Source organism: Deinococcus roseus, assembly GCF_014646895.1.
Classification (GTDB): Bacteria; Deinococcota; Deinococci; order Deinococcales; family Deinococcaceae; genus Deinococcus_C; species Deinococcus_C roseus.
This window is the reverse complement of the sequence record NZ_BMOD01000004.1, coordinates 172,138-229,808: the sequence shown is the minus strand read 5'-3', so window position 1 is coordinate 229,808 and position 57,671 is coordinate 172,138. Positions and strand designations below refer to the sequence as shown.

Annotated in this window: 51 protein-coding genes and 1 tRNA gene (2 of these 52 only partly in view); 20 read left to right on the top strand and 32 right to left on the bottom strand. The window is 55.4% G+C overall.

Translation table 11 applies throughout. The features are described from left to right. Window positions 1-265, bottom strand: the start of a protein-coding gene (ftsH, locus tag IEY52_RS08205) for an ATP-dependent zinc metalloprotease FtsH (RefSeq protein ID WP_189002188.1). The gene continues 1,598 nt to the left of window position 1, outside the view; only the first 265 of its 1,863 coding nucleotides appear in the window; its start codon is at window positions 263-265; the stop codon falls past the left edge of the window. A 359-nt stretch (window positions 266-624) separates the two neighbouring features. Between ftsH and IEY52_RS08200 the strand changes: the two genes are divergently transcribed. After that, window positions 625-2,013: a tetratricopeptide repeat protein gene (locus IEY52_RS08200; protein WP_189002187.1), complete on the top strand. Its 1,389-nt coding sequence runs from the start codon at window positions 625-627 to the stop codon at window positions 2,011-2,013. A 512-nt stretch (window positions 2,014-2,525) separates the two neighbouring features. Further along, window positions 2,526-4,490, top strand: coding sequence for an alpha-amylase family glycosyl hydrolase (locus tag IEY52_RS08195; RefSeq protein ID WP_189002186.1), 1,965 nt, complete (start codon window positions 2,526-2,528; stop codon window positions 4,488-4,490). 167 nt (window positions 4,491-4,657) lie between these two features. Here IEY52_RS08195 and IEY52_RS08190 read toward each other — a convergent pair whose 3' ends face one another. Then, complete coding sequence (locus tag IEY52_RS08190; RefSeq protein WP_189002185.1) at window positions 4,658-5,107, bottom strand: PaaI family thioesterase; 450 nt, start codon at window positions 5,105-5,107, stop codon at window positions 4,658-4,660. 92 nt (window positions 5,108-5,199) lie between these two features. Here IEY52_RS08190 and IEY52_RS08185 point away from each other — a divergent pair, with 92 nt between their 5' ends. Next, window positions 5,200-6,726 carry a GMC family oxidoreductase gene (locus IEY52_RS08185; RefSeq protein ID WP_189002184.1) on the top strand — a complete coding sequence of 509 codons (1,527 nt, stop codon included), beginning with the start codon at window positions 5,200-5,202 and terminating at the stop codon, window positions 6,724-6,726. Between the two features lie 22 nt (window positions 6,727-6,748). On the opposite strand, the gene IEY52_RS08180 is transcribed toward IEY52_RS08185, so the two are convergent. The 3 genes from IEY52_RS08180 to IEY52_RS08170 form a co-directional block, all read right to left on the bottom strand. Next, window positions 6,749-7,768, bottom strand: a complete 1,020-nt coding sequence (locus IEY52_RS08180; RefSeq protein WP_189002183.1) for a GGDEF domain-containing protein — start codon at window positions 7,766-7,768, stop codon at window positions 6,749-6,751. Window positions 7,769-8,018: 250 nt separating this feature from the next. After that, on the bottom strand, window positions 8,019-8,459 hold the full coding sequence (locus IEY52_RS08175; RefSeq protein ID WP_189002182.1) for a hypothetical protein: 441 nt from the start codon (window positions 8,457-8,459) through the stop codon (window positions 8,019-8,021). A 109-nt stretch (window positions 8,460-8,568) separates the two neighbouring features. Further along, window positions 8,569-9,972, bottom strand: coding sequence for an aminotransferase-like domain-containing protein (locus IEY52_RS08170; protein ID WP_189002181.1), 1,404 nt, complete (start codon window positions 9,970-9,972; stop codon window positions 8,569-8,571). A gap of 42 nt (window positions 9,973-10,014) precedes the next feature. On the opposite strand from IEY52_RS08170, the gene IEY52_RS08165 reads away from it, so the two are divergent. Further along, entirely contained in the window at window positions 10,015-11,007 is a 993-nt protein-coding gene (locus tag IEY52_RS08165; protein ID WP_189002180.1) for a threonine ammonia-lyase, read from the top strand. Between the two features lie 71 nt (window positions 11,008-11,078). Here the strand turns inward: IEY52_RS08165 and IEY52_RS08160 are convergent, their stop codons facing one another. The 6 genes from IEY52_RS08160 to hspR form a co-directional block, all read right to left on the bottom strand. Further along, complete coding sequence (locus tag IEY52_RS08160; protein ID WP_189002179.1) at window positions 11,079-12,302, bottom strand: hypothetical protein; 1,224 nt, start codon at window positions 12,300-12,302, stop codon at window positions 11,079-11,081. A 286-nt stretch (window positions 12,303-12,588) separates the two neighbouring features. Then, window positions 12,589-12,810 carry a hypothetical protein gene (locus IEY52_RS08155; protein ID WP_189002178.1) on the bottom strand — a complete coding sequence of 74 codons (222 nt, stop codon included), beginning with the start codon at window positions 12,808-12,810 and terminating at the stop codon, window positions 12,589-12,591. Between the two features lie 105 nt (window positions 12,811-12,915). Continuing rightward, a complete protein-coding gene (locus IEY52_RS08150; RefSeq protein ID WP_189002177.1) occupies window positions 12,916-14,259 on the bottom strand; it encodes a dipeptidase in 1,344 nt (447 codons plus the stop codon). 176 nt (window positions 14,260-14,435) lie between these two features. Continuing rightward, a complete protein-coding gene (locus tag IEY52_RS08145) occupies window positions 14,436-15,206 on the bottom strand; it encodes a metallophosphoesterase family protein (RefSeq protein ID WP_189002176.1) in 771 nt (256 codons plus the stop codon). Window positions 15,207-15,223: 17 nt separating this feature from the next. After that, window positions 15,224-15,982, bottom strand: coding sequence for a metallophosphoesterase (locus IEY52_RS08140; protein WP_189002175.1), 759 nt, complete (start codon window positions 15,980-15,982; stop codon window positions 15,224-15,226). An 11-nt stretch (window positions 15,983-15,993) separates the two neighbouring features. Continuing rightward, window positions 15,994-16,704, bottom strand: a complete 711-nt coding sequence (gene hspR, locus IEY52_RS08135) for a heat shock protein transcriptional repressor HspR, fused homodimer type (protein ID WP_189002174.1) — start codon at window positions 16,702-16,704, stop codon at window positions 15,994-15,996. 98 nt (window positions 16,705-16,802) lie between these two features. Here hspR and IEY52_RS08130 point away from each other — a divergent pair, with 98 nt between their 5' ends. The 4 genes from IEY52_RS08130 (at window position 16,803) to IEY52_RS08115 (ending at window position 19,389) form a co-directional block, all read left to right on the top strand. Continuing rightward, complete coding sequence (locus tag IEY52_RS08130; protein ID WP_189002173.1) at window positions 16,803-17,120, top strand: hypothetical protein; 318 nt, start codon at window positions 16,803-16,805, stop codon at window positions 17,118-17,120. A gap of 10 nt (window positions 17,121-17,130) precedes the next feature. Next, window positions 17,131-17,481 carry a cupin domain-containing protein gene (locus tag IEY52_RS08125; RefSeq protein ID WP_189002172.1) on the top strand — a complete coding sequence of 117 codons (351 nt, stop codon included), beginning with the start codon at window positions 17,131-17,133 and terminating at the stop codon, window positions 17,479-17,481. Between the two features lie 10 nt (window positions 17,482-17,491). Continuing rightward, window positions 17,492-18,118, top strand: a complete 627-nt coding sequence (locus tag IEY52_RS08120) for an HAD family hydrolase (RefSeq protein WP_189002171.1) — start codon at window positions 17,492-17,494, stop codon at window positions 18,116-18,118. 98 nt (window positions 18,119-18,216) lie between these two features. Next, window positions 18,217-19,389 carry a MalY/PatB family protein gene (locus tag IEY52_RS08115; RefSeq protein WP_189002170.1) on the top strand — a complete coding sequence of 391 codons (1,173 nt, stop codon included), beginning with the start codon at window positions 18,217-18,219 and terminating at the stop codon, window positions 19,387-19,389. Window positions 19,390-19,396: 7 nt separating this feature from the next. On the opposite strand, the gene IEY52_RS08110 is transcribed toward IEY52_RS08115, so the two are convergent. Beyond that, a complete protein-coding gene (locus IEY52_RS08110; RefSeq protein WP_189002169.1) occupies window positions 19,397-20,269 on the bottom strand; it encodes a leishmanolysin-related zinc metalloendopeptidase in 873 nt (290 codons plus the stop codon). 601 nt (window positions 20,270-20,870) lie between these two features. Here IEY52_RS08110 and IEY52_RS08105 point away from each other — a divergent pair. Next, window positions 20,871-23,495 carry a PEGA domain-containing protein gene (locus IEY52_RS08105; RefSeq protein ID WP_189002168.1) on the top strand — a complete coding sequence of 875 codons (2,625 nt, stop codon included), beginning with the start codon at window positions 20,871-20,873 and terminating at the stop codon, window positions 23,493-23,495. A gap of 101 nt (window positions 23,496-23,596) precedes the next feature. Further along, window positions 23,597-24,550 (top strand): magnesium/cobalt transporter CorA, encoded by a 954-nt coding sequence (corA, locus tag IEY52_RS08100; RefSeq protein WP_189002167.1) that lies wholly within the window; start codon window positions 23,597-23,599, stop codon window positions 24,548-24,550. 3 nt (window positions 24,551-24,553) lie between these two features. On the opposite strand, the gene IEY52_RS08095 is transcribed toward corA, so the two are convergent. The 14 genes from IEY52_RS08095 to truD all read right to left on the bottom strand — a co-directional run bounded on the left by IEY52_RS08095 (window position 24,554) and on the right by truD (window position 39,443). Continuing rightward, the gene (locus IEY52_RS08095) at window positions 24,554-25,687 is read right to left on the bottom strand and encodes a PQQ-dependent sugar dehydrogenase (protein ID WP_189002166.1); all 1,134 of its coding nucleotides are present in this window, start codon (window positions 25,685-25,687) and stop codon (window positions 24,554-24,556) included. Further along, window positions 25,684-26,118 (bottom strand): type II 3-dehydroquinate dehydratase, encoded by a 435-nt coding sequence (aroQ, locus tag IEY52_RS08090; protein ID WP_189002165.1) that lies wholly within the window; start codon window positions 26,116-26,118, stop codon window positions 25,684-25,686. Before aroQ ends, IEY52_RS08095 begins: the two co-directional genes overlap by 4 nt. Window positions 26,119-26,255: 137 nt before the next feature. Continuing rightward, complete coding sequence (gene aroB / locus IEY52_RS08085; RefSeq protein ID WP_189002164.1) at window positions 26,256-27,278, bottom strand: 3-dehydroquinate synthase; 1,023 nt, start codon at window positions 27,276-27,278, stop codon at window positions 26,256-26,258. Further along, window positions 27,250-27,816, bottom strand: a complete 567-nt coding sequence (locus IEY52_RS08080) for a shikimate kinase (protein ID WP_229684685.1) — start codon at window positions 27,814-27,816, stop codon at window positions 27,250-27,252. The genes aroB and IEY52_RS08080 overlap by 29 nt, the downstream gene beginning before the upstream one ends. 42 nt (window positions 27,817-27,858) lie before the next feature. Continuing rightward, on the bottom strand, window positions 27,859-29,010 hold the full coding sequence (aroC, locus tag IEY52_RS08075) for a chorismate synthase (RefSeq protein ID WP_189002162.1): 1,152 nt from the start codon (window positions 29,008-29,010) through the stop codon (window positions 27,859-27,861). Between the two features lie 97 nt (window positions 29,011-29,107). Further along, a complete protein-coding gene (locus IEY52_RS08070) occupies window positions 29,108-31,405 on the bottom strand; it encodes a type II secretion system protein GspD (protein WP_189002161.1) in 2,298 nt (765 codons plus the stop codon). 3 nt (window positions 31,406-31,408) lie between these two features. Then, complete coding sequence (locus IEY52_RS08065) at window positions 31,409-32,407, bottom strand: hypothetical protein (protein WP_189002160.1); 999 nt, start codon at window positions 32,405-32,407, stop codon at window positions 31,409-31,411. Beyond that, window positions 32,404-33,060 (bottom strand): type IV pilus inner membrane component PilO, encoded by a 657-nt coding sequence (locus tag IEY52_RS08060; RefSeq protein WP_189002159.1) that lies wholly within the window; start codon window positions 33,058-33,060, stop codon window positions 32,404-32,406. The genes IEY52_RS08065 and IEY52_RS08060 overlap by 4 nt, the downstream gene beginning before the upstream one ends. Continuing rightward, on the bottom strand, window positions 33,057-33,743 hold the full coding sequence (locus IEY52_RS08055) for a PilN domain-containing protein (RefSeq protein ID WP_189002158.1): 687 nt from the start codon (window positions 33,741-33,743) through the stop codon (window positions 33,057-33,059). Before IEY52_RS08055 ends, IEY52_RS08060 begins: the two co-directional genes overlap by 4 nt. Next, complete coding sequence (pilM, locus tag IEY52_RS08050; RefSeq protein ID WP_189002157.1) at window positions 33,736-34,914, bottom strand: type IV pilus assembly protein PilM; 1,179 nt, start codon at window positions 34,912-34,914, stop codon at window positions 33,736-33,738. Before pilM ends, IEY52_RS08055 begins: the two co-directional genes overlap by 8 nt. A 99-nt stretch (window positions 34,915-35,013) precedes the next feature. Beyond that, the gene (locus IEY52_RS08045) at window positions 35,014-36,138 is read right to left on the bottom strand and encodes a hypothetical protein (protein ID WP_189002156.1); all 1,125 of its coding nucleotides are present in this window, start codon (window positions 36,136-36,138) and stop codon (window positions 35,014-35,016) included. Between the two features lie 9 nt (window positions 36,139-36,147). Continuing rightward, window positions 36,148-37,869 (bottom strand): ATP-binding protein, encoded by a 1,722-nt coding sequence (locus IEY52_RS08040; RefSeq protein ID WP_308424999.1) that lies wholly within the window; start codon window positions 37,867-37,869, stop codon window positions 36,148-36,150. A gap of 100 nt (window positions 37,870-37,969) precedes the next feature. Next, entirely contained in the window at window positions 37,970-38,413 is a 444-nt protein-coding gene (locus tag IEY52_RS08035; protein ID WP_189002155.1) for a DUF3293 domain-containing protein, read from the bottom strand. Beyond that, window positions 38,355-39,443, bottom strand: coding sequence for a tRNA pseudouridine(13) synthase TruD (truD, locus tag IEY52_RS08030; RefSeq protein ID WP_189002154.1), 1,089 nt, complete (start codon window positions 39,441-39,443; stop codon window positions 38,355-38,357). Before truD ends, IEY52_RS08035 begins: the two co-directional genes overlap by 59 nt. Window positions 39,444-39,716: 273 nt before the next feature. Here truD and IEY52_RS08025 point away from each other — a divergent pair, with 273 nt between their 5' ends. The 4 genes from IEY52_RS08025 (at window position 39,717) to IEY52_RS08010 (ending at window position 47,685) form a co-directional block, all read left to right on the top strand. After that, the gene (locus tag IEY52_RS08025; protein WP_189002153.1) at window positions 39,717-42,065 is read left to right on the top strand and encodes a glycoside hydrolase family 65 protein; all 2,349 of its coding nucleotides are present in this window, start codon (window positions 39,717-39,719) and stop codon (window positions 42,063-42,065) included. Beyond that, window positions 42,062-42,706, top strand: a complete 645-nt coding sequence (gene pgmB, locus IEY52_RS08020; protein ID WP_189002151.1) for a beta-phosphoglucomutase — start codon at window positions 42,062-42,064, stop codon at window positions 42,704-42,706. The genes IEY52_RS08025 and pgmB overlap by 4 nt, the downstream gene beginning before the upstream one ends. A gap of 391 nt (window positions 42,707-43,097) precedes the next feature. Next, complete coding sequence (locus IEY52_RS08015) at window positions 43,098-44,618, top strand: hypothetical protein (protein WP_189002149.1); 1,521 nt, start codon at window positions 43,098-43,100, stop codon at window positions 44,616-44,618. 211 nt (window positions 44,619-44,829) lie between these two features. After that, window positions 44,830-47,685: a glycoside hydrolase family 31 protein gene (locus tag IEY52_RS08010; RefSeq protein WP_229684684.1), complete on the top strand. Its 2,856-nt coding sequence runs from the start codon at window positions 44,830-44,832 to the stop codon at window positions 47,683-47,685. A gap of 162 nt (window positions 47,686-47,847) precedes the next feature. Here IEY52_RS08010 and IEY52_RS08005 read toward each other — a convergent pair whose 3' ends face one another. From IEY52_RS08005 to IEY52_RS07995, 3 genes are read right to left on the bottom strand one after another with little or no spacing between them, the layout of a single operon-like run. Beyond that, window positions 47,848-48,105 (bottom strand): hypothetical protein, encoded by a 258-nt coding sequence (locus tag IEY52_RS08005; RefSeq protein WP_189002147.1) that lies wholly within the window; start codon window positions 48,103-48,105, stop codon window positions 47,848-47,850. A 2-nt stretch (window positions 48,106-48,107) separates the two neighbouring features. Continuing rightward, window positions 48,108-48,860 (bottom strand): sulfite exporter TauE/SafE family protein, encoded by a 753-nt coding sequence (locus IEY52_RS08000; RefSeq protein ID WP_189002145.1) that lies wholly within the window; start codon window positions 48,858-48,860, stop codon window positions 48,108-48,110. A gap of 1 nt (window position 48,861) precedes the next feature. Beyond that, window positions 48,862-50,457 carry a gamma-glutamyltransferase family protein gene (locus IEY52_RS07995; RefSeq protein WP_189002143.1) on the bottom strand — a complete coding sequence of 532 codons (1,596 nt, stop codon included), beginning with the start codon at window positions 50,455-50,457 and terminating at the stop codon, window positions 48,862-48,864. Window positions 50,458-50,558: 101 nt separating this feature from the next. On the opposite strand from IEY52_RS07995, the gene IEY52_RS07990 reads away from it, so the two are divergent. The 3 genes from IEY52_RS07990 to IEY52_RS07980 are packed head-to-tail and all read left to right on the top strand — an operon-like array spanning window position 50,559 to window position 52,730. Beyond that, a complete protein-coding gene (locus IEY52_RS07990) occupies window positions 50,559-51,233 on the top strand; it encodes an SDR family oxidoreductase (protein ID WP_189002141.1) in 675 nt (224 codons plus the stop codon). 51 nt (window positions 51,234-51,284) lie between these two features. Further along, the gene (gene moaA / locus IEY52_RS07985) at window positions 51,285-52,283 is read left to right on the top strand and encodes a GTP 3',8-cyclase MoaA (protein WP_189002139.1); all 999 of its coding nucleotides are present in this window, start codon (window positions 51,285-51,287) and stop codon (window positions 52,281-52,283) included. 42 nt (window positions 52,284-52,325) lie between these two features. Next, a complete protein-coding gene (locus IEY52_RS07980) occupies window positions 52,326-52,730 on the top strand; it encodes a barstar family protein (RefSeq protein ID WP_189002137.1) in 405 nt (134 codons plus the stop codon). A gap of 13 nt (window positions 52,731-52,743) precedes the next feature. On the opposite strand, the gene IEY52_RS07975 is transcribed toward IEY52_RS07980, so the two are convergent. The 3 genes from IEY52_RS07975 to IEY52_RS07965 are packed head-to-tail and all read right to left on the bottom strand — an operon-like array spanning window position 52,744 to window position 55,117. After that, the gene (locus IEY52_RS07975) at window positions 52,744-53,622 is read right to left on the bottom strand and encodes a complex I NDUFA9 subunit family protein (RefSeq protein WP_189002135.1); all 879 of its coding nucleotides are present in this window, start codon (window positions 53,620-53,622) and stop codon (window positions 52,744-52,746) included. Further along, window positions 53,619-54,224, bottom strand: coding sequence for a Crp/Fnr family transcriptional regulator (locus tag IEY52_RS07970; RefSeq protein ID WP_189002133.1), 606 nt, complete (start codon window positions 54,222-54,224; stop codon window positions 53,619-53,621). Before IEY52_RS07970 ends, IEY52_RS07975 begins: the two co-directional genes overlap by 4 nt. Next, window positions 54,221-55,117: a MerR family transcriptional regulator gene (locus tag IEY52_RS07965; protein ID WP_189002131.1), complete on the bottom strand. Its 897-nt coding sequence runs from the start codon at window positions 55,115-55,117 to the stop codon at window positions 54,221-54,223. The genes IEY52_RS07970 and IEY52_RS07965 overlap by 4 nt, the downstream gene beginning before the upstream one ends. 188 nt (window positions 55,118-55,305) lie before the next feature. Here IEY52_RS07965 and IEY52_RS07960 point away from each other — a divergent pair. From IEY52_RS07960 to IEY52_RS07950, 3 genes are all read left to right on the top strand, one after another. After that, a tRNA-Asp gene (locus IEY52_RS07960) sits at window positions 55,306-55,381 on the top strand. A gap of 194 nt (window positions 55,382-55,575) precedes the next feature. Next, window positions 55,576-57,357 (top strand): translational GTPase TypA, encoded by a 1,782-nt coding sequence (gene typA / locus IEY52_RS07955; RefSeq protein WP_189002129.1) that lies wholly within the window; start codon window positions 55,576-55,578, stop codon window positions 57,355-57,357. Between the two features lie 63 nt (window positions 57,358-57,420). Continuing rightward, on the top strand, window positions 57,421-57,671 hold the 5' end (the start) of the coding sequence (locus IEY52_RS07950; protein WP_189002127.1) for a hypothetical protein. Its footprint extends 340 nt past the window's final position; only the first 251 of its 591 coding nucleotides appear in the window; it begins with the start codon at window positions 57,421-57,423; the stop codon falls past the right edge of the window.

Below are 57,671 nucleotides of genomic sequence, written 5' to 3'. Positions count from 1 at the left end.
CATCGGAAACCAGATTGACCCTGAAGACACTGATGGACTTGTCCTGTCCATTCACAGTGGCAACATCTTCAGGTGCAATCAACTTGACATAGGCCGTTGAGGCACTGCCATCGATTTCAACAGATTCAACTTTTTGGTCTTTGACGAGTTGCGTGAATGTGGTGTAACTGACTTCCGAAGTTCTCGAGACTCCGTTTGATCCGGTGATGACCGCGAGTGCGATCAGGACGATCAAAACCAGAAACCAGGGCTGTATGCGTATCAAGACTGAACCTCCAACAACTTGAGTGTACCAGACTCAAGTGAGAGATGATTATTAGAAAACACCCAAAGGTGGGGAGGAAACAGCAGGTGGACACCAGCCTTCAGCGGTCAGCGGTACAATTGCAGATCTGGTGCGGGTTGTTCAAAGGTCAGGATCAGCGTTTTGGCAGTAAAAAATGAGCATTTGATGTGAAAATAGGACCTGCAATAGCAAGACCACCCTGGAACCTTCCTTTGATCCCCTGTGCAAGAACACGCACAATAAAATCATGCTATTGGCTGTTGACTGAAGGCTGACTGCTGAACGCTGATATAAGATAAACTATCCCAACTGAGGGAGTGTGAAATAGGTTGGAAGGGTTGCAAGACACCATCAATTACATCCACCAGGTGATGCAGGAAGACCGTTTTGACCTGGCCTTCCAGACCCTGGATCAGATTTACCCGAAAAAAAGCGAGCAGGAACGGGCACAACTGGCCCTGCTGGCTGCTGAATTGTACGCTTTGCACGGCCCTGAGTTGATCGACGAAGGACTGGGTGCCCTGATGTCTGCTGCAGAACTCGATGAAACCCTGGCAGAGACGCCCCGTTTTCAGGTGTTGAGGGGTTTCTTTCTGAGTTATGGCGAAGACACAGAAGATGCCAGCGAAGACGCTCTGGCCGGAACCCAGGGAGATGACACCAGCCGTTTTTTTGCGGCATGCACCCTGATGAACCTCGGAGAAGACCAGCAGGCCCGTGACATCTTGCATGTTCTGGCAGAGGACAGGTTACCAGAACACCTGAAATGGCGTTTTCATGCCTGGTATGGCAAATTGCTGGATCAGGCCGGAGAATTTCAACCTGCGGGAGAGGAATACCGCTCGGCACTCAGGCTGGTCAAAGTCCCCTGGCACCAGTTTGTGCTCAGCCTGGATCTGTCCAATGTGCTGCTTTCCCAGAATGAGCTTTCAGATGCCCAGAAATTGCTGGAATTCATCGAGTCCTATCTGGACCTGGTGACACCAGAGCAGAAGTTGCAATATGCCTACACCCTGGCCCAGGTGCACCTGAACCAGAGCCATTATCCGGATGCCCTGAAATGGATTGAAGAGGCAGACCGTCTGGAAAAAGAACTGGGAGACCCCAGTTATGGGGTGGCCCTGGTGTTTGGACAGGCCCTGATGGGGCTTGGCCGTCCAGCAGAGGCTCTGGTGCACTTCAAAGATGCCCTCAATTTGACCGAGACAGAAGCCAGTTACTGCCTGCATGAAATTGGCATTGCCCATCTGGACAGCGATCAGCCCCTGGAAGCCCTGGAAAACTTGCAACAGGTGCTGCGTGACCCGGATTATGCCTACCTTCCAGAAGCCCAGGCAGATCTGGCCGATGCCGAATACCGCATGGGTCGTCTGACCGAAGCAGAAACCCTGGCCCAGGATGCCCTTGAACAGGGTGCTGTGGTGCCGGCCAGTCTGGTGCTGGGCAACATTGCCATGGATTACTACCACCTGGACGAGGCCCTGAACCATTATCAGCGTGTGGCAGACACGGCAGCAGAAGGGGGAAGGGAATGGCTGGTGTCCCAGCAGATGATGGCAGACATTCTGGTGCAGCAGGGTTTCGCACAGCCTGACCACATTCTGGTGCATGCAGAGCAGGCCCTGAAATTCACTGATCCCAGCGATGACTGGTATTTGACGCTGCAGGGGTATGTGTCCCGTGCCAAAGATGTGCTGCAGCAGGCAGACCAGCGCACCCTCAATTGAGAGACAAAATTCTGCTCAAAAGTGCCTTACAGAAGGCACTTTTTTGTTGGACTGACCCAAAATGGAACAACGGGATTTTTGCAGAGGTGCAGCAGAAGCCTTTGAGAATCATTGTGATAGTTGATTACTTTTAATCATGCACCTTCGGAATGCTCTCTGTTCTGACAGCGTATTCGCTGGGAGGCAAGGTGGCAAATTGACAATTAAAAGAAAAGTAAGTATTGCAAAATATTATTCTTGTCATTGTCCTGTGCAGGTGCATCGGAAGGCAGGTTTACAGAAAAATGCGTCCAGTAAGAGAAATATTCTTTTGGTCGTTTTAAAAAACCTCGGTTTCCATGCGCCCTTGCGAGAAACCGAATTTGAAAATATGAAGTTGTGATCATTTTGAATATATGTATAGACAAATCGCTGTATACAATCCTGGAATTGCTTCCAGTTTAAGCACCAATGGGCTATCATCTATTCAACACAAACAAATCAACCACCAAGCCTGAAAGGAGCACTCCTCCGTGAAGAAACGTCATGGTGTATTGGCCCTGCTGACCCTGTCTCTTGCCGCCTGCAGCCAGCAGACCCCCCAGGTTTCTCTGTCCAACCAGACCAGCATCAAACCCCAGACCATCAGTGGAAGCGCCATTGATGACTGGCGCAAACAGGTGATCTACCTGCTCTTCACAGACCGGTTCTCCAATGGCAACACTGCCAATGACAATGCTGGATCGGCCAACTGTTTTGACCCTGCCAATGCCCGCAAATTTCACGGGGGCGACCTCCAGGGTTTGCAAAACAAGCTGGCTTACATCAAGGATCTGGGTGCCACGGCCATCTGGACCACTCCCGTTTATGAACAGGTGGGTCAACAGAGTGACGGTTCTTGTGGCTATCACGGCTACTGGCCCAAATACAGCTACCCGGGCAACATCAACATCGAACCCAAACTGGGCAGTGGTACAGACCTCACCAACCTGATCACCACCATGCACAACAGCACCTACAACATGAAATACATCATGGACATGGTGGTCAACCACGGAGGGGTGGGGGCACCCATCACCACCCAGCAACCCAGCTGGATTCACCCCCCCAAGCCCCAGTGCACTTATCTGGGCGATCCAGACATTTACTGTGACCTGTACGCCCTGCCTGACTTTGCTCAGGAAAACAGTGCAGTGGCCAGTTACCTGACCAACCTTTCCAAGCAGTGGGTCACCACCTACAATGTGGACTCCATTCGCATGGACACCGCCCGACACGTTCCCAACAGCTACTGGTCTGGCAGCTGGGTTCCGGGCATCAATGCAGCCAAAGCCAATGTGTTCACTTTTGCAGAAGCCTTCTACGACACCAACCCCAGCGACCTGACCCCCTTCATGAATGCTGGCTTTGATTCGGTGATCAACTTCCCGCTCAGAAAAGCCTTTGTGGATTCCATTGCCAAGGGAGGAAGCCTGGACATTCTGGCCAGCAAGATCAGCAGCTATTACACCACCTGGGGTGCAGACCGCTCCCTGCTGACCATCAATTTGCTGGACAACCACGATGTGCAGCGTTTCCTCAACGAACCTGGCGCAGGTGTGGCTGAAACCGATATTCGCAAGCGTTACCAGCTGGCTCTGGGCTCCCTGTTCACGGTTCCTGGTATTCCGCAAATCTACTACGGAGATGAAATCGGGATGTACGGCGGAACGGACCCGGACAACCGCAAAGACATGCCTTCCTGGGCCTGGACCGACACCGGCAGAAACACCACGGCCAGCGGATTCCTGGCAGGTGGCGCAACCCCCAAAGCCACCTACGATTACCTGAAGAAACTCACCGGCATTCGCACCAGCAACGAAGCCCTCTGGAAAGGCAGTTACACTGAACTCTGGCGTCCCAATGGCGGACAGAACGTGTTTGCCTATTACCGGGGCAGTGGCAGCAACCGCATTGTGGTGGTGATCAACACCTCCACCTCCACCTCCAGCATCAATGTGCCCATTCAGAGCAGCGGAATCAGTGCCACCGACAAAGCAGCCCTGACCAATGGAACGGTCTTCACCGATCAACTGGCTGCAGGCGCTCCATCCACTGCCACCGTGACCAGTGGAAGCCTCCCCGTCAGCATTCCAGCCCAGAGCATGGCCATCTATAAGGCAGGCGGCACCCCGCCACCTCCCACGGGTACTGCTGTGACGTTCCAGGTTTCTGCCAGCACCTGGGTGGGCCAGAGCCTCTATCTGGTGGGCAACACCACCGAACTGGGTGCATGGAACACCGCAAATGCCCTGCCCATGACGGCCAGCAACTGCTCGGGTTCGGTGTGCACCTGGAAGACCACGGCCACCCTGCCTGCCGGAGCCGTCCAGTTCAAATTCATCAAGAAACCCGGAGACAACAATGCAGCGGTCACCTGGGAAGGTGGAAGCAACCGCAGCTACACCGTGCCTTCCACGGGTCCTGTCACCTACAGTGGCGGCAACTGGCAACCCTGATCCTCACACCTCACCTTTCCTCTTCAATGTCTCTCTCCATCTCTTCTCTGCCTCTTCAGACCCTCCGTCACCTTTCTGATTGCTGCCCTTCAACCTGATCTGCGCTCCGCAACTTCCCACAAGCAAAGAACCCCGAATGTTCGGGGTTCTTTGCTTGCTTCAGGAGATCAATTCTGGTTTTTGCGCACGTACCACTCCAGCGTGCCAGCAGCGGCAACCACACCATCTTCTCCTGTGACTTCCACCTGCACATTGACGCGGGTTCTGCCTGCAACTTCCAGCTCTGAAAGCAGGTTTTCCAGGGCATCTTCTGCAATTTGTGCCCGGGCAGTGCCTTTGCCTTTCAGGGCTGCAAGATACTGAAAGTCCACTCTGGTGATCAGGGGGGTGTAAGCCAGAAGGCCTCCAGGGAGGGAACTGGCGATGGCTGCACCACAGGCGGATTCCGCCAATCCAAATTGCACTGCAGCATGCAGGGTGCCAATGTGGTTGAGCAGTTCTCTGCGGGGTTCCAGGGTGCAGGTGGCTGCACCTTTTTGCAGCCCGGTGACCTGCACATTCATCCAGCCATTGAAGGGAACCGTTGCCAGCATCTGGTTGAGCATTTCGGTTTGCATAGGTGCCCCCATCATAGCAGATTTTTATACTGAGTTTAAAATGGGTGACAGATCACTTGCCTGTTCCCATCTGGTAGGCTGAAGGCTACACCATGACCCATGACTTCATCGTGATCGGCGCAGGCAGTGCAGGATGTGTGGTCACCCGCAGGTTGCTGGATGCGGGAGCCAGCGTGCTGCTGCTGGAAGCCGGAGGAAGGGATCACGATCCCCGCATCAAGATTCCCGCTGCGTTCAGTCAACTGTTCCGAACCACCTATGACTGGCAGCTGTACACCCAGCCCCAGAGGCACCTGCTGGGCAGGACCCTTTACTGGCCCAGAGGCAAAACCCTGGGCGGGTCCGGGGCCATCAATGCCATGATCGTGATGTGGGGACACCAGCAAGATTACGCTGCCTGGGGAGCAGATTGGTCCTGGGATCAGGTGCTGCCTTATTTTCAACGCATCGAAGGGCACTTCCTGAAAACCCCCCAGCATGGACAGGGCGGCCCCATGCGGGTCAGTGAGCGGGAATTCACCCATCCCATCACCAGAGCGTTTTTGCGGGCTGCAGTGCAACTGGGATACCCTGCCACCCAGGACTTCAACAACGGGAACCCCAATGGTTTTGGGGTCTACCATGTCAACCACCGCAGGGGAGAGCGTCATTCCCCCTACCATGCCTATCTGCAGGGCATTTCAGGGTACACCCTCAAAACCAGAGCACAGGTGCTGCGCATTTTGCTGCACAACAAAATCGCCAGAGGGGTGACTTACCTGCAGGGAGGTGAGGTGCGCAATGCTTTTGCCACCCGTGGAGTGATTCTGACTGCTGGGGCCATCCACTCTCCCCATCTGTTGATGCACTCAGGCATTGGAGATCCCCGCATTCTGAAGGCTGCAGGCATAGCTCTGGAACATGCTTTGCCCGGGGTGGGCCGCAACCTGCAAGACCACCCAGCCGTTCCTCTGATTTTCCAGGCCACCACTTCAGACACACTGGAAACTGCCCTGCAACCCCAGCATGTGCTCAACTATGCCCTCAGAAAACAGGGACCCCTGACCAGCAACATTGCAGAAGCAGGGGGGTTCATCAAAAGCCAGTCCAGCCTCACTGCACCTGATCTGCAATACCACATGGCTCCGGTGTACTACCGGGACCATGGCATCACCCCTCCACCCATGCCTGCTTTCAGCATCGGTCCCACCCTGCTCACTCCATCCAGCAGAGGCTCTTTGTGGGTGGAGAATTCAGATCCGTTGTCCCCACCCCTGATTGATCCCCATTACCTGCAGGAACCCGAAGACCTCTATGCCCTGATTCGGGGTCTGGAGGTGGCCCGCGAGATTGCCAGTCAGGCAGCCCTGAAACCCTTCAAGGGCAAAGAGCTCCTGCCTGCCCACAAGGACCTGCAATTTCATGTGCAGAACAGCCTGCAAACCCTCTATCACCCTGTGGGCACCTGCCAGATGGGAGACCACAATCAGGCAGTGGTCGATGACCGTTTGCAGGTGAGGGGTTTGAAAAACCTCTACATCACAGATGCTTCAGTGATGCCCACACTGCCCAGAGCCAACACCCAGTTTCCCACAATGATGGTGGCAGAGCGGGCCGCAGAATGGATTCTGCAGAACTGATTTTACAGACCCGTTCTGCGGGTTAAACCCAGGCCACCACCTGATTGCGACCCCTGGATTTGGCCTCGTACAGACCAATGTTGGCCCGTTTGAGCACCTGTTCCCAGGTGCTGTCTTCTGGAGCGACCACACTGATGCCCACGCAGCAAGTGACTTTCAGGGTGCCTTCGGGCAGGGTGTAACTGAGCTGTCCCAGACGACGCCTCAGGCGTTCTGCCAGCACAGCAGCATTGTCCAGGCGTGCGTGCACGGCAAGGACCACAAACTCTTCTCCGGAAAGCCGGGCGGTCATGTCCACCCCATGGCGGATTTCCTGATTGATGGCTGCAGCCACTTCTTTGATCACCATGTCTCCAGCATCGTGCCCAAAGCGGTCGTTGATGCGGCGGAACTCATCCACCCCAATGGTCAAAAGCCCGAAGCTTTCTCCATACCGTTTGAAGCGCAGGAATTCGCCCAGCAGCAACTGGGTGAAATGCTGGCGGTTGAGCAGGCCGGTCAGGGGGTCCAGAATGCTTTCTTGCAAAAGCTTTTCGTTCAATGAACTGAGCTCCTGGCTCAGCCGCTCCTGTTCCCGTTCCAGCAGGATGCGGTGCACTTCAGACTCCATGATGCGTGCAACAGGGGCCAGCAGTTGCTGGTCCCAGGCAAGGTCTGCCTGTCTGGAATAAAGCGCAAAATGTCCAATCAATTGACCTGTGGCATCCAGCAGGGGCCAGCCCAGGTAACTCTGGTAAGGGGCTGCAAGTGGAAATTGTTCCTGCAGGCCTGCAGTGAAAGCCACCACCTCTCCGGCATACACTTCGTTGCAGGGCAAAGTGGAAACATCCAGCACGGCATCTGTGAGGTCTGCTTCCCCTTCAAAACCCGCAACCAGACGCACCTGAGCTCTGGAAATGTCTAGAGATTCAGCAACCAGCACACGTTCTGCGCCAAAAAGGGAGGACAGTTCATGGGCCAGCACGTGGAGGAAATCGCGGCTGGAGCGCTCACTGGAGGCCTTCAGCAGACTGTGGAGTACCTGTTCTGGCTGTGTGGTCATCTGTTCCATGATAACTGCTTTCGGGCCAGTTGGGTGGAATTTGCTGAAGCCAACATGAGGCAGGGTGCGGTTCTGCAACACCCAGGTGGGTCATGAAAAAACCCAGACTTGCGTCTGGGCACTGGGTTGAAAAAACCCAGACTTGCGTCTGGGGTTAAAGAGGGTTTGGGAACTCACTCCATTTCAAAATGCCACCTGAAGTTAAAACCCAGATGAAATGGTTTCCTGGATGCTGGGTTGTTTCCAGAAATCAGAACTGGATCAGGGCCTGTTGCCGCTTTGTGAACTCTTCAGAGGTGATCTTGCGCTGAGAAAACAATTCCAGCAAATGATCCAGTTCTCCCAGCAAATCCCGGACAGGGAGGAGGGCAGGTTCTTTGCTTTCAGGGGTGTCCAGGTTCAGTGCCTGTGCCACCTGACGCACATCTGCTGTGTCAAAGGGTCTTTCGGTGAACTTCTGGTAGGTCTGACAGCTGGGGCAGGTGCGGGAGATGCGAAGTTCCTGGGCGGCCACTGAATTTCCCAGCACAGAACGGCCCACACTGGCCTGCACCCGTTTCTGAATCAGGCGGGTGAGGTCCAGTTTAAGCAAACCACGCTGGGAAATTTCTGCTTTCAGGGCTTCATTGGCGGCTTCCCGGAAGAGTTTGGTTTCGAATTCCTGATCTGCAAGCCACTGGTGCTCACACACATTGCACGTTCTCTGTATTTTGTTTCCCACAGGATGACCTGCTTTCTTGTTCGATTGAGCTGAGCAAGATACGGAACCTGGCAGGTCAAAAGTTCAAAGCCTTCTGGATTTATTTTTTTGAACCCAGATCAGCCAGAGTGGTCACGCCCTGCCTGATCTGTTCCAGGCTGGCTCCGGCATAACTCAGACGGAGGTGTGGTCCTTCGCTTTCTGCAGGAAACCAGGCATGTCCTGCACTGACCTGCACTCCATGTTGCAGGGCCAATCTGGCAAAGACAGCATCGTCCTGGTCTTCTGGCAGTTTGACCCAGATGTAAAACCCTCCGGTGGGCACATGCTGGATTTTCCAGTTGGGCAGATGGACCTGCACCTGACCCACCAGCACATCCCGTCGTTCTTTCAGGGTGCCCTGAACGGTTTTCAGGTGTCTGGACCACTGGGCAGAAGTCACCAGTTCCAGGGCGGCTTCCTGCATCACCCCGGTCACAAAAAGGTCATCCACCACCAGGGCGGTTCTCAGGCGTTGCAGAACAGGGCCTGTGGCCGCAATGGCTGCGATGCGCAAACCTGCCGCCACAGGCTTGGTCAGGGAGTACACATGAACCACCTGTTCTGGAGCCATTTTCACCAGATTGGGAGGAGGAGGTCCGTCCAGGCCCAGATCCTGGGTGGCGCCATCTTCCACAATCAGCACCCCGTGTTTTTTGCAGAGGGCAAGGATGTCTTTTCTGCGCTGTTCAGGCCAGCACAGGCCTGTGGGATTCTGGTAGGTGGGCTGGCAGGTCAGGATCCGGGCTGAGGTGCTTTGCAGAAGCTGTTCCAGCAAATCAGGACGCATCCCAGCATGGTCCGCCGGAACCGGTATGGGTTTCATGCCACAAGACCGCAAAATGGCGAGGGTGCCCAGATGGCAGGGGGATTCTACCAGCACCGGAAGGCCTTCCGAGTGGGCCAGCACGCTGAAGACCGTGGAGAGGGCTGTTTGCGCTCCAGAGGTGATCAGGGTATTCTGGGCCTGCACACCAAGTTTCTGGGCGAACCAGTTGCGCAGGGGTTCCAGTCCTTCAGGAGAAATGCGGTCCCAGATCAGGGGTCGCCGGGAAGCCCTTTGCATGGCAGCCGCCAGCAGCGCACCGGGTTGCAAACTGGCATCCAGATATCCACTGCCCAGTGGAATCACCCCTGCAGGTGCCGGAGTGTACAGGCTCTGGAAATCTTGTTGCAGGGCAGGGCTGGCCCCCAGCAGCACCGATTGCCACCCGAAGTCTGCTGTGCTGGATGTGATTTGCGGTTTTTCTGCCACAAACACCCCCCGTCCGGCGCGACTGACCACCAGACCTTCCTGCATCAATCTGGAAACCACTTTCTGGATGGTGTTGGGGCTGGCCTGGTGTTGCTCCACCAGACTGCGCGAAGAGGGGAGGGGAGCTCCGGGTTTCATGCTGGATTGGATGTGCTGTTTCAGCTCCTGGTAGATGCGTTCGGAGGAGCGTCTGGAAGCTTCAGAAGTCATGTGCTATCATCATATATGAAGAATATAGATAGCGCTATCAATATGGAAACAGTAGCACTTCCCTCTCCTGCAGATTTGCAAGAACACTGGCCTTCCTTCCATGAGATCTTGCATGCCCGTCAGGTGATCTCCCGACATCTGTTTCGCACACCACTGATCAGCCATCCTGCCCTGAACCAGTGGCTGGGCACCCCATGCCTGATCAAACATGAAAACACCCATCTCACTGGTGCATTCAAGGTCAGGGGTGGGCTTTACCTGCTTTCCCAGATGGACCCTGCAGAACTGAAGCGGGGGGTGATCTCCTATTCCACCGGCAACCACGGACAGTCTGTGGCTTACGCAGCCCACTGCCATGGGGTCAAAGCCACCATTGTGATGCCCGCAGAAGCCAACCCTCTGAAAGTGCGGGCCATGCAAAACCTGGGAGCAGAAGTGGTCCTGTACGGTGCTCGCTTTGACGATGCCCGCGCCCATGCTGAACATCTTGCAAAACAGCACGGATACCACATGATTCAGGCAGCCAATGAACCCCGCATCATTGCAGGCGTGGGCACCATCGCTCTGGAAATGCTCGAAGAAGCCCCGGATCTGCAGGTCATTCTGGTGGCGGTTGGAGGAGGCAGCAGCGCAGCAGGCACCTGTCTGGCCGTGAAAACCCTCAAACCCACCTGTCAGGTGATTGCTGTGCAGGCCGCTGCTTCTCCTGCTGCTTATCTTTCCTGGAAACACCGGGAACTCCTGACCGCCAGCAACGAAACCTTTGCAGAAGGACTGGCCACCGGAGCAGGTTACGCCCTCACCCAGAGCATCATGCAGGCCTGCCTGACAGACTTTGTGCTGGTCTCAGACGACGAAATCCGCACAGCCATGCACCATTGTCTCACCGATGCTCATACCCTGGCAGAAGGGGCAGGTGCAGCTGCACTTGCAGGGGCACGCCAGCTGCGTGAGCAATTGCAGGGCAAGAAAATCGGCGTGATCCTCTCTGGAGGCAACACTTCGCTGGAGCACCTGAAAGCTGTGCTGCACTGAACTCCATCCATTGCAAAAGAGACCTGCATTGCAGGTCTCTCTGTTTTTTCTGTTTTCTCTGATGGGTCTGGTCAGTTTTCCACGTACATCTGGTAATTCACAGTGCGGATGTCCGACATGGCGGTCTCCACATCGTTCCAGGGCACATCGAAGGTCAGCAGGGTCTGGCTGGCCTCGGTGTCCTGATTCTGTTTTCGGGGAGAGGGCTGCAAAGATTGCTTGCGGGAAAAGAACAGCCGGAAGCGGTCATGGGTCATCAGGCAACGGGCATTTTCCTGAGGAGACAGCAAACTGACCTCTGAACACAGGATGGCCAGGTGGGCCGCTTCTGGACAGGAAGGGCGTTCTTGCAGGTCATCCAGATCCACCAGGCCAGCTCGCACCATCACTTCCAGAGACTGCAGGCGTTCTGGAAGGGGCTTGATGGTTTCAAAGCAGGACAGCACCTCTTCCAGAGGCATGATGGCCAGGAACTGGTCTTTGGCATCCAGGCTTTGTGGCGCGTTGACATAAAGACCCAGATAGGTGTGCAGACCCGGGGTTGGAGCCACCGAATACGCAGGGTCCATGGTGGGCGTGAACGGAGCAGGGTAAGCCACCGGACGGCCCTGGGCACGTCCCAGGGCTTCTTGTTCGGAGTGGGCGGCCACCAGCAGACGGCGGGTGGCGTTGCAGAAGAGTTTCACCTCGAACACATGCAATTCACTGCTCTGAGACGGATCAAGCTGCAGGATGTCATGTTCCAGATGCTGAATGGAAGCCCAGTTGATGTGAGGGGTGTCCCGCCAGCCTTTGGGGGTCAGGAAGGAAATCCAGAAATCCTCCCGACTGGCATGGAATTGCAGGCGATCCGGGTCAGGAAGTTTCTGAGAGGCCACCAGCACTTCAGGGTGGTTGCTGCACAGCAGGCTGCTTTCCAGAGGGGTGGTCAGCACACAGCCCTGCACGGTGAAATTGGCCCCCAGGGTGGTGGGAGGCAGAATGCGCACAACATCCCACACGGCCAGCAATTCATTGACGGGCAGGTAAACCATTTCTTCGGTTCGGGCAGAGGTGGGAACCGCATTGAACTTCAAGAAAGGCTGGGCCGGGCTGAGCTGTCTGACCTTGGGGGTTTGCACCTCTGTGAAGGTGTAGGTGGCTGTGGACATGGAGAGGGGCGTGCTGGGATTCTCATGCAGATGGGCCGCATTAAGGGTGGCACGTGCCTGATGAATGGCGTCTTGCACGTTGTGTCCAAGGATGATCAGGGTGATTTCGGTGGCCTGTTCCAGGGTGACGGTATAGGTGTTCATGGGGGTCCTCTGGGATTCCTTAGGGTCAGGGAGCAAACGCAACTGAAAACGCCGCACTTACAGCCAGCAAAAGCAGATCAAACCCGAAAAAAGCCCGGCCAGAACCGCACCTCTGGAAAATCACAGGTGTGGGTCCGCGGGTCAATCTGTAAACCACAATACCGAAAGAAATCCTTCAAAGTTCTTACTTTTCAGCTGCAGAAAAGCGTAAATCTGAAGGTGCATCAAATGCAAAAAATCCCTCCAGCACTGGAGGGATCAGGAAGGTTTGCAGGGGTTTTGCAGCTCAACGCTGGGGTGGAATCACATCCACATCAATGGTGCGACCATTTTTGATGGTGGCCTGGGTGTGGCTGCGGGGCTGGCGCTGGTTTGGCTGGGAAGCAGGTTGCTGGGCACTTCGAAACATCCGCCAGATGCCCACCACCTGACGGTAGATCTGGGCCCACACCTGCAGGGTCTGTCTGGTTCTGAAATAAAAGGCCTGAATTCTGCGCCACACGTTCATGCCTCATGATGAAATGGGCAGTGGTGAGGATGATGTGTCATTCGCAAAAGCCCTGCAAAAGAACCCTTCCAGATTTGCTCTGGAAGGGTTCTTTTGTTGAAGGTTTTACAGCTTCCCAATCTCTTCCAGCACATAAGCACTGGTCAGGATGCCATTCAGATAATCCTGCACCGCGAAACTCTCATTGGGGCTGTGGGGGGCATCAATGTCCAGGCCCATGTCCACAAACAAAATGGGTGCCCCCACAATGCGGGTGAAAGTGGCGGCAATGGGGATGCTGCCCCCGGTGCGGATGAACACTGCATCCCGGTTGTAAACCTTCTGCAGGGCGGTGTTGGCTGCTTTCACGTAAGGACTGTTCAGGTCCACCACGAAAGGATCGCCACCGTGGTGCTCAAAAGCATGCACTTTCACGCCTTCAGGGGCCAGGGTGGGAATGTGGTTCAGGGCCAGCTCGGTGATGCGGGTGGGGTCCTGACCGGGCACCAGACGCATGCTGATCTTGGCCCCAGCTTTTGCCGCAATCACGGTTTTTGCACCTTCGCCCTGATAGCCCCCCCAGATGCCGTTCACGTCCAGGGTTGGGCGTGCCCAGATGCGTTCCAGCACGCTGAAGCCTTTTTCTCCAGGGAAGGTGTCAATGCCAATGGACGCCCCCCACTGCTTTTCATCGAAGGGCAGACCTTCCCACATGTCCCTCTCTTGCTGGGTCAGGTCCTGGATGCCGTCGTAGAAGCCAGGAATGGTCACATGACCCTGGTCGTCTTTCAGCTGGGCAATCATCTCGCAGAGGGCATTGATGGGGTTGGGTACAGCACCGCCATAAGCCCCGCTGTGCAGGTCACGGGAAGCCCCCTGCACGTGCACCTCGATGTAACTCAGGCCACGCAAACCATAAGTGATGGAGGGGGTGTCTGCAGAGAAGCGTGAGCCGTCTGAAATCAGGATCACATCGGCCTGAAGTTCAGCTTTGTGCTCTTCCAGGTAACTGGCCAGGTTTGGGCTGCCAATTTCTTCTTCGCCTTCAAAAAGAATCTTGATGTTGACGGGCAGTTCTCCCTGTTCTTTCAGCAGGGTTTCGATGCCTTTCACATGGGCGTACAGTTGCCCTTTGTCGTCTGTGGAGCCTCTGGCGTAGATGCGGCCATTTTTGATGGTGGGTTCAAAAGGAGGGGTTTTCCACTCTTCCAGAGGGGCTTCGGGCTGCACATCGTAGTGACCGTAGATCATCACGGTGGGCTTCCCTGCAGCGGTGAGGCGTTCGGCATACACCACCGGGTGCCCTGCGGTGGGATTGATCTGGGCTTTGAACCCCAGTTCGGTCAGTTTGCTTTGCAGAAATTCCACAGCTTGCTGCATCCCGGCCCCGTAGGCACTGTCTGCAGACACCGAGGGCATGCGAAGAAACGTGAAGAGCTCCTGTAAAGCCAGATCCTGGTCAAATTGCATGACGGGATTATAACCTGTCTAGAGAACAGGTCAAGATGTTTGGGACAGAATGGGTGGTGCCCCAGGAAGGAACCCTGCTGGGTGGGATTTTTGGTCTTGAGAGCATGCAGGCTTTCAGGAGGTTTTTTGCTGATGGCCAGGGTCCAGCAAATCAGCCTGATGCTTGTTCAGATCCGTCAGGGCAATTCCAGAATCACGCCCCGTGCACGTGAATCCGACAATCCCCCATCCACATTGATGCATTTGCCATTGGCGTACATGTAAGGCTCGGTGAGGGTCAGCACTGCGTCGCGTTCAATGCCCAGCATGTAATGAATCGGGGTGTGACCATGCACCATGCAGCTTCCTCCGAAGGCTTCCAGAACCGGCTGAATCAGGGTGGTGTCCTGAAAGAAGGCCCGCCTTTCGGTGAACTCTTCAATCAGGATGGCCCACAGGGCAGCGTCTCCAAAGCACATCACCTGCCTGAAAAACCAGTTGACATCACGGAGATTGCGCCCATAACGCAGGTACATCAGGCTGTCTGCGTGCATGAACAGGTATTCCCCGAGCTTCAGCAATGCAGGACGGCTTTGCAGCCATTCGATGTGGTGGGGTTGCAGGTGCCTGAGGTCCCGTTTCTGGCCTCCATTGTTCAGCCAGAAGTCTTTGAGGGTGTAACGGGCGTCCTTGCCCTGGTGGTTGGGGTGCAGGGCGGCGGCCAGCAGCATCAAATCATGGTTGCCCAGCAGGGCATGCACCTGATCAGGAGCCTGGTGGCTCAGGCGCATCACCACATCCAGCACTTCTTTGCCGTGTTCGCCCCGGTCGGTGTAATCCCCCAGAAAAACCAGGGTGTGGTTTCTGCCAGTGTAATTGACCTCCCGGTCAATCAGGCCGTGGGAATGCAGCAATGCAAGCATTTCTTTCAGGCGGCCATGGATGTCAGAGAGGACGAAGATTGCCATCAGTCAGGGACCTGTCCTCAGAGTTTCAGCAGAATGCCCGGAGGCCTGGAGTCTGCGAGACCTCCATCCACATTGATGCACATGCCCTCGCAGTACAGCAGGGCATCTTTGAGCACCCGCAGGTAGTAATCGGCTTTTTCTCCGGTCATGTGGTAAATGGGGGTGTGGCCGTGAATGATGCGGCTGCCTCCAAAAGTGCTGAGCACCTGTCTGGCATTGTGGGGCTGGTGCAAAAAGGCTTTGCGTTCACTGAACTGGGCAATCAGGTCATCCCATTTTTCGGGAATGGGAATGCTCAGCAGGCCTTTGAAAGCTGCATTCACTGCATCCACATTGCGCCCGTAATTCAGGTACATCATGTTGTCTGCGTGCATGAACAGGAAAGGACCGAACTTGAACATCACGGGCATGTTTTGCAAGAAAGTCACATGTTCCGGGGTCAGGCGTTCCAGATCCCGCCGTTGCCCACCGTTGCGCAGAAAATGGTCGATGCGTGGAGAGCAGGCGGTGGGACTGTCGTAACTGGGATGAAAGTGGGTGGCCAGCAAATGCAGATCGTGGTTTCCCAGCAATGCAAACACGTTGCTGGGGGCCTGTTTTTTCAGGCGCATCACCAGGTCCAGCACCTCAATGCCGTGTTCCCCCCGGTCCATGTAATCTCCCAGCAGGATCAGCAGGTCGTCTTCGCCGCCCATCCAGTCCAGGTCGTCGTCAATGATCCAGGCCTGCTTGAGCAGCTGAACAAAATTGGCGTAGCGACCGTGAATGTCGCTCATGACGTATAAGCTCATTCCTCTTCGGTCTCCTGTGGAGGGGGCAAGGTGCGGAAATGGGTCATGCGTTCGGTGAGGTCCTGATGAATGCGGTTGATGTCCTTCTCAAAGGCGGCCTGCATGTCCTCCAGGCGGTGCCTGAGGCGCATGATTTCCTCCACCCCGGCCAGGTTGACCCCCAGTTCCTGGGTGAAGCGGCGGATTTCCCTCAGGTGGTCAATGTCCCGCTCACTGTAAAGGCGGGTTTTCCCGCTGGAACGGCCCGGACGGATCAGCCCTTTGCGCTCGTACAGCCTGAGGGTCTGCGGGTGCATGTCCACCAATTCTGCTGCAATGGAGATGACATATACAGGGCGGTCCCTGGGATCGATGGGACCTCCACTGGAAGGCAGAGCCAGAGGCTGGCTGCTGACTTTCTCCTCAATGGCCAGTTCAATACGGCGAATTTCGCTTTCAAAATCGTCTTGCAGGTCGTCCAGTTCATGCTGGAGCCGCATCACTTCTTCAACACCGGCCAGGTTGACGCCCAGTTCCTGGGTCAGCCTGCGGATTTCTTTGAGGTATTCAATGTCCCGTTCGCTGTAAAGGCGGGTTTTCCCGCTGGAGCGTCCTGGACGGATCAGTCCTTTGCGCTCGTACAGCCTGAGGGTTTGCGGATGCATGTCCACCAGTTCTGCCGCAACCGAGATGACGTATACGGGACGGTCTTTACCTTCATTCGGCATGACACCAGTATACAAATGTTTTCTCAGTGTGTTCCGATCAGGTCAGGTCAGGGAACACCCGGGGCATGGGATGCGTACTATGAAACAAGGAGGACGCGATGCGTTTCTTGATTCATGTCTTGTTGCTTTTCCCGGCCAGTTTCTTTCTGGCCTACTGGTTGACCCGAATTTCTGGAAAGATCTGGATGGGCGTTCTGGGGGGCGTTCTGGGTGTGGCCCTGGTGGGGGCACTCTTTGGGGTTTTGAAGTTTACCGGCTGGCTGAACCTGGGAGAAACTCCGCTGGAAGCTGCTGGCAAATACCTGTATGTCTTTGGCTGGAATGTGGGATTGCTGGCTGCCCTGCCTGGCATCATTCTGGGCCTGATCCGCAGGGAAAACCGGGCTTCAAAAGCCATCCAGAAAACATCCAGATGAGGGTGTCCCAATGAAGGCCAGCATTCACAACAGCGAACATTATGTGTGGGGTGGCAGCTGTGACGGCTGGAAGCTGTTGCAGCAACCCGGTCTCAGTGTCATCCAGGAAAGGATGCCTGCAGGCACCCAGGAGATCGCCCATTACCATGAGCAGGCAGAGCAGTTCTTTTATGTGCTTTCGGGAGAACTCACCCTGCGGTTCCAGACGGGAGATGTTCTGTTGACTGCCCAGGAGGGGGTGCATGTGCCTGCTTTGCGTTCCCACACTGCCATGAACCTCAGTGCTGCAGATGTGCATTTCCTGGTGGTGTCCAGCCCCAGCACCGTGGGAGATCGGGTGGTCATCGAACAGATCGGGTAAAGTGAAACCCATGCGCTCTGCAATCGTTTTTGATCTGGATGGCACCCTCATTGACTCTGCCCGTGACATCACTGTGGCTTTTCAGCAGGCCTGCGTGAATGCAGGACATGCTGCTCCTGAAGAAGAACATGTCCGTGCCCTGATCGGACGCCCACTGCGGGAGATGTTTCACACCTTCTTGCCTGATGCAGACATGGATGCCCTGATTGCGGCTTACCGTGCCTACTACGATGAAAACTGCACGGTTTACACCCGTTTTTATCCTGGTGTGCTGGAGACACTGACCATTCTGAAAGGCAGAGGGTATTCCCTTGCCGTGGCCACCACCAAATACCCCAGGGTGGCCAGACTGGTCAGTGAAAAACTGGGCCTCACCCCTTACCTGGACCACATTCAGGGCACCGAGGGTTTTGCCCACAAACCTGAGCCAGATGTGATTTTTGCGGCTCTGGAAACTTTGCAGGCCCCTGGGCTCTGGATGGTGGGGGACACCACTGCGGATGTGCTGGCAGGCAAGGCTGCAGGTCTGAAAACCTATGCAGTGACCTGGGGCACCCACAGCAAAGACATTCTGGAAACCGTGCATCCAGATGTGATCGCAGATTCTCTGGATGCCTTGCTGGACCTGTGCCCCTGATGCAGGGTTTGACCTGAGACTGGGGTAGGCCGTTTTGCGGATGGGCTTCTGTCAGCTGAAGCCTGATGAACAGCCTGTTCCTGCGTTATCATCCTCATATGCAAGAACGCTTTGATGCAGTGACTGTCGAGGAATGCAGAGCATTTACCGGAGCCAAATGGCACCACTTCGGAGAGGAAGCCCTGGCCCTGTGGGTGGCAGACATGGACTTCCCCATTGCCGATGAGATCCAGCAGGCCATTCAGAAGCGCATCACCCACAACATTGGGTATCCTCAGCATGGGGGAGACCCTGAGTTGCTGGATGCCATTGTGGACCGCTTGTCCGGGCGTTTTGGCTGGCAGATTGAACGCAAAGACATCATGCTGATTCCTGGTGTGGTGCGGGGTCTGTTTGCAGGCGTGCTGGCCCTGACCCAGCCAGGAGATGGAGTGGTTACCCAGGTTCCGGTGTATCCTCCCTTCCTGATGTCCATTGAAAACACAGGTCGAGTGGTGCAGGCCAACCCCATGCTGCAAAAAGAAAACACCTGGGAGCTGGATTTTGAGCAACTGGAATCCCTGGTCACACCCCAGACCCGGCTCCTCATGCTGTGCAATCCACAGAACCCCACTGGGCGGGTGTTTTCACGTGCAGAGCTGGAAAAACTCGCGGAATTTGTCTTGAAACATGACCTGCTGGTGATCTCTGACGAACTGCATGCCGACCTGATTTTTGATGGGGAGCACACTGTTTTTGCCAGCCTGAGCCCGGAAATGGAAAGCCGGACCCTGACCCTGTATGGCCCTGGAAAGACCTTCAACCTGGCCGGTCTGGGGATGGGTTACATCATTTCTCGCAATCCAGAGCTGCTGGCCAGGGTGCGCAAAGCCACCGTGGGCATGTTGCCTGAGCCCAATGTGCTGTCCATGGCTGGAACGCTGGCGGCCTACACGCAGGCCCAACAATGGGAACGTGAAGTGGTGCAGTACCTGCACGCCAACCGGGACCACCTGAACGCCCGTCTGAAAGCCGAACTTCCCGAAGTCAAAACGGCGGTTCCAGAAGGGACTTACTTGCAATTGCTGGATTTCAATGCTTACCCCTTTGCTGCAGAAGCCCAGAAGGTGTTGCTGGCCGGAGGGGTGGCCCTCAATGAAGGCACAGCTTTCGGGAAGGATTACAAAGGTTATGTGCGCATCAATTTTGCCACCAGCCGTCAGATTCTGGACCAGGCCCTCGACCTGATGGTGAAAACCGTACAGACAAAGACAGTGCAGCAAAACGCCTGATCTGATTTTACTGCTGACCTGCATCCTGCTGCAGCACCTGGGGATGGGTCAGCAGTTCCTGTATTTCCTGATCTGGCTGGGATGACTGATCTGGCTGGAATGAATGGTGCTGTGGGGCAGGTTCAGGCCTGGGGAGGGCATAGGTGTCTGCAACGCCATAATTGACCTGATACCCCAGGTCTTCCAGTGCCCCAATGGTCATTTTGCTGAGGGGCATGGGGTTGCTGGTGGAGAAACCGGTCATCAGTTCGGTTTTGAAGGTTTCTTCGTCCCAGTGACCGCATTTGTTGCCAGCACCATACTGGTTTTCCACGGGAATGAAACCTGCTTCGCCAAGCTGGTGAAACTGCTGGTTGGCATGTTTCCCGGTGAATTCGATGTCGCTGGATTGCAGGCACCCAGAGGCATTGTCGTAGTTGAGGTAGGCATTCCAGATGGTGCCGATGCCCAGCACATGTCCCATTTCATGGAGGATCACATTTTGCAGGGTGCCGTCCTGCTCCCGGATGTGAAGGTCGTCGAGGTCAAAGTGAATCATTCCGGTGACGGGCAGGTTGCTTCCTGAGCGCAGAAGCAGGGGGCCAGACTGCGACATGATCCTGCCGGGTCCATCCATGCTGGCAGCAGTGACGGTGATCAGCAGGTCGTCCACCTGGATGGACCCAGAAACATCTGGGAGGCCCTTTGCCACCACCTGCTCCCAGCGGTGGGCGGCCTGCTGGAAAAAGGCTTTTTCCTGGCTGGTGAGCAGAGGTTCACCAGCAAACACCAGGGTGATGTTGTAAGGCTCCTGGGTCTGGGGACCGGTGACGGGAAGGCTGGAGTTTCCACAGCTGCTGAATCCCAGCAGCAGCACGACAGAAAGACAGTTCCATTTCAAAGCAGTCCTCCAAAATGCGAATCGCTTGCACTTCATCCCGGACAGCGCCCGGGTGTTTATGCTGTAATCATTGATGATCATAGCATAAAGATTTCTTTATTTTCATCCATGATGCTGGCATGTGAAGGAAATGACAGGCTCTAATCTTTGGGTTTCATGCAGAACAAAAAATGGGACTGAATTTTGAAAAATGAGAAGAAAAATGACAACAAACAACGTCTGGATAGCTGTTTCCGATTACTGAACTAAAACTGAAGCGGACGATGTGCTGACTGTGAGGGCTTTATTTTTGATAAACATAAGATTTATTACAATTTTACTGTTGCTGTTCTTGCTGAGTTTGACAGCATTGTATTTTGTGGCAGAGTAAATTCAGCGGAAATTCAGTCATGCTTCAGGCCCGCAAGAAGCTGATCTGGAACTGAAAGGAAAATTAAATTCAGGTAAACTTCATGCTGGTCATAATTGTAAAGGAGTGCGAAAAATCATACATTGCCAAATGGGAACTTGGTGAATTCTAATGTTCGAGACAGAAGCATAAGGGACAAGCCTGATCATTAAGATCCTGCTTCACTCGCGTCATGATTCTCTGGAGGACAAAATGTTAAAGACCCGTATTGGAATGTTAGCCCTCACTGGTATGTTGGCCCTCGCGTCTTGCGGTTCACAAGGCCCCAGCACCGTCACCCAGCCCCCTGTGAACGCCACCACAGTATCGGTGAACTTTGCCAACCCCAACGGCTACACCATCGTGGTGAAAGATGCTGCTGGCAATACCGTGACCAACCTCGCCCAGGTGGCTCCCGGCACCTACACCGTCACCTTCAGCAAAGGTGGCTTCAAAACCCAGACCCGCACCTACACCTTTGTGGAAGGCCAGAACTACAACCTGGAAGTGCCCACCCTGGAAGCCATCAGCGGTGCCTTCTTCATCAACGACCAGGGCCAGATCATCGAGATCAGCAAAGCCGACGTGGACAACGCTGGCAGCCGGTTTGTTTTCTACGCCTGGCTTGAAAATGAGCAGAGCGGGATTTACCTCCCCAACATCACCAACTTCACCGATCCTGGCCAGCCCAGTGCTGGAGAGCAGGATGAAGTGGCTCCCACCAACACCCAGAACCTGGCAGCAGGCTACGTGGGCTACAAAGCCAGCGACGGCAAAGTCTACCCTGTGATCGGCGCTTCTGTGCGCTGGGACATCCTGGAGCAGACCGGCAGTGTGCGTTTCAGTGCAGCCGATGACGGTGGCAACTCTGGCGGCGTGACCCCCCAGTACATCAGCGACAATGCCATGACCGCTGAAACCTTCACCAACCGCGCAGGCAACCCCAACAACGCCCGCTTCCCCTCCAGCCTGCAGTACCCCACCTACAACCGCACCGGAATCGGCACCCCCGACACCAACGGTTTCACCTGGACGGCCCTCAACCACGATCCCAAGTTCACCACCGCCACCGCACGGGTCCGTGCAGTTGCCTACGTGAACGGCACCGAAATCACCAAACAGTGGCTCAACAAGACCTTTGCTCCCAGTGCCAAACTCACCATCAGCAAAGATCCTGCCGCCCAGGAAACCCTGGTCAACGAAGCCAAGAGCTTCACCGTCACCGTCAAGAACATCGGTCAGGGTGCAGCCACCAACATCAAACTCAATGACAAACTGATGTCTGGCAACGCAGCTGCTTACGGCATCACTGCACCTGCCAACTCCACCCCCAACACCACCGATGGCTTCGATGCCAGCTTCGATCTGGCCCCCGGTGAGAGCCGCACCTTCACCTTCCCTGCACAGGCCAGCGCCACCGGCGTTTACTGTGACATGGCAACCATCACCAGCTTCGTGAACGGTGCTTTCGGAGTGCAGAACCCCACCGACCTGAACGACAGCGCCTGCTTGACCGTGCGTGCCCCCAAACTCAACATCATCAAGGAATTTGTGGATGCTGCAGGCAATGTGATTGCCGATCCCCAGACCGTGATGGCCAACACCGACGCTTCGGTGCGTGTGACCGTCTCCAACGGTGGGGATGCCACCGCCACAGGCGTGGTCGTCACCGACAACCTCAATGGTGGAGCCAGCGCACCTTACAGTGTCAGCCAGCTGCCCACCGGAACCACCGCCAATGCCAATGATGGTTTTGTGGCTCCTGCCTTCGATCTGGCCGCCGGTCAGACCAAGTCCTTCCTGTTCAAAGTGCGTGCTTCTGAAGACGGCAAGTACTGTGATACCGCCAGCTTCACCAGCCGCAACGCTGGAACCGGCATGGATGACGCCTGCTTGATCGTGGCCACCCCCAAACTGAACATCGTCAAGACCAACACCCCCACCGACAACCTGTTCCCCGGACGCAGCTACACCTCCACCATCGTGGTGAGCAACAGCGGCAACGCCACTGCAACCAACGTGGCTGTGAAAGACCTCCTGGGTCAGCTGACCGGCGGCACCGCAGTGGTCAACTTCGGCAGCGGTTCCTTCACCGTCAGCCCCGCTGGCACCACCGGAACCGTGGGCCGCAGTGGCAACGAAATCACCACCGTTCCTGCCACCGTGGACCTGCCTGCAGGCGGCAACATCACCGTCACCCTGACCAGCACCATCCCCGCAGGAGCCACCGCTGGACAGTACTGTGACGTGGCTTCCTTCACCAGTGGCAACGCTGGAACCGGTCAGACCACCGCCTGTGTGACCGTTCGCGCCATCCTGGCCGAGCAGCTGCAGATGGTCGACACCGTTGACCCCATCACCGTGGCTGGCACCACCACCGTCTACGACGGCACCTACCTGATTGAAACCACCTCCAACGAAAGTGCGATCAACAACAAGATCAACTTCGCCTTCGGTGTGACCAATCCTCTGCAGAACAGCGGCGGTGTCTTCAACTTCAGCAACGTGCGCGTCTACTTCGATCCCACCCCTGTGCGCGATCCCCAGACTGGTACGGTCACCTCTGACTACACCAGTGCCACCGCAGTGCTGCTGACCAACGGCACCCAGTACACCACCAACGCCAACAGCGGCACCGGTCAGCTGACCCTGACCTTCACCCCCTCCTTCGCCCTCAGCGCTGGAGCCGCCCTGTACACCCGTGTGGATGCCATGGCACCCGCCGGTGTCAATCCCGACAACTACAACTCCACGGTGCTGTGGCAGAACACTGGCAGCAAGTCTGGCCAGCTGTACCAACAGTACAAGTCCGAGTCCACCACTGTCATCAGCAAGTAAGACCTCTAAAACTCAACCCCTCTGGACATCCAGAGGGGTTTTTCATGCTGCCTGGATTTCATTTCATTTGCCCTGACCACAAAGCACAGTAAAGTAGACCCATGATTCGAGCGGTTTCCATGGTCAGCAATGATGAGCCCAACTGGGAGCAGAATCCGGAAAGTGTATGGGTGGATGTGCTTGCCCCCACCCCGGATGAGCTGTCCCACCTCAAAACCATTTTCACCTTCAATCCGCTGGCCCTGGAAGACGCCCTCACAGAAGGCCACTGGAGCAGGTTTGAATACTACCGCGAGCATGCCTTTCTGGTGTACCGCACCCTCAACCCCAACGGCAAATGCAACGATGACACCGAGCGGGTCAGCATCTTCTGGTATCCAGAGACCGACACCCTGGTCACGTTGCGCCTGCGTGAGGTGGGCTACCTGGACGAGGTCTGGCAGACCTTTGAACCCGTCACCCACGGCATTGAGGAACGGGTGATCTACAACCTGCTCTCTCGGGGGGCAGACAATTTTTTTGCTTTCACAGACGAACTGAAAGAAGAAACCGACACCCTGGAAGAATCGATGTTTCAGCACCACAAATCCCAGAACCTGGTCAAACAGGTGTTTCACTACAAGCACCTGATCATGACGGCGCGCAGGCTGGTCAGCAGTGCCCGTGAAAGCGTGGCATCCTTTGCCCGCCATTCCAGCCTGATCGGAGAAGAGAACAACCGCACCACCACCGAGGAACTGTCGCTCTACCTGAGGGACATTGTGGATTTGCTGACCCGCACCTACGAATCGCTGGATTCTTCCCGTGAGGTGCTGACCAGTGTGCTGGACGTGAACCTCACCGTGCAGTCCAACCGCATGAACGAGGTGATGAAAACCCTCACCACCGTTTCCACCATCTTCTTGCCTTTGACCTTCCTGGCTGGAGTGTGGGGCATGAATTTTGACCACATGCCCGAATTGCACTGGCGTTTTGGATACCTGCTGTCCTGGCTGGTGTTTTTGTTGCTGGGTCTGGGTCTGGGCTGGTACTTCAGAAAAAGAGGCTGGTGGTGAGCTTCACTTTTTCTGAAATTTCAGCAGCATGCCATTTTTGTCATCGGTGAAGTAAAAACCACCATCGGAGGCAAAAGAGATGTCCACCGGAGCGCCCTGTTTCTGGTTTGTTTTGGTGTCCCAATCCCAGACCACCTCCTGCAGTTTGCCAGAGGGAATGCCTTTTGAATTGACCGAATACATCACAATGCGGTGGCCATTGGAACGGTAACCATGCAAACCCACCACCACAGTGTTTTGCAAGACAGGGTAAGCATTTTCAGGAGCATAGGCCATGCCCAGAGGTGCCCCATGTCCGGGAAGCAGCACTGCGGGTTTGAGGCTGTTCTGACACTTGAAGGCTTTAAACTCTGGAGCGTTCTGCTGGTTGTCGTAACAGTAAGGCCAGCCGTAAAATCCCCCCTGCTGGATTACATTCAGCTCATCATGAGGGAGGTCATCGTCATTGAGTTTCAGGATGCTGGCGAGGGCATCTCTGCTGTTTTCTGCTTGCAGCAGGGTTCCAGAAGGATGCAATGCCAGTCCCATGGAGTTGCGCAGTCCTTTTGCCAGGACAACAGAACCTGTGGGTTTACCGTCCTGTTTCCAATCGAGGATGAATTTTTTGAGCAAGGCACGGGAGGCTGCTTCTGCACAGGAGGTTTTCCCTTTTTGCTCCTCGCAGTTGTCGGTGGAAGAGCCATAATTCACCACCAGATTCTTCTGGGCATCAAAAATGAAGGTCTTTAGAGGATGTCGGCCCGATTCGGGCAGCGAAGAGACCACCACGGTTTTTGCCGGGGGGTTTTTCAGGTCAAAACGGAAGATCTGGCTGTCCTCCCCAACGTAAATCAGACCATCCGGCCCAAGCCGGATGCCGTGTGGACGGTCCAGTTTGGTCAGCAACCGCTTGATGGATTTTCCAGGGGTGATCAGGGTCACGGCGCCAATGTTGTGTCCCCAGCCTCCCATTTCCACCACCAGCACGTTTCCGTTGGAGAGGGCCAGCACGCCTCTGGGAAATTTGAGGTTCTGTTGCACCAGGGCCACACAATAACCTTCGGGGGTTTTGACATTCAGGGCCGGAAAATTCCCACAAGACGCTGCAGAGGCCGTCCCCAGCAGGCCCACCCCCAGGCAACCCCAGAGCTTTTTCATGAGGGATGGGTTTCCATCAGGTAGTCCATGGCCAGTTTGTACCCCAGCATGCCCAGACCGCTGATTTTTCCTTTGCACACCGCAGCTGTGACCGATTTGTGCCGGAACTCTTCACGGGCATCCACATTGGAGATGTGCACCTCCACCACCGGAAGTTTCTGTCCAGAAATGGCGTCCCTCAAAGCATAGGAATAATGGGTCAGTGCCCCTGGATTGATCACAATGCCTGTGAAACCATGGCTTTCTGCTTCATGGATCCATTCCAGAAGTTGCCCTTCGTAGTTGCTCTGGCGGCAGGTGACATTGGTGCCCAGTTCTGCCCCCCAGCTTTCACACATGCCTTCCAGGTCTGCGAGGGTGGTGGAACCATAGACGGTGGGCTCACGGGTGCCCAGCAGGTTCAAATTAGGACCGTTTAAAACCAGAATCATGCGTGCCTCCAGAAGTGTTGCCTGTTGTTTGATGGTGCAGGTGGTGTTGCTGTGTCCCTGACAGTTTAACGGGATCAAGCATGAGGTGGAAGAAAAACAGCCAGAGCAAAACCCTGGCTGTATGGAAAATCAAGACTTCAGAGGTCCTGCAGAAACTCCTGGAAACTGTCCTGCTGGACTTGCAGAGGAACCCGTGCCAGATAAGGTTCACCATGGTCTTTTAAAAGGGTGAATCGGATGCCTTCTGAATCGGCCTTCTTGTCTCTGGACATGAAGCTGTGCAGAACAGCAAAATCCCTATTGGGCAGGGGAGCGGGATTCATCCACTTCAGGAAGTCCAGGGTTCTGGGGGTCAGGTCTGCTCCGCCCAGGTTTCTGGACAGGTGGGCTGCATAGTGCATGCCATAAGCCACCGCTTCCCCGTGGGAGATCTGGTGTTTGGACACGGCTTCCAGTGCATGGGCCAGGGTGTGCCCGAAATTCAGGAAGGCCCTCTCGTGTTTTTCGTGCGGGTCAATGGACACGATGTGGGCTTTCACCTGAATGCTGCGGGCCAGTTCTGCAGCAAAAACCTCACTGTGCAAATCTTCCAGCTCGTAGAACTTGCTGACCGGAGCATCCCGGTCCAGCAGGTGATGCTTGAACAGTTCTGCCATGCCTTCTTTAAAGACCTGAGGGGGCAGGCTCTGCAGGGTGGACAGGTCAGCATAAACGCTCTGGGGTTGCCAGAAAGCACCCACCAGGTTCTTGCCTTCGGGCAGGTTGATCCCGGTTTTGCCCCCCACGCTGGCATCCACCATGCCCAGCAAGGTGGTGGGCAGATTGATGAACCTCACCCCGCGCAGGTAACTGGCCGCAACATAACCAGCCAGATCGCTGGTGGCTCCACCTCCCAGGGCCACCACCAGGGAATCCCGGGTGAAGTTGGCTGCAGCCAATCTGGACAGCACCTCTGCCAGAACAGTGAAGTTCTTGCAGGCTTCTCCTGCAGGAAGGGGGATCAGCAAACTGACCCGGTCTTTCAGGCGATCCAGGGTTTCCTGGGGGATGTTGCTGTCGTAGATCAGTGCGGTGTTCCTGGGAAATTCCAGGTTTTCCAGCAACTGAAAACCCACTGTGACGGTGTAGGGATCACTCACCTGAACGTGAATCTTGTGCATGACGGTACTCCCAGAGTTTTTCCATGATTTCCAGCACCACCTGCTCACTGGGCTGGTGGTCGGTGTGGACGTGAATGTCTCCCTGAGCGTAAGCAGGAGCACGCTCGGTGAGCAGGCTTTTGATGCGCTCTACAGGATTTGCCACCTTCAAGAGCGGACGATCACTTTTGAAGGTGCGCTGGTAAATGGTTTCTGGCTGGGCGTGCAGCACCACCACCGGGCCACGGGCTTTCAGCACCGCCTGATTTTCAGGGTTGACGAAAGCCCCTCCGCCCAGGGAAACCACCGCCAGATCCAGATGGGTGGTGCGTTTCAGCACTTCCCGTTCGTAAGCCCGGAACGTCTCCTCGCCGTAACACTCAAAGATCTCGCTGATTTTCATGCCACTGATCCGCTCGATCACCTTGTCGGTGTCCACAAAGTTGAGCAAAAGGCGGCGGGAAAGTTCCCATCCCACCCGGCTTTTTCCGGTGCCCATGAAGCCTGCCAGGGCCAGCCAGCGCACCGGGCGTTCCATTTTGGTGTGACTGAACATCATTTGTTCCATTCTGGTCAGGCTTTCAGTATAAGCCTGGCTCCATCAGTATTCAGCAACAAATCCGCGGTAGGTGGCCAGGCGCTCCTGAATTTCGGGCAGGGTGTCGCCGCCAAATTTTTCCAGGATGGCCTCTGCCAGCACCAGACCAATCACGCACTGCATGATCACGCCAGCAGCAGGCACGGCAGTGGTATCAGAACGCTCCAGAGCAGCATCTGCAGGCTGTTTGGTGACCACATCGATGGAGGGCAGGGGAGACATCAGGGTGGCAATGGGTTTCAGGGCGATGCGCACCACCAGGTCTTCACCATCGGTCATGCCCCCTTCCAGGCCGCCTGCACCGTTGGTCAGGCGGTAATAGCCCTTGCCATCTTCGCGGTAAATGGCGTCATGCACCTGGGAGCCGGGCATGCGGGTGCCCCGGAAACCGTAACCCACTTCCACGCCCTTGACGGCCTGCACGCTCATCACGGCCTGGGCAATGCGGCCATCCAGTTTGCGGTCCCAGTGCACATGCGAACCCAATCCAATGGGCAGGTTGCGGAAACGCACCTCCAGAATGCCTCCCAGGGTGTCTCCATCTTTCTTGGCCTGATCGATGCGCTCCACCATTTTCTGGGAGGCCTCGGGATCGGGGCAGCGCACCAGAGAGCTCTCGATGGCATCCACCAGATCCCAGTTGAAAGGCACATTGCTGTCGATGTCGCACAGGCTGGAGACATAATTGACCCCGGTGATGTCCAGTTCAGACAGCAACTTGAGGGCCACTGCACCCACAGCCACCCGCATGGTGGTTTCACGGGCACTGGCCCGTTCCAGCACATCCCGCAAATCCTTGTGGCGGTATTTGATGCCGCCTGCCAGGTCTGCGTGGCCAGGACGGGCACGGGTCAGGGACTTCTTGCGGGGTTCATTGCCTGGTTCAGGGCTCATGATTTCCGTCCAGTTGCGGTGGTCCTTGTTCTCCACCACCAGGGTGAGGGGAGCACCCGTGGTGCGTCCGGCCCGCACACCCGACATGAACAGCACCTGATCGGTTTCAATTTGCATTCTGCGGCCCCGACCATACCCACCCTGGCGTTTGGCCAGCCAGGGATTGATGTCTTCAGCCGTCAGGGGAAGCTGGGAAGGCAACCCCTCAATGATGGTGGTCAATTGAGGACCGTGAGATTCGCCTGCAGTTAAGAACTTCATGCTAAGCAGCTTAACATGAGTCACAAAGGGCCTTTTCGCAGGCTTCTAAACAAAAAACCTGCCACAGGGGCAGGTTCTGGTGAAAGGCTGAAGTGTTTTACTCGATGGTGTTGGCAGTGATCACCAGCATCAGCTGGGTTTCTTTGTCTTCCACAGTGGTGGATTTGAACAGGCTGCCAATCAGAGGAATGCTGGAGAGCACAGGAATGCCCTGGGTGTTTTCGGTTTTGCTGGTGCTCAGCAAGCCACCCAGCAGCACAGTGGAGCCAGACTTGAACGACAGCACGGTGGAAGCCTCATTGTTGGTGAGGTTGATCAGTGTGGGATCGGTGGGGGTGGAAGCAAAGCCCTTCACGCTGGCATTCACTTTCATGGTGATGGTGCCATCGTTGGAGACCTGCAGGTTGCTGATGCCCACATTGACCCCGTAGTCCAGGGTGCGCTCGGTTTTCTGGGTGCCGTTGCCCACGATGCTGACAATCAGGGTGCCCCCGGATTTCATGTTGGCAGGTTCGGTCTGGCCGCTTTGCAGGGTCAGGCTGCCGTCATCCACACGCTTGACCAGTCCCTGTTTTTCCAGGGCATCCAGGGTGGCTCCCAGGTTGAAGCCCACCAGACTGCTGGCTGCATTAAACACCGACTTGATGCCGCCACTGCCAAAGTTCAGTGTGGAGAAGTTGCCGAAAGGAGCGCTCCAGTTGAGACCCAGGCTGTTGGCAGCACTGTGGGTGATTTCCTGAATGCGAACCTGCACGTTCACCTGAGGCACGCGTTTGTCCAGGGCAGCAATGGCGTCAGAGATCTGGTTGAGCTGGCTCTGGGTGCCGCGCACAATCAGGGAGTTGGTGCGCACATCTGCGATGATTTCTGGAGCCTGACTGGAAACATCCTGGTTGTTGGTGTTGCTGTTGCTGGTGGGGCTGGAGAAGCCATCTCCAGCTGTGGTGCCCGTATTGGTGCTGGTGGTGGTGTTGGTGCCGGTGTTGCCATTCAACCCGGTGGTGGGGTTGAGGGCAGCAGGTGCCACAAAAGTCTGGGTCAGCACGGCCCGCAGGTCATCTGCCTTGGCATTGGAGAGGGGGAAGATCTGCTGGATCCGCACCACCGGGGCAGGCTGATCAGGAGCCACATCGACACTGGCCAACAAAGCTGTGATTTCTTCTTGCTGTTTGGCGGTGGCGGTGATGGACAGGCTCTGGGTGTTGCCCACCCGGTTGATCACCACACCAGGCACTTCGGCTTTCAGGAAAGCAATGATGTCAGCAGGAGCCAGTTTGGTGGTGTAGAAACGGCGCACCGTGGGCTCGGTGGGAGGAACCACAGGAGGTTCGACCACAGGGACAGGGGCGGGAGCGGGATCCACTGTGGCCAGCAATACCGTGATTTCTTCTTGCTGCTTGGCGGTGGCATTGATGGAGAGGGTGCGGGTGGTTCCGACCCGGTTGACCACCACACCAGGCAATTCAGCTTTCAGGAAAGCAATCACATCTTCTGGAGACATGTTGGCTGTGTAGAAGCGGCGCACCGTGGGTTCAGGGGCAACAACCACAGGAGGCTCAACCACAGGAGCAGGGGTGGGTGCAGGATCCACCGTGACCAGCAGAGCAGCAATTTCATCTTGCTGTTTGGCGGTGGCGGTGATGGAGAGGGTGCGGGTGGTTCCGACCCGGTTGATCACTGCTCCGGGCACTTCGGCTTTCAGGAAAGCAGCAATTTCATCCGCAGGAAGATTGGTGGCGTAGAAACGGCGCACGGTGGGCTCAGGAGCGGGGGGCGTCACCACCACAGGAGGTTCTACGGGAGGAACTGCAGCTGGAGCAATGTCCACCACGCTCAGCAGGCTGGCCACTTCTGCTTGTTGTTTTGCCGTTCCAGAGAGGGCAATCAGGCTGCTGCTGCCGAAACGGGTGACGGTGACATCTTTGGCTTCTGCCTGCAGAAACTTGATGACAGACTCAGGATCAGATTTGATGGTGTAAAACACACGCACCACAGGATCAGGAGCAGGAGCAGTGACCACCACGGGGGGCTCAACCACTGGAGCAGGAGGGGCAGGACGGAATTTGTCCACCACACTCTTGGGTCCCACCACCACAATGTCATTGCCCAGCAACTCATAATCCAGATCGTTGAGTTTGGTCAGCAGATCCCAGACTTCTCGGAAAGGCTTGTTGGCAATGTTGTAGTTGATGGTTTTGTCTGCAGGGATTCCATCGGTGACCACAGTCAGCCCCACTGAATTCCCCAGCGCCTGCAAAAGCGCCACCAGGTTGTTCACGCTGGTGCCTGTCTGTACCGTGACAGCAGCATCAAACCGTGATTCAGAGGGTAGGATTGGGGCCGCGAAGGCCACACCTGCCAGCAGACTTAAAACCAGGAGATTACGTTTTAACATCACTCACCGCCTATCCAGAGTCAGCTCCAGAGTCTCTTCTCCGAGCTGTAATGTGACTTGTTGTTGAGAAATAGACTTCACCAGAATGTCTGTTCCTGCCAGTTTTTGACCTGCTGCAGCCATCAGATAGCCATTTTTGCTGTTGAATATGGCTGTGCTGTTGGGACCAATGACCACAGAACTGAAGGCCAGTTGCAACTCATTGGCGGTTTTGAGCAATTCACTCTCTTTGGGAGGCGTGACGGGCTCATCGGGCTGCGGGGTGTCTTTTTGGGGCGGTGCAGGAATGACCAGTGAAGAAATCAGGACTGGCGTGGGTGCAGAAATCACTGTGGTGTTTTGCTCAGGAACTGCAAACCCTGTGCTGCTGGTTCCAGGCTGCACCACACTGGGGGCAGGCAGAGGAAGGGCTTTGATGGTGTTGCTGCCCCTGTTGGTGCCCGTGGTGCCCGTGGTGCCGTTGGTGCTGGGAGGGGTGATTTTGACAGGCTGTCCAGTGCTGGGCAAAACAATGGGAGGTGTGGTGGTGATTCCACCTGTGTTGGTGTTGCCGCTGGGCAGGGTGTTGGTGTTTGGAATGGTGATGGTGGGAGAAGTGTTGACAGGAATGGGTGTGGTGTTGAAATCCGGGATGGTCTGGGTGGGATTGACCGCTGTGGTGGTGTCAGGAACCAGTGTTGATGGAGGGATAGTGACAGGAATGAACGGGTTGGAGGTTCGATTTGAAGGTCCGACTCCAGCTTCTGTGTCAGGCCCCAACACCACATCAACTTCCCGATTGACAGTGGTCAGGAAGGGCAAATCTTTGACCACCAGAGGTTTGCCCGTTTGCACAGGACCAGTGTTGGGATCAACTGGAGGCAGGGGAGTGATGACTTCTGGATCTGGAGCAGGCTGCTGGTTGAGCACATAATAGGCACCGCCTCCTGCAACCGCCAGAAGTCCAACGATCACCCAGATCAGGGGTTGCGAGACGGGAGATTTGTTGACGGGTCCGGTCATGATGCGTTTCCTCCCTGAGGGGCAGGGGTTGCATTGGGGTCCTGAGGAGGAGTGGTTTGTTCTTGTTGCTGTTGCTGTTGTTGCAAGGCTCTGCTCACATCAAAGGTGTAAACCGTCATGGCCATCGTTACGGACAGTGGCGGGTTCTTGGCAGTGGCCTGGGTGACCTCTGTAAGTTTCAGGTCGATTTTGTTGATGGTGGAGAACCTTTGCAGGTCTTGAATGGCAGCAACAACATTGAGCAAGCCTGGGAAAGTGGTGTCCAGGGTCATGTTGACATTGACAGCCACCACACCAGCAGGAAGATCGGTCTGGGTGGATGCTGTGGGAGCAATGCTGTTCAGCGTGCTTCCCGAGTCAATGACAATCTGTCTCAGATCCTGCAGGAATTCCCCAAAGCGCAGGGTTTCAGGCAGCTCTTCAACAAAAGCCTGTTTGTCGGCTTCGAGCAGTTTGACATCTTCCATCAGCTGGGGAAGTCGGGCAGTTGCAGCTTTGGCCCGGGCCAGTTCCTGCTCTACACTCTCTTTGTCCAATTGCTTGTTGGCAATTTCATCTCCCTTGGGCTGGTACCACAAAAAATACCAGACCAGCACCAGCAATACGGATGCTGCAATAGAGATGAGGGCAATGTCTCTTTGTTTTAACTTCATTGCGTGGACCCCCCAGAAGTTGTGGTGGGTGTGGTGGTTCCCGATGGGGCGGGTGTTGTTGCGGGGGTGGTTCCAGGTGTTGTTTCAGTGGCACTGGCTTTGATCAGATTGACATTGACTGTGAAGTCATACTGATTGTTTTCTGCCTGTTTTTGTGCATTCTGAAACTGGATGGCAAAATCCTGACTGTCCTCAAAAGCTTTGACAAAGTCAATCAGGGCCTGGTTGGATTTGGCGATGCCCTGAATGGTCATGACTTTGCTGGAGGGTCGACCATCAAAAGCCACACCAGTGGCTGCTGTAGGCGTGCTGACCCCCAGACTGCTCAATGAGATGGTGGGGTTTGCAGAGCCTGTGGGAATCTGACTGACGAAGCGCTCCAGGTCTCCACGCCAATCGCTGGACAGGGCTTCCAGATTGCTGCGAACAGAGCTGTAAACACTGAGCTCGGCTTTCTGCCTCTCCAGTTGTTTCACGGTGTTCAGGGCTTCTTTGCGGGCCTCAAGGTCTGCACGCATGACTGTGAGGTCTTCAGTCAACTGGGCATCCTCATTTGTGCGCATGATGTGCATGGCCGCCACCACACCCAGGGTGATGACTGGCACAACAAATGCGGCCACCGTCCACAGGTTGGTTTCACGGTGCACCGCCAGTTCTTTTGGTAGCAGGTTGATCTTAATCAATGCCCTTCACCCCTCGAACCGCCAGGCCCAGTGCAACTGCAAATTCGGGACCGAATTCTTTCAGGTAGGCGGGATCAATTTTGGCGATTTTGGTGTTGGTGACCATCCAGGGATTGCCCACTTCCACGTAAAGACCCAGCGTGTCACTGATGGCCTGGGAAAGACCCACCAGTTTTGCTCCTCCTCCAGACAGGCACACCCGGTCAATCACGATGTCGCCTGCTTGAACCCGGTAAAATTCCAGGCTGCGGCGAATTTCGGTGAGCAGGTCGGCGAGCACAGGACGGATGGCATCGTAGACTTTGGCACTGGAGTAGGTGTCACTGCTGGTGTCGATGTCCAGCAGGTCTTCGTTGTCTTCGGTGGGGAGGGTGGCAGCTCCGTACTGGAGTTTCACATTCTCTGCAGAATAGAAATCCAGCTGGAAGGCTTTTTGCACAGCAGTGGTGAAGTCGTCGGCAGCAATGGAAATGTTGCGGGTCATCAGGAGCCGATCTCCGCGAACCAGTGCAATCACTGTGCTGGAAGCTCCGATGTCCAGCATCACGGCCACTTCACCCTGTTCGGAGTAGGTGCCTCCGGTGAGGGTGCTCTTGCTGAGGTGGCTGCCCATCAGGCTGCCCCTGAGTGCCCGCAAAGCTGCGAAGGGCTTCACATCAATGGCCACAGGCTCCAGACCAGCAAGCTTCAACACCTCGACATAACGGTAGATGATGTCTTTGGGAGCGGCTGCAATGACAATCTCCATCTGTCCAGTGTCATTCTGCACGTCTTTGGGGTTGTCCAGAAGATCATAATCCAGAACGACATCGTCTACAGCATAGGGGAGGTACCTTTCAGCTTCCCACTTGATGGATTCATCCAATTCCCGGCGGTCCATGACTGGCACAAAGATGTTGCGGGTGACGGCGGCTTGGTTGGGGATGGTGGTGATCACCTGCTTGGTCTTGATTTCGTGTTCACGAATCAAGCGGCGGATTTCTTCTGCGAGAGCTTTGGGCTCGAAAACCTGACCGTCTTGCATGGTTCCACTGGGGGTGGGGGTGCTGACTGCTTTGAGCAGGTCAGGCGGGGACCCTGGGTTCAGCTCGACGATTTTGATGGCGCTTGCACCGATCTCGAGTCCAATCGCATTCTTCCGCGACCATAGCTGATTGAAGAAATTTTGCACGCTACCTCCGGGATTTCTTTACCTTGATCTTAACACACTGTTACAAATTATGGAGTTTTTCACACCATTTCGGCAAGTTCTCACATCCGAGTCTTAAGATTACAGCTTTCTGGTCAACAAAAAGTCGTATAGACAGGACTTGAAAAAAGCGTTCCAGGCGTAAGCCCAGGTGTAGCCACTTTGTGCCTTGCTGGGAGAATTGTGCCATGAACCCGCAAGAAAATACACCTCTGCACCTGTTACAATTTGGGTGTTCAGAGGCCCTAAACCCAGTGCTGCATTCAAATAACCCCGCAAGCGAGAGGCTGTAAAAAGCAGGTTCTGTTCGGGTTTCAGGAGTTGCAAGCGGGCCTGGGCTTCGTTGCGTGGAAAATGTTTCACCAAAAGCCCAAAAGCCCGAAACCGCTCTTCTTGCAAAAGGCTGTCCTCCCAGGACATCTGGGCAATGCCCACCGTTCTGGAAAGGTTGCCAGTGATCCCACTGCTGCCATACAGCTGGGCATTTCGCAGGGCCATCACATCGGTAAAATCCCGCAATTTTCCTGCCAGTCCGTAGGCGCTGTCTGTGCCCGCCAGCTCGTTGTCCACCAGGCCTGCCAGGGCTGCAGGCGGAAAATGAAATGCTCTGGCAGCACGCAAAATGCCCACCCGTTCTGCAAGCACCTGTTGAACAGCCAGCCTCAGTGGAGCCTGATTTTCCAGAAAATTCCACAGGGCCTGGGGTGTTTTGAACGACCGGTTTTGTGCAGCATTGAGAAAATTGAGCCAGCCCATGGCCTGTTCCATGGCCACTTCTGGGCTGTTGAACACACTTCTGCGGCCAGCAGTGACATCCTGGTTGAGGATTTCTTTTTCCAGCAATTTCAACAGGGCAGAGGTTTTGGCTTTTCCCAGCGCATGTCTGGAAACCAGAAACAGCTTCCAATGCAGGGCCAGCAATTTGGTTTTGCGCTCTCCCGAAATCTGCAATTGATCAAGGTTGGCCTCAAAAGCCTGACCAGGCAACACATAATCCCGCAGCACATCTGGTCTGGGAATTCCTCCAGGCGCTTCCAGCAAGCTTGAGGCACTGCTGGTGGTCTGGCTGAGGGCACTGTCACGCAGGCTGGCAAAGTACCTTGAGACCCACCAGCTCACACTGGGGCTGAGGCTGAGCATCACCACCAGTGTCAAGGTGGTGACGTAGTACCTCCTTTTCAGCTTGCCAGAACCAGATGTGGCCATAGGGAACCATCAGGCATGATACCGGGTTTTTCGAGGAGAAGTACCCTTTTTTCTGAGTCGTCCCTTTTTCACCAGATGGCGCAGCAGGCGAGAAGTCTGCTGGACATCCAGACCCAGCACATGTCTCAGTTCGGCATTGCTGGTTCCATCAGGCCGTGAAGCCTTCTGCAACACCAGTCGCTCCAGATCCGGGTTGTTGATGTAACCTCTGGCAGGTTGCGTGGATGCAGGCACGGGTTTTGTCAGCGGGCCATTTGTAACGTTTGCTACAGGTGGCCTGGAAGGGGCTTGCATGCCTTCCAGTGATTGTGGAGGCATCTGTGCAGGTTGTGATCCACCAAGCAGGCTTCTGGAAGCCCTGGCAAGTTCATACAGGCTGGAACGGCCCCTGCCTGAACGCACAATCAACTCTTTTTCTTCCATCAGGTGCAAAAGACGCGCAATGCGGTCCTCAGGAAGTTGCAGGGCATTGGCCAGATCGGTTCGGTTGCCTTCTCCCATGCGGTGCAGAAAGCTCAGCACAATCAACATGTCCAGGCTGAAGGTCTGCATTTCTTCTTGTTTCTGGGCTACAAATTTCACGAAATTGGCATCAAAACCTGGATTGTGAATGCTGAGGGTGACAGCATCTTTGTAGCTGGTGAACTCTGGCGGTTCTTTGCCGTGTCTGAGCAGGAGCTGGTACATTTTGTCCACCCCCACCCCGGCCCTTTCCACATACCCCAGCTTGGCCAGTGCTTCAGCCAGAATGGGATTGCGGCGTTTGGGCTGGTGGCGCAGGATGTTTTCTGCGGTGATCCCGCCAGGAAGTCCGCCAGGATTGGAGATCTCCAGACGGTCCGGGTAATGGTGGATGTGCACGGTGTCCCTGAGCTGGTAGTCCCGGTGCATCAGGGCATTCAGGATGGCCTCACGGTAGACCACCTCGTCAAAGTCCCACACTTCAATGCGGAACAGGCCCACCTGCAATGGAGAAAAGCTGTTGCGCAACTGAATCAGGTCTCTGAGGCGTTCCACCATGGCTGGAAGCGGTTGCAGCAGGTCCTCCCGAAACGAGAACTCCACATCCCCTCTGGAGTGATGGTAGTAGCTGATCTCGGCCTGGGGAATCAGACGGCGCAGGGCCTGGGGGGTCCCGGCCATCAGGATGCCTGCCAGATTGGGTTTGAGGGTGCCATCTACATCAACCAGCAAATTGAGTTCCCTCAGGAAATCCATGTCTGCCAGTTGGCCCAGACCAGAAGCCCTGCCCTGCAGGCCTCGTCTTAAACGACCCACTTCCAGAGGATCAATGTCAGACAGGCTGCTCATGGGTGGAACAGTGGCCGTGAAATCAGGCTGGGCCTGCGGACTGCGGTCCCAGAGCCCTTCGATGGGAGAGAGCTTCAGGCCATCCCAGGCCAGTACCTCACCATCTCTGGAGGCCAGCAGGTATGGGGCCTGGGGCACATAAACCACCATCACTGCAGCTCCATAAGCCTGCTGGTGGTGGGCATTGACGCTCAGCTTCCCACTGGAAAGTTCAAAAATCGCATGGGTGATCTGCAAGGGATGGATGTCCGAAGCATCTTCCATGCGACCCCCAGCAGCCCCCACGATCAGCAAGCCCCCCCGCGCATTCGCAAGACCAATGGCATAGCGGGCCAGGGTGTCCGGTCCCACCTGGGTGCTCAGCAGGATGCGTTCAGGGGTGGCCCCTTCACGGATCAGTCTCTCCAGATTGTCGATCAACGTTTATCACCTGTGTGCGGCATGTAAGGGAACATCTTAGCTTCTGGGGTGGGGTTTGAACAGGGGCGGAAAAGTATGGGAAGGTCAGATGGATCACCCATCACCGTGTCAGGCCTCCCCACCACATCCTGATCAACAAAAGCGGTTCCAGCCACACCAGTGCCACCCGGTTTCCCGTGCCATAAAGCACTGCGTTTTGCTGAAAGTTTTTGCCCAGCCTGACGCTTGCTGCCAGAGAAATGTCCTGGATCAGAAAACCTGCTTCCTCCCAGTCGCCCTCTCCAGCCCTGTAACCATAAAAAAGGCAGCCCAGATTCTGGATGGCTTCAGACAAAGCTGCATTTCTCTGTTGATTGAGAGCAGCGGCAAGCTTCTGGCTGTGTGGATTGCAGGCTGTGACCATGGCCCACCGCTCTGGAAAATGCACAGGCACCGTTTCAGGTCTGTCTTTTAAACACAGCCTGTGACCCTGCAAGGTGTAAGGGCTACTCAGATACGTCTGAATCAGGGCTTGCACCTGTGCCGGACTCACTGTTTTCTGCATCTTCATCCTCAGGGGTGTCCACGCTGACCTTCATGACTTCCCGCAGCACACTGGTGGCAAAAGCCCCTTTGGGCAGGAAGAACCTCAGCCAGTAACCATCTTCGGTGGGTTCAAAATCAATGTCTGTAAACAGGCGGGTGATGCGGCGGTCTCCCAGTCTGGAACGGAAATCGTCCATGGAAAGGCCCAGTTCGGTCAGCACCTCCTGTTCCAGCAATCCAGCGTCCAGGGTGAGGGGTTTGATTTTGCGTCCCAGCAGGGTTCCGGTGGCAGACACCTCGCCACGCTGGGCCCTGGGGCTTTCTTCCAGGGATTCCACCAGAAACACACCGCCTGTGTCGTGTTTTTTGGCCATGTCTCCCAGGATCAGGCCATCGTAGATGCCCCGCTCAATGCGCCTGGAGAGGAAACCATTGAACACCAGAGATTGCACGCTGCTGATCAGGAATCGCCGGACGGGGGTGCTGGCCTTGCCTTTGAAATTCCTGCGGGCAATGTCCAGTCCCATCTCTGCATTTTTGCCTTGCAGCCCAAAACGCTGGGGGCCATAGTAGTTGGGAATCCCGATGGGTTTCAGGGCTTTCAGAATGGCCTGAACCTTGCTGGGATCGGCATCCCGCACCCGCACCGAAAACTGGTTTCCCTTCAGGTGCCCGATGCCCAGTTTGTTGTTGTGGCGGGTGGTTTCCAGAACGCGCACCCCTGGCAGGTCCAGCGTTTCAATCTGCCTCTCGTAACGGGCAGGCAAACTGATCCACTGGGTGGTGATGGCATGGCGGTCTTTCAGACCGGCAACCCCCACCTTGTCAAAGCGCACCCCCAGGGTTTCCCCCAGCATTTTGACCACGTGGTTGCTGTTCTGCCCAATTTTTTCGATGTGCAGGTACAGAAATTCACCCTCTCCAGAGAAGGGGTAGGCGGGCACTTCATCCACCTGAAAATCTGCGACTTCAGAACGGATGCGTCCTCCGGTGCCGTCCAGATGGCCCGTGACGTAGGCGAGATCATCCCAATTGAAAAGTAAGCTCATTGCGCTCTACACGTTAAAGGATTGCAGGTGGGTTTACCAACCACAAGACCCTGAGAGGTGTTCTGGCCTGGGCATCAACCTCTGAAAATCACTTTCCCATGAGAGGCTCTTTCCTGCGGAAACCCACAGAATCCATCTAGACATCTGATATGATTTACGCAACAATCTGGTCCCCGTTCACACAGACATACCCGGTTCAAAAAGGTCCATATAATGGCACCAGGATGGAATCGAGGGAGTTGCCGTGCTTCCTCGAAAACAGGGAGGAAACCCATGCACGATTCAGCAGCACACACCTTTCAACTTGAACCCTGGGGCATCACCGAGCCCCAATTTGATCCTCAAAAAAACCAGCTCTGTGAAACCCTGTTTGCCCTGGGCAATGGGTACATTGGTCAGCGGGCCACCTTTGAAGAAGGCCATTCAGGGCCAGCAGGAACCTCACGGGATGGCACCTTTTTAAATGGCTTTTACGATGTGGAACCCATCCACTACCCGGAAACGGCTTACGGACTGGCGAAACGCAACCAGTTCATGTTGAATGTGCCCAATGCAAAACGTGTGGAAATTCATCTGGAAGATGAAGTTCTGGATGTTTTCTCTGGAGAACTGCACAGCCATGAGCGCCATCTGGATTTTCGAGAAGGGGTCCTGCACCGCACCCTGGATTGGACTTCGCCAAAAGGTCGCAGGATCAAAGTGTACAGCAAGCGGCTGGTGTCTTTTGAACAGAAAAACCTTTTTGCCCTTTCCCTGGAAGTGACTGCCGTAAATTTTTCAGGACAGATCCGACTGGTGTCCAGTGTGGATGGAGAAGTCAGGCACATGGAAGCAGGAGATGACCCACGGGTGGGCTCACACGTCAGTGCACCTTCCCTGATCCTGCAGGAAGTGGTACAGGAAGTGGAATTTTCTGCGCTGATTCACCGGACCCGCAACAGTGGTTTTCTGCTGGTCAGTGCCATCAATCACCAGCTCCAGGCTGCAAATGCTTCCAGCACCCTGCAGCAAGAACAGGAGCGCTCTGAGCACCTCTTCACAGCAACCCTTGCCCAGGGCGAAACCATCGGCCTGCAAAAATATGGGGCTTACTGCACCTCAAGAGATCACCCTGAAGCAGAATTGTTGCCTCTGGCAAAAAACATCCTGCAGCAGGCAAAATCTGCTGGTTTTGAAGCCCTTGTGGAAGCCCAGAAATCCTACCTGCAAGCCTTCTGGGATGAGGCAGATGTGGACATTCAGGGAGACGCTGCCCTGCAGCAAGGCCTGCACTTCAACCAGTACCACCTGTTGCAAAGTGTGGGTCGGGATGGGCAGACCAACATTGCAGCCAAAGGGGTCACAGGGGAAGGCTACGAGGGGCATTACTTCTGGGACACCGAAATTTACGTGTTTCCAGTGTTCCTCTACACCAAACCTGAAATTGCCCGCAAGCTGCTGGAATACCGTTACCGGGGTCTGGACCACGCCAGAGAACGGGCCCGCCAGATGTCCCATCCCAAAGGTGCCCTGTACCCCTGGCGCACCATCGCGGGTGAAGAGTGCTCGGCATATTTTCCTGCAGGGACCGCCCAGTACCACATCAATGCAGATGTGGCCTATTCCGTGAAGCTCTACACAGAAGTCACCGGAGACGACTCTTTCCTGCTGGAAGGCGGAGCCGAAGTGGTGATGGAAACCGCCCGTCTGTGGATGGGCATTGGGGCCTACATTGAGCACAAAGGTGGAGCCTTCTGCATCAATGAGGTGACCGGACCCGATGAATACACCGCTCTGGTGAACAACAATTGCTACACCAACGCCATGGCGAAAATGCATCTGGGTTTTGCCAGTCAGGTGGCCCGCAAGCTGCAGGAAACTTCCCCTGATGCCTACCGGGAGCTGGCCCAGAAGATCGAACTGGACCCCCAGGAAGCCGACCACTGGCAACATGCAGCAGACCACATGTACCTGCCTAAAGACGAGAAACTGGGCATTCACCCCCAGGACGACACCTTCCTCTCCAAGGCCGTCTGGGACTTTGAGAACACCCCTACAGAGAATTACCCCCTGTTGCTGCACTACCACCCGCTGGTGATCTACCGGTATCAGGTCTGCAAACAGGCCGACGTGGTGCTGGCCCTGATGTTGCTGGGAGACCAGTTCACCTTAGAAGAGAAGAAAAAAGATTTCGATTACTACGAACCCATCACCACCCATGATTCTTCGCTGTCTTCCTGCATTTTCAGCATTGTGGCCAATGAAGTTGGGTACGCTCAGAAGGCCTACGACTACTTCATGGACACGGCCCGCATGGACCTCGACAACCAGCACGGCAACACCCAGCACGGCGTGCATACGGCAGCCATGGCCGGAAGCTGGATGGGTGTGGTGTACGGTTTCGCAGGCATGCGCGCTTATCAGGGCAAGCTGCACTTTAACCCCCGTTTGCCTGCCCAGTGGTCCCACTACCAGTTCAAAATCCATGTGCAAGGCCAGCTTTTGCAAATCCGGGTGGAAAAAGAACAGGTGGAATACACCTTGCTGAAAGGCCACACCCTTTCCTTGCAGCACGAGGGCAGAGAGATCACCCTGCAAAACGGTGAGACCCAGACCATCACCCAACAAGGAGAACAGGCATGACCTTCAAAGCAGTGATCTTCGATCTGGACGGCGTGATCACCGACACGGCCCACTACCACTATCTGGCCTGGAAACGCCTGGCAGAACAGGTGGGTGTGCCTTTCGATGAGGTGTTCAACGAGCGCCTCAAGGGTGTGGACCGCATGGGTTCTCTTAACCTGATCCTCTCACAGGGCAGGTTTGACCTCACTGAGGAAGAGAAAGTGGCTCTGGCCACACAGAAGAACACCCATTACCAGGAACTCATTGCAGAGATGACCCCAGAAGATTTGCTTCCTGGTGCAGTGCAGGCCCTGGATGAGGTGAGGCAGGCAGGTCTGAAAATCGGGCTGGCCTCGGTGAGCCGCAATGCCTTCACGGTGCTTTCCAGTCTGGGCATCACCGAAAAATTCGATTACATCGTGGATGCCAGCACCATTGCCAGAGGCAAACCCGACCCGGAAATTTTCCTGAAAGCTGCTGCAGAACTGGGTGTCACGCCCGAGGAATGCCTCGGCGTGGAGGATGCTGTGGCAGGCGTTGCCTCCATCAAATCTGCTGGGATGTACGCTGTAGGTGTGGGAGATCCACAGGTCCTCACCCAGGCAGACCGGGTGATTCCGGGTTTGCAGGATTTTTCCATTGCTGATTTTCTGGACTGAATTTCTGGGTTGATTTTACAGAAACCTGCAACTGAAAACATGCAAACAAACTTCGATCCATCTTCAAGACCTTCTGAACTTTCAGGAGGTTTTTCTTTTGCAGGATAGGCTGCATTTTCAGGGGGGCGATCCATCAGGGATGCAACCCCGAACCTATGGGGAAATCCCCTACAAAGCATTCCCAAAATGCCCCATGTGATTTTGCTGCTGTTGGCGCTACTCTGCAATAGTCTTGCGGTCATTTCTGGCATTTTTGATGCCAATCCTCTGTTTTGCCTGTTGTTTGTGCCTTGAACCTCACATCCCAATGTTTTGCCTTCTGAACGATTGAACCCAGACCTCTGGAATGGCCTTCTGGGCCAACAAAGCTGTTTTGCATCAAGGAGGACCCATGAAAACCTGGATCAAAGCCACACTGGCCCTGGCCTGCGGCGGAGTTGCCTTCGGTCTGCTCACGTCCCTGCAGACCGTGGAACCCCTGCAGCCTTACCCCCTGCCGTTCACTTCACAGGTCCCCGGTGACATCAATGTCAAGCAACTCAATGCCTTCAACCAGAAGCAGCAGTTTGACCAGGCCCAGCGCATGTTTGACATTTTTGCCTGGCAGGCCTTTGTGGGCCTCAACTGGCCTGCATTGCCCAATGGTCAGCCCGACCCCAGCCTGAAAATCGGTCAGTCCAGTCCCAACGGTGTGGTGTGGGAAAGCTGGAAACATGATTATCAGGTCTATACCGCCAATGGCCAGCCTCCTGTGCTGAATGCCATCAAGAACGGCAAAGATTCCCACACGGTCAAGAACACCGGAAACACCATGCCTGATGAAGTTGAAGAAGCCTTGCAGGCCTTCACAGGTCCACTGGTGGACAAAAACGGCAACTGGGTCACCTACGAGATCCGCATGAGCCCCAGAGAAGTGAATTATCTGGTGGACAATAACCTGTATTACGTGCAGGGACAGGTGGAATTCACTGGCAAAGGCAACACCATCTCTTTCCCTGCGGGGGTCTACAACGGAGACATTGGGGCCATTGAGGTGAAAGCCGCCTGGAGGATTCTGGACCCCAACACCGACGATGCCTCCCGATACTTCACCACCACCGGAGACATCTCCATCAACAACCCCACCCAGTTCAGCAAGCCTCTGGTGAAAAACGATGTGCTGCTGGGGCTGGTGGGCTTCCACATCTCTGCCAAAACGCAATATGCAAAGCAGTGGATCTGGGCCACCTTTGAGCATGTGGACAACCTGGAAGTGCCTCCTTTGCTTTACAAGGGGAAGCGCCTGATGCCTTCTTTCTACAACCCCAGCAACCAGACCCTCCCTGTGAACATTGAGCCTCCCCTCAATGCAGTGGTTCCCGGTCAGCCCATTGCAAGCGGTCAGTATTACAACGGCTGGGATCCCACCCTGGTTTACCAGCCCACCCAGGCTTTCCGCATGATTCCCATTCCCACCGACAAAGAGCAGTTGAACAGGCAGGTGCAGGCCGCGCTGGCCAAACTGGTGCCTGGAAACGTCTTCCAGTACTACAAGTTGATTGACACCCAGTGGCCCACCGACCCATCTGCGTTGCCCACACCAACCCTGCCTTTCGATGCAGGTGTGTTCCCCAACAGCGTCACCAACAAAGCCGGAGGTCTGGTGACCCCCACCTACCTGACCAACATCACCATGGAAACCTACTTTCAGGCTGGAAATGAACCTGCCTGGCACCAGATTGAAGGTTTCCCCCAGAGTGCTGACACCCAGATTTATGGCACCGAGAGTTGCACGGGCTGCCACTCCAGTGCAGGGGTGGCCATTGCTTACGATCCCAAGCAGGCCCTGAGCGGCACCAACCCGCTGTATGGCATTCCCCTGACCGGGGACTTCAGCTGGTTGTTGCAGCAAAAAGCCCAGATTCGCAAATGAAACCCTTGTAGCACTGAGGCTGGGCGGATTTCAGCCCAGTTCTCTGCAGAAGTTTAGAAGTCCTGTCTTTTCGAGGAGTGGCCTGTCTGGCACCCCCCGAAGGGCAATGCTGTTCTGCTTTCAAACTTTACCCCTGAGCTGCAGATCTGTTTCAGGTCTGCCTGTCGTCCCCATTCTGAAAGGTGGGGAAATCGACCCCTTGGAGAATCCCATGACCCAGTTGCTGAACAAACAGATGGAGCAGGTACAGAACACACAGGACCAGCAGGACAACAGCTACCCCTTTGTCACCGTGGACCAGTTCACCCCCAACCTCGGGTCGTGGCAACAACTTGGAGCCGTGAGCGGTTACACCCAGCAAGGAAACACCATCCAGCTGGTGATGACCCAGGGCCCTGGACCCTTGCTGTATTTTTACTCTCCCACCCTCTTTCGGGTGCGTTTTAACAGCTCTGGCAATTACAGCACGGACAATTCTTATGCTGTGGTGAACACCGATTTTGGATTTCAGGCCAGCAGTTTGCAGGTGCAGGACAATGGCTCCCAGATCACCATCCAGACTGGAGTGCTGGAAGTGGTGATCCAGAAAGGCAATTACGCCCTTTCGGTGTACCGCAGTGGTCAATTGATCCACCAGGACACCTCCAGTTACAACCTGGTTTACACCGGGGAGTGTGTGGCGAATTTCAAGGTGTATCCAGCCAATGCCATGTATTTTGGCTTTGGTGAAAAAGCAGGTGCCCAGCTGGCCAAAAACCAGTTCACCATGACCTTTTTCAACTTTGACAACTTCACCTATGCCACCAGTCCCCTGCCCGAAGGAGAGCAGCCTGGTCCCCTCAACCCCAGTGAATCGCTCTACAACTCGGTGCCCCTCCTGATTGAAGTGAATCCCAATCCCATCAATGAGCAGCAGGGTGCGCCTTATGCTTATGGGATTTTCTTCGACAATGTGGCGCAGTCTTACATCAACATCGGGGCCAGCGATTACTCCAACATGTACGGCAAGTATTACTTTGGTGCCCTGTATGGAGACCTGAATTACTACTTCATGGCAGGTTCTGTGGCTGCAGACATTGTGCAGCAGTACACCCAGTTGACCGGGACCGCTCCCATGCCCCCCAAATACGTGTTCGGGTACCATCAGGGCTGTTATGGGTACTACGACCAGTACCACGTGATGGCTGTGGCCAATGCTTACCGTGCTGCCCAGATTCCCTGTGACGGTCTGCACATCGATGTGGACTTCCAGAACAACTACCGCACCTTCACGCACTCAGATTTGAAATTCCCCGATGCCCAGGCCATGTTCTCTTACCTTGCCCTGATTGGCTTCAAGTGCAGCACCAACATCACCGCCCTGGTGGATGCCAACCCTTACGATGAAAACGGCCATACGGGTCCGGGTTCTGATCCTTACCTTGCCCTGGAAAGCGGTCTGGCAGAAGGGGTGTTCATCACCAATTCCCGTGCTGGACAGCCTGCCACCACCGATCTTTTTGTGGGCAACGAGAACTATGGCGTGAACACCGGCATCAATCCTTACCCTGCCCAGCCAGACACAGGCAGCGATGTGCTCGGGTCATACGGTTACTACCCGGACTTTGGTCGTCCTGAAGTGCAAGCGTGGTGGGGCAAGCAATACCAGAACCTCTTTGACATTGGCCTGCAGATGGTGTGGCAGGACATGACCGACCCGGCCCTTTCTCCTGGTGTGGACAACCCTGCCACCTACAAAACCTTCCCCGGAGATTTGATGATGACCTCCTTTGGTCAGCAGGTGCCCAATGCCAAAATTCACAACGCTTACGCCCTGCTGCTCAGCGAGGCGACTTATGAAGGGCTGGCCAAAATCCGGCCCACCCAGCGCAATTTCATCATTGCCCGTGGAGGATATGCAGGCATCCAGCGCTACGCAGGCCTCTGGACCGGGGATTCTGCCTCCAGCTGGGATTTCCTGAAGATCAACCTTCCAGAAGTCCTCAACCTGGGCCTGTCTGGTGTTCCGATTTCGGGCTGTGACATTGGCGGTTTTGCCAATGGCTCTGGCTCTGAAGGCGACTTCTATGTTGCCGATGGTCGGGCTTATGGCCAGATCACCAACTACGAACTGTTCACCCGCTGGATGACCCTGGGGGCTTTTCTGCCCTGGTACCGCAACCACTACGACGGTTACTCCAAAGGTTTCCAGGAACCTTACAACTATGGCGAGCCTGTGCCCAGCAATTGCCGCAAGTACATTGAAATCCGTTACCAGCTGATGCAGGTGTTCTATGATGCCATGTACCAGTGCACCCAGACAGGCTTGCCCATTGCACGTGCCCTGTTCCTGACCGACCCCCAGGACCAGAACGTTTACAACCACCTCAATGATCAATTCTTTGTGGGTCAGGATTTGCTGATTGCCCCCATCCTGTTCCAGGCAGAAACAGCAAGTCCACCCGTCAGCCCCACACGTGACATCTACCTGCCTGCAGGTTGGGACTGGTACCCCTACCAGAACAACGAGCAGCCCTTGCCTGCACCTGCATCAGGAGGGCAGACCATCAGCTACTACGCTCCGCTGGAGCAGGTCATGAACATTGTGCCCATTTACGTGCGCTCCGGGGCCATTCTGCCCAGCCGTCAGGTGGAACAGTGGGTGGGTCAACTGGAAGTGAACCCCCTGACCATCAGCATCTATCCTGGACCGGACCGCCAGTACACCCTGTACCTGGATGATGGCCTGACCACCCAGTACCAGACCGAGAGCGCCTACCGCCTGACGGAAATCAGCACCCAGATCTCGGGGAACCAGAAAACCATCAATGTGGTGCGCACCCACGACAACTACACCCCCAGTGAGCCTTACTTCTTTATGGCCCTTCTGAGCACCAGCAATCCCCAGTCGGTCACGGTGAATGGGCAGACCCTGAGCAACCTCACTTCCGGCAGTGGGGATCAGGCTGGAGCAGATGCCCTGTCCAGTTCCAAAGTGAATGCCTATTACTTCAATGTCGGTTTGCAAACGGCCTTCATCAAGGTCTATGACACCAGTGCAAACCTGCAGGTTGTTGCAACCTTCTGATCCTTAAACTTTCTTGCAAAAACGAAGACCCGGATTTCCGGGTCTTCGTTTTTGCTGGAGGGTTTACTGCGTTTATCAGTGGAATGGAAGGATTCTTTTGAATCCTTCCATTCCAAACAACATCAACCCTGGCAGCAACCTCTTATTCTTCTGTCAAAGGCTCTAATGTCTGGGGAGGTAAAGGCTCAGGGCAAAAACCAGGGCCACACCGACCAGGGCCAGAGCAGCGGCCCATCCCAGCGCCCTGTCTTTTCTTCCGAAAGCTTTGATGGACACCAGCAGGGCAGCCAGCAAAGGAACCAGCATCAAATAAAGCGCACTGTACAGGCTGATCTGGGGAAAAAGCACACCCAGCAGCAAAACAGCCAGACCAATGGTGTAGGCCACCGGGAAGTATTTTTCGGGCAGGATCTCTTTCATGGTCAGAACCAGTACTTCCAGAGCAAATTGAGGGCGGTGTAGATCAGCAGGATGGAGAAGAAGAGTTTCAGTTGCTGGGCAGGAATTTTTTGCTGCAAGCTGGCTCCCAGTCTGGCCCCCACCAGAATGCCCAGGGCAATGGCGCAGGCAATGCGGGCGTCCAGCAGTCCAGCCGACTGATACACCAGTGCGTTCCCTGTGGCGGTGATGCCCATGATGAAGGTGCTGGTGGCAATGGCTTCCCGGATGGGCAAACCCAGCAGCAGGTTCATCACCGGAACCTGCACTGTTCCCCCTCCAATGCCCAGCAGGCCTGCCATGATGCCAGCAAAACCCATGGCTGGAATCACGTAAGGGCTGGATTTGTCCCGTCCAGTCTCAATGCGTTTCATGCCCCGGATCAGGGTGAAGGCACTGTAGAGCAGCAGCAGGGCAAACACCAGGGCCACGTAAGCCGCAGGAAGCACCAGTCCCAGCACGCTCCCGATGGCCCCTCCGATCACGGTGTAGGGAGACAGCAGGTATCCCGTTCTGAGCTGGATCAGGTTGCGCTTCAGGTAGCCTGTTGTGGAGGCAATCCCCACAGCCAGCACCCCGATCTGGCTGATTGCTACAGCCTCCTGGATTTTGAGGTCATGGCCAAACCTGGGGGCAATGAATTCCAGTGCAGGAACCACCACCACACCTCCACCCAGACCCAGAATGGCCCCCAGCACTCCGGCCAGCAATCCAATGATGATGGCAGCAAGGGTCATCTCAGTATCCTGCCACCTGACCGTCGGTGCGTCCATCGCTGCCGCCCACCAGAACGCCATTTTTGGGGTCCCGCCAGATGATCTGTCCTCTGCCAAATGCGGAAGGATCTGGAACCAGGGTCACCTGATGCCCCATGTCCTGCAAAGCCTGGGCCACGTGTCTGGGCATGTGGGCTTCCAGCTGAACATTCAGGCCACTGGTCCACTGCCAGCGGGGAGCATCCAGAGCAACCTGCGGATTCATGTGGTAAGCAATGGTGTTCAGCACCATTTGCAGGTGTCCCTGGGGTTGCATGAAACCTCCCATCACCCCAAAAGGACCCAGTGGCTCACCGTCGCGGGTCAGAAAGCCTGGAATGATGGTGTGGTAAGGCCGTTTGCGCGGTTTCAGTTCGTTGGGATGTCCTGCAATCAGGTTGAAATTGTGTCCGCGGTTGTGCAGGGCAATGCCAGTGTTGGGCACCACCACACCACTGCCAAACCCCATGTAGTTGCTCTGAATGAAAGACACCATGTTCCCCTCGCTGTCTGCTGTGCACAGGTAAACCGTGCCATGGGAAGCGGGCTGGGCAGGTTCTGGCATACGAGCAGTATTGGAAATCAGGTTTCTGCGTTCTGCAGCGTGTTCCTCAGAGAGCAGCCTCTGAACCGGAACCTGCACATGCTCCATGTCTCCCAGGTGCTGGAAGGCATCTGCAAAAGCCAGTTTCAGGGCCTCGATTTGCAGGTGCAGTCCCTCGGGATCCTCGCGCTTCTTTGGCAGGTCAAAGCCTTTCAGGATGTTCAGGGCTTCCAGGGCCACCAGACCCTGACCATTGGGTGGGATCTCCCAGACTTCGTGCCCCTGGTATTCCACCGAGATGGGATCCACCCACTGGCTCTGGTGCAAAGCGAGGTCTTCCAGACGCAAAAAACCTCCGGTGTCCTTGGCAAAATGGTCGATCTTTTTGGCCAGGTCTCCAGAGTAAAAATCTTCGCTGTGGCTGTGGGCAATGGCTTCCAGGGTGCGGGCATGGGCCTCGCTCTGCCAGATTTGACCTGCTCTGGGCACAAAACCACCGGGCTGAAAAGTGCTGCTCCAGTGCTTGAATTCTTCATCCATCTGTCTGGAATAAACCCAGCTGGCCCTTTCCCAGTTGTGGGCCAGCACGGGGCTGAGGGGGTATCCAGTTCTGGCGTAATGGATGGCAGGGGCCAGCACCTGATGAAACGGCAAACGCCCAAACCGCTGATGCAGGTCTGCCCATGCTCTGGGTGCGCCTGGAACAGTGACAGGCACCCAGCCTTTTGCTGGAATTTCAGCAATGCCCATGCCCTGCAAAGCGTCTCTGGACAGCAGTCTGGGGGCACGGCCAGATCCGTTCAGGCCATGCAATTTTCCTTCCGTCCAGACCAGGGCAAAAGCGTCCCCACCGATGCCATTGCTGGTGGGCTCCAGCACTGTCAGGGCTGCGGCCACGGCCAGGGCAGCATCAATGGCATTTCCCCCCTCCCGGAGAAGGTGAAGACCCGCCTGGGCTGCCAGGGGTTGTGAGGTCGCCACCATCCCCTGTGAGGCGTAAACAGGCTGTCTGAAAGGCGAGTAAGGGTTCAGCATGCCTGACTTTAACATTTGAAAGTGCCCTGCAATGCGACAGGCAGCCCTGAATTCCTGCACATCCAGTGTGTTTCCAGTCCAATTCCAGTACATTGATGGGCATGCAACCCACCATCCTGATCACTGGAGCCACTGGCGGCATCGGTCTGGAAGTCGCCCGCACCCTCAAGCATGCCCATCTGGTGCTGCTGGGCAGAAATCCACAGAAACTGGAAGCCCTGCAAGAGGAATTTCCAGAAGCCCACATCCAGGCCTTGCCCCTCACGGATGAAGTTGCTGTCACTGCCCTGATGAAAGGGCTCCCGCGAGTTGATGCTGTGGTGCATTGTGCTGGAGAGGTGGTGCTGTCCAGCATTGCAGAGAGCAACCTGGAAGACTGGGAGAGCATGTTTCAGAGCAATGTGTTGACCGCCCTGGCCCTCACCCGTGCGGCCTTGCCAAAATTGCGTGAAGCCAGAGGCAAAGTGGTTTTTGTGAACTCCGGGGCAGGTTTAAGGGCCAATGCCCAGTGGGGAGGTTACGCTGCCAGCAAGTTTGCCCTCAAAGCCCTGGCAGATGCCCTCAGGCTGGAAGAACCCCGGGTTTCGGTGACCACGGTTTATCCGGGCAGAACCGCCACAGACATGCAAAAACAGGTGCGCAGCATGGAGCATGCTGTTTATGATCCGGAGAAATATGTGCGTGCCTCAGATGTGGCAGCGGCCATCAAAATGGTGCTGGACATGCAGCATCCCAGTGTGCTGGAAGAACTCTCCATCCGCCCGGCCAGCTCCTGAAGGTGAAATGACCCTATTCCTGCTGCCCTGAACTGCCTATACTGCAATCAAATGCTTGACACGCTGGGCCGCCCCTTGAAAGACCTGAGAATTTCGGTGACAGACCGCTGCAACATGCGTTGCGCCTACTGCATGCCAAAAGAGGTTTTCGGGCCAGATTATGCTTTTCTGCCCCAGAAGGAACTCCTCAGCTTCGAGGAAATCGAACGGGTGGCAAGGCTTTTTGTGCAGCTGGGGGTGAGCAAACTGCGCCTTACAGGAGGAGAACCCCTGCTGCGCAAAGGGCTTCCTGATCTGGTTGCAAGGCTTTCTGCCCTTGAAGGTGTGGAGGACATCGCCCTGACCACCAACGGCCTGCTCCTCCCTCAACTGGCCCGACCCCTCAAAGAAGCAGGTCTGAAGCGGGTCACCATCAGCCTGGATGCCCTTGACGATGAGACTTTTGGACGCATGAATGGCCTGAACATCAAAGTCGAACGGGTTTTGCAAGGCATTCAGGCTGCCGAGGAGGCGGGTTTTGAGCTGATCAAAATCAACTCGGTGATCAAGAAAAGCGAAAACTTGCATGCGGTGCTGGATCTGGCAGAGCATTTCCGGGGAACGCCCCACACCCTCAGGTTCATTGAGTTCATGGATGTGGGCAACCACAACCACTGGGACATGAAAGACGTGCTTCCCAGCCGTGACATTCTGGCCCTGATCCACGACAAACACCCGCTGGAACCCGTGAACCCCAATTACAAGGGTGAAGTGGCAAAACGCTACAGGTACACGGACGGTCAGGGGGAAATTGGCTTCATCAGCAGCGTGACCGATGCCTTCTGTGGCACCTGCTCCAGGGCCCGCATTTCCAGCGATGGCCAGATTTACACCTGTCTGTTTGGCACCTTCGGGTATGACCTGAAAACCCCGCTCAGGGCAGGGGAGACCGATGATCAACTTCTGGAACGGATTGCAAAACTCTGGTCCCTCCGAGCAGACCGTTACTCTGAAGAACGGGCCGTCAAGCCCAGAGACCAGAAAATCGAAATGTCCCGCATCGGGGGGTAAAATTCACCCATCATGTTGAAACGTCCTCAATTGCGGGATTTTGTGTCTCATCTGGAAAAGACAGATCAGAACTGGGAGTGGCCCACGGTGGTTGTGGATGCCTCCATCAAACAGGTATGGGAGCTTTTTGATCGATTTGGTGCGTGTGTTTTTGATCATCAGCACCAGCATCTGAATCCCATCATGCTGGATTCCAGTTATTTTGGAGCAGGATTCAATGGTTTTTTAGATTGTCTGGTGTCTCTGTATGACCTTCACCTTGAGAAGATCACCATTGTTCACCATGATTTTCCTGTTCTGGAGGACGAGGACATGTACATTTATTTTGAGTGCCTGCAGGATTTTTGTTCAGCCTGGAGAGAAGGCAACATGAAAATTGAAATTGTCTTTCAAATGGATTGGCGAGAAGAAGTGGAGAGGATCCTCAAAAAGACAGAACTTATCTGACATGTCTTAAAAATCAGGCTTTCAGAATTCTGGGCAGCCAGTGTTCCAGATGGTCCATGCTGAGGTTCAGGATGCGGGTGGCGGGGGCAGGGTCGCCGGTGTTGCCTTCTTTGAGCATCAGGTACTGGTCTCTGGTGATGGGTGGATTTGGCAAAATCTGCATCATGGGGACAGCCAGATCCATCAGGAGAAGGGGCACATGAAACAGGGGTTTTCTGCGCTGCAGGGCATGAAGTTCCAGATCCAGCAGTTCCTGAAAGGTGTACTCTTTGGGTCCCACCAGTTGAAAAGTCTGGTTTTCGGTTCTGGGGTTTCTGAGGGCTTGCGTAAAGGCTGCAGCCACATCCCCAATCCAGATGGGCCTGAAAGGAAAATCCCCTTTGCCAATCACAGGAACCACAGGTGCAGCACTGACCAGGTCTTTCAGCACATTCCCGAAAAAGTCATCGCCAGGACCGAAAATCAGGCTGGGCTGGAAGATGGTGTAGGTCAGGCCACTGGCTTTGACCAGCGCTTCTGCTTGCCCTTTGGTGTCAAAGTATTTGCTTTTGTGTCCCTTGCTGGCCCCCAGAGCGCTCATGTGCAGGTAACGGGCACCGACCTGCTGGGCAGCTTTCAGCACATTTTCTGTTCCCTGGACGTGCACCTTCTGAAACTTCTGATCGCGGGTTTCCCGGATGATGCCCACCAGGTGGATGATGGCTTCTGGCTGCACCTCCTGAATGGTTTTCAGGGTTTCTCCTTCCTGGGTGACGTCCAGTTTGATGCCCTGCATGCCTTCCGGGGCTTTCCCTGAACGGGAAGCTGCCAGAACCTCATGGCCTGCCTGCTGCACTTCCTGCACGATGGCAGACCCGACAAAACCGCTGGCTCCGGTGATCAGGACTTTCATTGAACTTCCTGGATTCTGGGAGGAATCATCTGGTCTTTCAGCATGTCCAGGTTTTTCAGGGTGATCTGGCGGTAGCCGGTTTCGATCAGGCCTTCCTGTTTGAGGTCCATGATGATCTTGGAGACACTTTCACGGGTGCTGGAGGTGCCTTCTGCAATGAGTTCATGGGTGCAGCGCAGGTACAGCTCGTTTTCGTCGTTTTCTCCACCCAGGGGGGTGTCCACCAGTTCCAGCAGGTAGCGGATGACCCGTTCCCGCAGGTCACCGATTTGCAGGTGGTATTCATGCAGCATGGCCCTTCTGAGTTGATCGCTGAAAGACACCGCCACCTGACGCATCAGGTGCTCGTCCAGTTCATCAATCTGGAAAGCGGTGATGGTGCAGCGGGTGAGGGCTTCCACGCTGTGCTGGTAAGGATTGGCATCCAGGATTTCTTCGCCAAAGAAATCGCCGGGAAGGATGTGACGCACGGTGAGGGGACGGCCACGGGTGGTGACTTTCAGGATTCGCAACAGGCCTGTTTCGCACCTGTAGAATGATCTGGAGGGCTCTCCTTCTCTGTAGAGCACCTGCCCTCTTTTCAAACGCACTTTTTCGCTCATACAACCCCTTCCAGCATCTGGACCATCTGCTCAACGGCATGCAAGGTGTCTGCACCCAGGTATTTGCCTCCGAATTCTTCCGCCAGTGCTGGTTCTGCGTTGATCAGTGCCCCTCCCATGAACACTGGGATTTTGAGTTGTTTCAGGCTGCTGGCATGCAGTTTGAGGATGTCGGTGTTTGCGGCCAGGCCCACGCTGATCAGGATGCCATCTCCTTGGTGGTTGGTGGCGTAGTGGACCAGGTCATCCAGAGGTGTGTTGGCTCCGATGTAGTGCACCTGGACACCGCGTTTGCGCAGCAGCACGCTGATCATCAAAGGACCAATTTCGTGGTGTTCGCCTGGAGCGCAGGCCACAATGACCCTGGGTCCATCCAGGGGTTGTCCCAGCAAATCCAGCAGAATCTGGATTCTTCCTCGCAAGAAAGCAGTGGCCTGGTGCTCCTCAGCAACGGTGATGTGTCCCTGTGCCCACAATTCTCCCATACGGGTCAGGGTGGGTTCGATGATTTTCAGCAGCACATCTTCCACGGTGAAGGAGATGGAGGCATAATTGAGCAGCTGCAAAGCCCGGTTCTGGTCAGACTTCAGGCACACGTCCACCAGATCTTGAACAACCTTTGTGTGCTCACCGGTCTGTGTTTCTGAAGCTTCTGGGTTTTGCTGGCTTTTCAACAGCTCCACAGCCCGGCTGACTGTGACTCCATTTTCGATGTGGGCCTGAATGAATTGAATGCACTCCAGGTCGTTCTGGCTGTACAGCCGATATCCATTGGCTGCACGGCTGGGATTGGGAATGCCGTAACGCCTTTCCCATTGTCTGAGGGTGTTGGCTGCGATGCCAGCGCGTTCTTCGACTTCTGAGGCAGTGTACAGTGGAGTGGTTTTGTTCATGACCTTTCAGGGCCTCGCTTTGTATATTCTTTGTACAAGGTTATTGTACACGTTTCGGTGAGATGGAATACAACCCTGAGAAAAACATAAAAATGTGTCTGAAATCACTTTCTTTTTTTCGCAATTTAATATCCTCTATAAGCACTGAAAGCAGCCTGTTGGCTGTCCGCCAGTGAGTGACACAGGATGGTCCGGTAGTGTAGCGGTTAGCATAACTGCCTGTCACGCAGTAGGTCGCGGGTTCAAATCCCGTCCGGACCGCCAGAGAAGCCCCCGAGTTCAGGCTCGGGGGTTTGACTTGTGAGCAGCAGATCACAAGAAGCCCAGAGGAGTGGCAGCACACGGACATCTGTCTCTTCTCAAGTACACCACCCAGAGCTGACGAAAAGATGTAGAATGTTCGTTTGGGTGCCTTTTAAGGCCACAACACCGCTCTGGAAGTGAAGAAAGGTAGACAGATGGAATACCGCAACATTGCAATCATTGCCCACGTGGACCACGGGAAAACCACCCTGGTAGACGGGCTCCTCAAACAAACCGTACAACTCGGACACGGCGAAGTCATCGAAGAACGCGCCATGGACAGCAACCAGCTGGAAAAAGAGCGCGGAATCACCATTCTCGCCAAAAACACTGCTGTGATGTACAAAGGTGTCAAGATCAACATCGTGGACACCCCCGGACACGCCGACTTCGGTGGAGAAGTGGAACGCGTGCTGGGCATGGTGGACGGCTGCCTCCTGCTGGTGGACGCTGCCGAAGGTCCCATGCCCCAGACCCGTTTTGTGCTGCGCAAGGCCCTGGAACTGGGTCTGCGTCCCATCGTGGTGATCAACAAGATCGACCGCCAGGACGCCCGTCCCGAAGAAGTGGTCAACCTCACCTTCGACTTGATGGCCGAACTGGGTGCCACCGATGAGCAGCTCGATTTCCCCATCCTGTACTCCATCTCCCGTGAAGGCAAAGCCTACCGTGAGCTGGAAAACCCCAAGGATGACTTCTCTGACCTGTTTGATATGGTGCTTGAGCATTGCCCTGCACCTGCAGTGGACATTGCTGCGCCCTTCCAGATGCTGGTCACCAACCTCGACTACAGCGAGTACCTGGGCCGCATCGTGATCGGCCGTGTCCAGCGTGGCAAGGTCAAAAAAGGTGAATTCGTCAACCTGATGCACAAAGACGGCACCATGACCAAGACCCGTGTTTCCCAGCCCTTCACCCACCTGGCCATGAAACGCCTGGAAGTGGATGAAGTCAGCGCAGGGGACATCGTGGCCCTGGCGGGAATCGAAGACGCCCAGATCGGTGAAACCGTTGCTGACCTGGCCGATCCCGAAGCCCTGCCCATCATCACTGTGGACGAGCCCACCGTGTCCATGGTGTTCCAGCCCAACACCAGTCCCTTTGCGGGCAAAGAAGGCAAATACGTCACCTCACGCCACCTGAATGACCGCCTCAAGAAGGAAGTCATGACCAACGTGAGTCTGAAAGTGGAAGAAATCCGCCCTGACGAGTTCAAGGTCTCTGGTCGTGGTGAGCTTCACCTCTCCATCCTGCTCGAAACCATGCGCCGCGAAGGCTACGAAGTGCAGGTGGGCGCACCCCAGGTCATCACCCGCGACATTGATGGCGTGATGTGTGAGCCTGTCGAGCACCTCGTGATTGATGTGCCTGACCAGTTCTCCAGCACCGTGATTGGAGTGCTCTCCAGCCGCAAAGGCCAGATGGTGAACATGGAACCCCAGGGCAGCCGTGTGCGTGTGGAATTCAAGATTCCTTCCCGGGCCCTGTTCGGCTTCCGCACCCAGTTCCTGTCCATGACCCAGGGCGAAGGCATCATGAGCCACATCTTCGATGGTTACTTCCCCTGGGCAGGCGAACTCAAAACCCGCCAGAACGGTTCTCTGGTCAGCATGGAAAACGGCCCCAGCTTTGCCTACTCCATCTTCAAACTGCAGGACCGTGGCACCTTCTTCCTCGATGCAGGCACCGAAGTCTACATTGGCATGATCGTGGGCGAGAACGCCCGCGAAGGGGACATGAACGTCAACATCTGCAAAAACAAGAAGTTGACCAACGTTCGCAGTGCTGGCAACGATGAAGCCCTCACCCTGATTCCCCCCAAGCGCCTGACCCTGGAAGACGCTCTGGAGTACATCGGAGAAGACGAGTTGGTGGAAATCACCCCCCAGAACATTCGTCTGCGCAAGAAGATTCTCAATCCCAGCATGCGCAAGTAAGATGGACACAGGCAGGGCTCTCTGCAAAGGGAGCCCTGTATTTAAGGAGTAAAAATGAGATATATGAAGTTTGGCTTAGCTGTTGCTGTGCTTGCTGGTGTTTTGGCCTCCTGTGCCCCCGCCTTCACCCCGGTGGTTTACGACCAGAAAAAAGACATTGCGTCTCTGGGTGACCTCAAAGGACAGGAAGTCTGGGAAGTGGTGGGCATCGGGGAGTATTCCTGGTATGGGTATGCTTTCAAGACACCTTCTCTGAAATTGTTGACTTCCACCAGCATCTCTGGCATGAAATTGCGGGATTTCGGTTATTCCAA

Excerpts from the sequence above, each read along its gene's own strand:
- IEY52_RS08190 (WP_189002185.1), bottom strand. The coding sequence starts at position 5,107 with ATGCAAACCGAAATGCTCAACCAGATGCTGGCAACGGTTCCCTTCAAT.
- IEY52_RS08185 (WP_189002184.1), top strand. The coding sequence starts at position 5,200 with ATGACCCATGACTTCATCGTGATCGGCGCAGGCAGTGCAGGATGTGTG.
- IEY52_RS08180 (WP_189002183.1), bottom strand. The coding sequence starts at position 7,768 with ATGACCACACAGCCAGAACAGGTACTCCACAGTCTGCTGAAGGCCTCC.
- IEY52_RS08170 (WP_189002181.1), bottom strand. The coding sequence starts at position 9,972 with ATGACTTCTGAAGCTTCCAGACGCTCCTCCGAACGCATCTACCAGGAG.
- IEY52_RS08165 (WP_189002180.1), top strand. The coding sequence starts at position 10,015 with ATGGAAACAGTAGCACTTCCCTCTCCTGCAGATTTGCAAGAACACTGG.
- IEY52_RS08160 (WP_189002179.1), bottom strand. The coding sequence starts at position 12,302 with ATGAACACCTATACCGTCACCCTGGAACAGGCCACCGAAATCACCCTG.
- IEY52_RS08155 (WP_189002178.1), bottom strand. The coding sequence starts at position 12,810 with ATGAACGTGTGGCGCAGAATTCAGGCCTTTTATTTCAGAACCAGACAG.
- IEY52_RS08150 (WP_189002177.1), bottom strand. The coding sequence starts at position 14,259 with ATGCAATTTGACCAGGATCTGGCTTTACAGGAGCTCTTCACGTTTCTT.
- IEY52_RS08145 (WP_189002176.1), bottom strand. The coding sequence starts at position 15,206 with ATGGCAATCTTCGTCCTCTCTGACATCCATGGCCGCCTGAAAGAAATG.
- IEY52_RS08140 (WP_189002175.1), bottom strand. The coding sequence starts at position 15,982 with ATGAGCGACATTCACGGTCGCTACGCCAATTTTGTTCAGCTGCTCAAG.
- hspR (WP_189002174.1), bottom strand. The coding sequence starts at position 16,704 with ATGCCGAATGAAGGTAAAGACCGTCCCGTATACGTCATCTCGGTTGCG.
- IEY52_RS08130 (WP_189002173.1), top strand. The coding sequence starts at position 16,803 with ATGCGTTTCTTGATTCATGTCTTGTTGCTTTTCCCGGCCAGTTTCTTT.
- IEY52_RS08125 (WP_189002172.1), top strand. The coding sequence starts at position 17,131 with ATGAAGGCCAGCATTCACAACAGCGAACATTATGTGTGGGGTGGCAGC.
- IEY52_RS08120 (WP_189002171.1), top strand. The coding sequence starts at position 17,492 with ATGCGCTCTGCAATCGTTTTTGATCTGGATGGCACCCTCATTGACTCT.
- IEY52_RS08115 (WP_189002170.1), top strand. The coding sequence starts at position 18,217 with ATGCAAGAACGCTTTGATGCAGTGACTGTCGAGGAATGCAGAGCATTT.
- IEY52_RS08105 (WP_189002168.1), top strand. The coding sequence starts at position 20,871 with ATGTTAAAGACCCGTATTGGAATGTTAGCCCTCACTGGTATGTTGGCC.
- corA (WP_189002167.1), top strand. The coding sequence starts at position 23,597 with ATGATTCGAGCGGTTTCCATGGTCAGCAATGATGAGCCCAACTGGGAG.
- IEY52_RS08095 (WP_189002166.1), bottom strand. The coding sequence starts at position 25,687 with ATGAAAAAGCTCTGGGGTTGCCTGGGGGTGGGCCTGCTGGGGACGGCC.
- aroQ (WP_189002165.1), bottom strand. The coding sequence starts at position 26,118 with ATGATTCTGGTTTTAAACGGTCCTAATTTGAACCTGCTGGGCACCCGT.
- aroB (WP_189002164.1), bottom strand. The coding sequence starts at position 27,278 with ATGCACAAGATTCACGTTCAGGTGAGTGATCCCTACACCGTCACAGTG.
- IEY52_RS08080 (WP_229684685.1), bottom strand. The coding sequence starts at position 27,816 with ATGATGTTCAGTCACACCAAAATGGAACGCCCGGTGCGCTGGCTGGCC.
- aroC (WP_189002162.1), bottom strand. The coding sequence starts at position 29,010 with ATGAAGTTCTTAACTGCAGGCGAATCTCACGGTCCTCAATTGACCACC.
- IEY52_RS08070 (WP_189002161.1), bottom strand. The coding sequence starts at position 31,405 with ATGTTAAAACGTAATCTCCTGGTTTTAAGTCTGCTGGCAGGTGTGGCC.
- IEY52_RS08065 (WP_189002160.1), bottom strand. The coding sequence starts at position 32,407 with ATGACCGGACCCGTCAACAAATCTCCCGTCTCGCAACCCCTGATCTGG.
- IEY52_RS08060 (WP_189002159.1), bottom strand. The coding sequence starts at position 33,060 with ATGAAGTTAAAACAAAGAGACATTGCCCTCATCTCTATTGCAGCATCC.
- IEY52_RS08045 (WP_189002156.1), bottom strand. The coding sequence starts at position 36,138 with ATGGCCACATCTGGTTCTGGCAAGCTGAAAAGGAGGTACTACGTCACC.
- IEY52_RS08035 (WP_189002155.1), bottom strand. The coding sequence starts at position 38,413 with ATGCAGAAAACAGTGAGTCCGGCACAGGTGCAAGCCCTGATTCAGACG.
- truD (WP_189002154.1), bottom strand. The coding sequence starts at position 39,443 with ATGAGCTTACTTTTCAATTGGGATGATCTCGCCTACGTCACGGGCCAT.
- IEY52_RS08025 (WP_189002153.1), top strand. The coding sequence starts at position 39,717 with ATGCACGATTCAGCAGCACACACCTTTCAACTTGAACCCTGGGGCATC.
- pgmB (WP_189002151.1), top strand. The coding sequence starts at position 42,062 with ATGACCTTCAAAGCAGTGATCTTCGATCTGGACGGCGTGATCACCGAC.
- IEY52_RS08015 (WP_189002149.1), top strand. The coding sequence starts at position 43,098 with ATGAAAACCTGGATCAAAGCCACACTGGCCCTGGCCTGCGGCGGAGTT.
- IEY52_RS08010 (WP_229684684.1), top strand. The coding sequence starts at position 44,830 with ATGACCCAGTTGCTGAACAAACAGATGGAGCAGGTACAGAACACACAG.
- IEY52_RS08005 (WP_189002147.1), bottom strand. The coding sequence starts at position 48,105 with ATGAAAGAGATCCTGCCCGAAAAATACTTCCCGGTGGCCTACACCATT.
- IEY52_RS08000 (WP_189002145.1), bottom strand. The coding sequence starts at position 48,860 with ATGACCCTTGCTGCCATCATCATTGGATTGCTGGCCGGAGTGCTGGGG.
- IEY52_RS07995 (WP_189002143.1), bottom strand. The coding sequence starts at position 50,457 with ATGCTGAACCCTTACTCGCCTTTCAGACAGCCTGTTTACGCCTCACAG.
- IEY52_RS07990 (WP_189002141.1), top strand. The coding sequence starts at position 50,559 with ATGCAACCCACCATCCTGATCACTGGAGCCACTGGCGGCATCGGTCTG.
- moaA (WP_189002139.1), top strand. The coding sequence starts at position 51,285 with ATGCTTGACACGCTGGGCCGCCCCTTGAAAGACCTGAGAATTTCGGTG.
- IEY52_RS07975 (WP_189002135.1), bottom strand. The coding sequence starts at position 53,622 with ATGAAAGTCCTGATCACCGGAGCCAGCGGTTTTGTCGGGTCTGCCATC.
- IEY52_RS07970 (WP_189002133.1), bottom strand. The coding sequence starts at position 54,224 with ATGAGCGAAAAAGTGCGTTTGAAAAGAGGGCAGGTGCTCTACAGAGAA.
- IEY52_RS07965 (WP_189002131.1), bottom strand. The coding sequence starts at position 55,117 with ATGAACAAAACCACTCCACTGTACACTGCCTCAGAAGTCGAAGAACGC.
- typA (WP_189002129.1), top strand. The coding sequence starts at position 55,576 with ATGGAATACCGCAACATTGCAATCATTGCCCACGTGGACCACGGGAAA.